Raw genomic sequence first — 57,671 nt, forward strand, 5'->3', positions numbered from 1 at the left:
GGTTAACCGCTTTTTGCAATGCAATCTCTGCACGGCGGTGATCAAAGTGGTCCTGATTGCTTTGGCTGGCAAGCCGGCGTTCTGCCCGCTCTTTGGCCGCACGCGCACGATCCACATCAATGCTTTCCGGGAATTCGGCACTCTCTGCGAGTACAACAACCTTATCTTTGCGGACTTCGATAAAGCCGCCGCCAATGGCAACCTGCTTGCTCTCTTTTCCGTTTTTGATAATGATCGGTGCAATTTTCAATGGGGTTACCATAGGAATATGCCCTGGCAAAATCCCCAGTTCCCCGTCAACCCCGGTTGCGATAATGCTATCCACCTGCTGTGAATAGACAAGACGCTCCGGCGTTACAATCTCCAACAAAAAGGTGCTCAATTCCATCCCTCCTGAAACTATCCGAAGGATAGCTCGCTTCATAAGGACAATCCTGGACTCAGATTATACCAGTGTTTTTGCTTTCTCCACTGCCTCTTCAATTGTACCCACGAAGAGGAATGCTGCTTCCGGCAGATCGTCATGCTTGCCTTCGAGAATCTCTTTAAAGCTGCGCACCGTTTCTTTAACCGGAACGTATTTACCCGGAATACCGTTAAATGCTTCAGCAACGTGGAAAGGCTGGGACAAGAAACGTTGAATTTTACGCGCACGATAAACGAGCGCTCTGTCTTCTTCGCTGAGCTCGTCCATACCCAAGATTGCGATGATATCTTGAAGCTCGTTATAACGGGCCAAGATACGTTTAACGCCTTGAGCAACGTTGTAGTGTTCCTCACCTACAACTTCAGGAGCAAGGATACGGGAGCTGGATGCGAGTGGATCTACCGCTGGGTAAATACCCATCTCGGAGATTTTACGCTCCAGGTTCGTTGTTGCATCCAAGTGAGCAAACGTTGTTGCAGGAGCCGGGTCAGTATAGTCATCCGCAGGTACGTAGATCGCCTGGATGGATGTAACCGATCCTTTTTTCGTAGATGTGATACGCTCTTGCAATTGACCCATCTCTGTAGCCAGCGTAGGCTGGTAACCTACCGCGGAAGGCATACGTCCAAGCAAGGCAGATACTTCTGAACCCGCTTGGGTGAAACGGAAGATGTTATCGATAAAGAGCAACACGTCACGGCCTTCTTCATCACGGAAATATTCCGCCATTGTCAGACCAGTGAGGGCTACACGAAGACGTGCGCCAGGTGGCTCGTTCATTTGTCCGAAGACCATTGCTGTTTTGTTGATAACGCCGGAATCACTCATCTCGTGATACAAGTCGTTACCTTCACGTGTACGCTCACCAACACCGGCAAATACGGAAATACCGCCGTGCTCTTGCGCAATGTTGTTTATCAGTTCTTGAATGGTTACCGTTTTACCTACACCGGCACCACCGAACAGACCGATTTTACCACCCTTGGCATAAGGCGCCAGCAAGTCGATAACTTTGATTCCTGTTTCAAGCATTTCTGCTTGAGTCGTCAATTCATCGAATGAAGGAGCAGAGCGGTGAATCGGGTTTTTTACTTCGGTTTTTACTTCACCATTGGTATCAATCGCTTCACCCAGTACGTTAAATACACGGCCCAGTGTAGCTTCACCTACAGGTACAGAGATCGGAGCACCTGTATCTACTGCTTCCAGACCACGTACGAGACCGTCCGTGGAAGACATCGCGATACAGCGAACACGATTGTCACCCAGATGTTTGGAAGCTTCAAGCGTAAGGTCGATTGAAACGCCGCTCTCATTCTGCGTTTTAATCGTAATGGCATTGAGGATTTCCGGCAGACCGCCGCGATCAAACTCGACGTCAACAACCGGACCCATGATGCTCACAACGCGTCCTTTGTTCATCTTAACGTTCCCCTCCTACAAGCCTGCTACTTTTTGCATGAAATGAGTTATCTCATTAAGTGCATTGCAAGCTTTCATATATAAACACGTACATTGCATAACCGTTCACAGCCAGTTTTCACCGTATAAAACATCCGTTAACCTTGCGCGTTAGCTCCCGCTACGATCTCCGTGATCTCCTGCGTGATTGCCGCTTGACGAGCCCGGTTATACGTCAATGACAGGTCATTGATGAGCTTGGACGCATTTTTGGTCGCGTTGCCCATGGCTGTCATTTTCGCACCGAGCTCACTCGCCTTGCCATCCAGAAGAGCTCCATAGATCAACGTTTCCGCATAACGAGGCAACAGTACCTCAAGCACGGCTTCAGGAGACGGCTCATATTCGTAGCTGGCAGTCAAACCTTCAGAAGCAGATACCTCTGGAGTTTCCATCGGAAGAAGACGTTCCACCGTAGGAATCTGAGTCAATGCATTCACAAATCGGTTATAGCAAATGAATACTTCATCAAACTCAGCAAGCTCATAACCGTGTACAGCTTCGTGTGCAATGGACTTGATATCTGCAAATTCAGGTGAATCGGACAGGTCCGTTGTATTAGACACCATATCCATCTCACGTCTTCTGAAGTAGTCACGACCTTTACGGCCAATGACGAACAGAGCGTAATCATTTTTGGAGTTATGCTTTTCCTTCAGTGTCTGATTCACCAAACGCAGGATGTTCGCATTGTATCCACCCGCCAGACCACGATCCGATGTAATCACAAGATAAGCTGTCTTTTTCACCGGACGACTTTCGAGCATCGGATGTTTAATGCCTTTTGTGCTTGTTGCAATGCTCGCGACAACCTCTTTCAGTTTCTCTGAATAAGGTCGTGCTGCTTCAGCCTTCTCTTGTGCTTTACGCAGTTTGGCTGCTGCAACCATTTCCATTGCTTTGGTGATCTGCTTTGTACTTTGCACACTTTTAATTTGCCGCTTGATTTCGCGCATGCCTTTTGCCATGATTTCACCACCTCAAAACTTTGGCAAAGCCAAAGTTACTTCGTAAGCATATACCAAACTTTGGCAAAACCAAAGTTCTTCGTAAGCTTCTGTAGACTTCAATTGAAATCGCACATGCAGACATGCGGAATCGTATGCCAACTCCGCAGCCGCATCTATCTATTAGTGTGAGGCAGCGAAACTTTTTCTGAACTGCTCAATCGCAGCTTTCAATGCGGTTTCGTTGTCCCCAGTCAAGTCTTTGTTATCCACGATGGATTGAAGGATTTCCGGTTTGGAACTTACCATGAACGCAAGGAATTCACGCTCAAAACGAGTTACATCACCTGTTGGAATCTCATCCAAATATCCTTTAACTGCAGTGTACAAGCTGACAACCTGTTGTTCTACAGGCAGCGGCTGGTTAACACCTTGTTTCAGGATTTCCATCATGCGGGCACCACGATTCAGGCGGGCCTGAGTGGATTTATCCAGGTCAGAACCAAATTGGGAGAACGCCTGCAACTCACGATATTGAGCGAGGTCCAGACGCAGGGAACCTGCAACCTTTTTCATCGCTTTGATCTGTGCAGAACCACCTACACGAGATACCGAGATACCTACGTTAATCGCTGGACGTTGTCCGGCATTAAAGAGATCGGACTCCAAGAAGATCTGACCGTCTGTGATGGAGATTACGTTCGTTGGAATGTAAGCAGATACGTCAGAAGCCTGTGTTTCAATGAATGGCAGAGCGGTTAAAGAACCACCACCAAGTTCATCGTTCAGCTTCGCTGCACGCTCCAGCAAACGGGAGTGCAGATAGAATACGTCACCCGGATAAGCCTCACGGCCCGGAGGACGGCGAAGCAGCAAGGACAATTCACGATATGCTGCCGCTTGTTTGGTCAAGTCATCATATACTACGAGCACGTGCTCGCCTTTGTACATGAAATACTCACCCATGGAGCAGCCAGAGTATGGTGCAATGTAAAGCAGTGGTGACGGATCGGAAGCCGATGCCGTTACGACGATCGTATATTCCATCGCACCTCTGCGACGCAGGGTTTCTACGACCTGAGCTACGGTAGATTGCTTCTGACCGATCGCTACATAGATACATTTCATACCGCTGCCCTTTTGATTCAGGATCGCATCGATTGCGATCGATGTTTTACCTGTTTGACGGTCACCGATGATCAACTCACGTTGACCACGACCGATTGGAACCATTGCATCAATCGCTTTGATCCCTGTTTGCATCGGCTCATGAACCGATTTACGATCCATAACGCCAGGTGCTTTACCTTCAACCGGACGGAATTCTGTTGTAGCGATTGGCCCTTTGCCATCCACTGGAATACCGAGCGGGTTCACAACGCGACCAATCAATGCTTCACCAACGGGTACCTGCATGATTTGACCTGTACGTTTTACTTGGTCGCCTTCACGGATATCCGAGTAAGGTCCCAGGATAACGACACCGACGTTGCTCTCTTCAACGTTCATGGCAAGACCCATTACACCGCTTGGGAACTCAACCAACTCGTTGGACATGACATTCTCGAGTCCGTATACACGGGCGATCCCGTCACCAACCTCGATAACTGTACCGACTTCGACTACATCGATATCGGTCTTGTATTGTTCGATCTGGCTCTTAATTAATGTACTGATTTCTTCTGGCTTGATACTCAAGTGTCCTCACCCCAATCTACTGTACTCGTCTGTTAAAAGACTGCTCAAGACGTTCCAGCTTGCCAGCCAAGCTGCCGTCATAGATCGTATCGCCAATGGCGACTTTCAATCCGCCCAGCAGAGCAGGATCGACAATGTTCTCGATACGAATCTTTTTATTCACACGGCTTCCGAATTCACGAGCCACCGCTTCTTTTTCTTCATCGTTCAATGCATATGTCGAGTATACGTGAGCATCGGCAATTCCAAGGGAATCCCCTTCAATCTTCACATAGTCACTCAACAACTCTTCCAGCAACTCGACACGGCCACGCTCAATGAGGAGCTGCACCGTACGCAGGACAGGCTCAGACACTTTGCCATCAAGACTTGCCTGAATCACTGATTTTTTGGCTTCATCCGAGATATTAGGAGATACGATAAATTTGATAATATCGGCATCACCGATCAATCCATGGACAACGGCATGAAGTTCCTGTTCAACTTCAAGCACTCGCTGCTGCTCAAGCGCAACCTCAAACAGTGCTTTGGCGTAACGTTTGGCAACAATCGTATCGCGGCTCATTGTCGGCCCCCTACCTCATTGAGGTATTGGTTCACAAGCTCTTCCTGTGCAGGACCGTTCTCAACTTCTTTTTTGATCAGTTTTGAAGCGATCTGTACCGAAGCAGAACCAAGCTCACTGCGAAGTGCCGCAACTGCTTTGTTTTTCTCGCTTTGAATCTCTCTAACCGCATCGTCTTTCAAGCGATTTGCTTCAGATTTTGCATCTGCCAAAATCGTTTCAGCTTGTTTGTTACCTGTTTGTTTGGACTGCTCGATGATATCGTAGGCTTCCTTGCGCGCCTGCTCAAGAGCCTGCTTCTGCTCCTCAACATACGCCATAGCTTGTTCACGAGTCTGCGCAGCCTCATTCATCTGCGTCATTACGAGTTCACGGCGTTTCTCCATGATAGAGAAAAGCGGGCCAAACGCATAACGGCTAAGCAGCCAGTATAAAATAACAAAAGCGATAATCGCCAGAACTGTATTTTCCCATACGAAATTCAATCTGTTCACTCCTTCCTGGAGATATCCTCAGGCTGCACTTCCGAAATATAACGGACGCTACCTAAAAAGAAGGCGCGGAGGGCTGTGGCCTTCCCCGCCAAACCTGCATTAATATTAAGCCGCGCCGTAGAACATGAACGCGAGTACCACACCGATGATCGGCAATACCTCGATCAAACCTACCCCGATAAACATTGTTGTTTGCAGTGTGGATTTCGCTTCTGGTTGACGAGCGATCCCTTCTACTGTTTTGCTGATTACCAAACCGTTACCGATACCTGCGCCAAGTGCGCCCAATCCTGCAACAATTGCTGCTGCCAATAATGCCATTGCTCCCATTTGTATATCCTCCTTAGAATAATCGTAAAATTTTATAGTTCAGTCCTGCAGAGCTAGTCCGTCTGGACTTGAATCTTAATGTTCTTCGTGTGACTCAACTGTTTGTGAAATGTATACCATCATCAATACGGTAAAGACAAAGGCCTGAATCGCACCGATAAAGATACTGAATCCTTGCCAAGCTGTCAGCAACGGAATCGCCGCAATGGCACCGATCCATTTGAACGCCGTCAACTTCATGATGGTAGAGATCAACACCTCACCAGCGAAGATGTTTGCAAACAAACGCATACCGTGTGTAAGCAATTTGGATGCCGTCTCGACGATATTAATCGGGAAGAACAACCAATGTGGCTGGAAGTAGTGTTTAAGATACGCTTTGGTATTCTTGAACAATCCCAGTCCGTGAGCAATCAAAAAGGCAATGATTGCGAGTCCCATTGTGACAGACAAGTCTGCCGTTGGAGATTTCCACCATGCGATTTCAATGTGAGGGTGAGCTTCCGGGTTCTTCTCATGTGCCGTGTTGTAAGCTTCAACTACACTAACAAGCGGCTGTCCCGCGATCTTGGCTTGGTCTGGTTCTGTAATACCAGTCACTACCCCGAAAGGAAGCCCCAGCATATTACCAACAAAAATGAACATAATCATCGTGGTTGCCAGAGTAAGGAAGTGCTGACCTTTCTTCATGTCCATCGTACTTGAGATCAGATTGCGTACAAATTCGATAGCCCATTCCAAAAAGTTCTGCAGCTTACCCGGGTTCTCCACGGACAAGTTTCTTGTTGCCAGCTTACAGATCACAAAGACAATTAAGCTAGTCACCACCAGCATAAGTAATACTGATAAATCCAGTCTGAATCCACCCAAATCAATTATGGGAGCTTCATGCATATTTTTCTCACCCCTTTCTCGCGCGCGATACGGTTTAAATCCTAAACTTCTGTGTTACGGGATAATATAATCCCTATAAAAAGGAGGGAAAATTGTGCAAGAAACAGGCCGCCTACAACCGCATATGTATTGAAGTACTGCGGAAATTGCATCGCCAGAAAAACACCGAGCACTGCAAGCGCTGCTCTTGTCAAAAAACCCAGATTCACCCTTTTCAAATTACCTCCGACCGCATCATCTGCCATAATTCTCACTTTACGTCCCAGATACGAGGCATTAATCCAGCTGATTACAGCGCCTAATGCAATTCCAACCCCGATGGTCTGTATAGCGGGAAACAACGCAGCAATCAGAAAACAGATCATGAGGATGGTCAAAATACACACGGTCATCCATCTGCGATATCTGGCTAGTTCACTCATCACTTTCCCCCATGAATTTTTTAGCAATAAAGTAAATGCTTACTCCACCTGCTGCGAGAAAAAAGAGAACGCTTACGGCGATCCATATTCCGCTTCCTCCAATGGTCTTGTCCAACCACGAGCCAGCATAATATCCGGCAACAGCGAGCAAAGCAATCTCGATTCCAAAAGCTGTCACGAGCCCCATTGCTTTCCATACCTTATCATCATGGTTACGGGATGAATTTGGTTTGTTCGAATCGGCCATTTTCCACGCCACCCTTGCAATCCCAGTTAATTTTACTGAATGATGAGAGCCTTTGTCAATTGATTGATTTTAGCGTTTTAAAGGGGCAAACGCCGGGTTTATGGACGTTCAAAGCCCATAAACCCGCGTAAACCGTACAGTTTAACTGTATGCTATCCCCTCTATAAATCCAACAGAAAATGTGAATTATTTTTTGAACTTTCTGTGAAATGATTCCGGACGCTCACTATTTACGCCGAAATGGTGCAAAATCGCATTGACAATTCTTTCCGATGCATGTCCATCACCGTATGGGTTGGCGGCCTGGCTCATGCTTGCATATAACGTTTCATCTGTAAGCAGAGCTTTGGTCCGTTCATATACACGCTCCTCGTCCGTCCCTACCAATTCCAGGGTGCCGGCTTCAATGCCTTCCGGGCGCTCTGTTGTATCACGCAAAACAAGAACAGGCACACCAAACGAAGGCGCTTCTTCCTGCAAACCGCCTGAATCGGTCAGTATCAAGTGCGTGTGCGGGTAAAAGTTATGCAAATCCACTACGTCTAGCGGATCGATTAACTGTATACGGGGATGATTCCCCAATATCGCGTGAGCCGGCTCCTTCACAGCAGGACTAGGATGCACCGGGTACACGATGGCAATATCCTCAAATTCGTCAGCAATACGTTTGACGGCTTGGAAAATGTTGCGGTGAGGCTCGCCCTGAGATTCACGGCGATGAGCAGTCATCAACACCAGGCGTTTGCCTTGTGCCCAATCTAGTACCGGGTGCTTGTAATCCTCCCGTACTGTATATTGAAACACATCTGTTACGGTGTTGCCTGTGACGTAGGTACTAGACTCCGGTTTATTTTCCTTGGCAAGGTTGGAGGCAGACCAATCCGTTGGTGCAAAATGCAAATCTGCCAGAACACCCGTCAATTGGCGGTTCATCTCCTCCGGATACGGCGACAGCTTGTTCCACGTCCGCAGCCCCGCTTCCACATGTCCTACCTGAATCTGTTGCAGGAACGCTGCATAGCTGGCTACAAATGTCGTAAGTGTATCGCCGTGAACGAGTACGATATCCGGCTTCGCTTCGCGCAAAACCGGCTCCAGGCCGCCAAGAACGCGAATGGTAATCTCGTTCAGGGTCTGGCGGTCCTTCATGACATCCAGATCATAATCGGGATGAATGTCGAAAACCTCAAGAACCTGATCCAGCATCTGTCGATGCTGCGCAGTTACGCAAACAATCGACTCTATCGACTCGGGATGTTTCTGCAATTCGAGAATCAGCGGAGCCATCTTGATGGCTTCCGGGCGCACCCCGAAAATGGTCATGACTTTAATTTTTTTGGACATTCAAGCAAAGCCCCTTTTCTCATCAGCATGTAATATGCTTATTTCGTTCCGTACAAACGGTCTCCTGCATCGCCCAATCCTGGCACGATATATCCATGGTCATCCAAACGGTCATCCAGTGCTGCCACATAGATATCTACATCCGGGTGAGCATCCTGTACTGCCTTGACACCTTCCGGTGCTGCTACGAGATTCATCATTTTGATCTGAGTGCAGCCGCGTTTTTTGAGCACATCAATGGCTGCGATTGCCGATCCGCCTGTAGCGAGCATCGGGTCAATCACAATCAGCTGACGCTCCGTCACGTCTGTAGGCAGCTTGGTGTAATATTCAACCGGCTGCAGTGTTTCCGGATCACGGAACAAGCCAACATGTCCAACTTTTGCCGCTGGCAGAAGCTTCACAACACCATCCAGCATACCAAGTCCTGCACGCAGAATAGGCACCAGTCCAAGCATACGGCCAGAGATGACTTTTCCTTGTGTTGCTGCTACAGGTGTCTGCACGTCAATCGTTTCCAGTTCCACATCTCTTGTAATTTCATAAGCCATCAGCGTAGCTACTTCATCAACCAGTTCACGGAAATCTTTCGTATTCGTACGCATGTCGCGTATAAACGTCAGTTTGTGTTGAATCAGGGGGTGATCACATATTACTAATTTTCCCATTCCTTTGTCCCTCCGGTAATTTCTTCATGTGTTAAGCATTTCCAAATATACCTTGCCGTCATTCACAGGCCCGATAAATCCTGTATATTATATCATCACCCACACCGAATTACACCATCAAAGGGCACTAATCATTACAGAAAAGCAAATCCTACAAAAACAGGACCGGAAAATGATCCATCCGGTCCTGTTTGCTCGTGCTGTTATGTCACTTGAATAGTAAAATGTTGAATACAATGGCACTCCGCCACCAGAATGCTCCTTCGATCGCCGTTATCCCCGAATTTTTTGAATCACCTTGGAAAGGTGAAAATTCGGGGATAAATGCGAACGCTCCGCTTCTACGGCCTCATTCTGCTCGCTTCGTTATTTTGTATTCCATTTTAACAACCTTCAAATACAAACAGCACGAGCAATGTTTTTTAGCAGTTGAAGTAACAGTACTAGTATTTAAGGTCAGTGTAGAGCGGGTATTGGTCAGTCAGGGCTGTTACTTCTGCGCGTGCCTGATCAAGTGTTGCTGTGTCTTTTGGATTTTTGAGCGTTTTAGCGATGATTTTACCGATGGACACCATTGCCTTCTCATCCATACCGCGGGATGTTGCGGCAGGTGTACCGATACGGATACCGCTGGTGATGAACGGACTTGTCGGATCAAACGGAATCGCGTTTTTGTTCACGGTAATGCCGATGGAATCGAGCACATGCTCAGCTTCCTTACCCGTGATGTTCACGCTGCGTGTATCGATCAGCATCAAGTGGTTGTCTGTACCGCCGGATACGATGTTCAATCCTTCAGCGATCAATGTTTCCGCCAAAACTTGTGCGTTTTTCACCACGTTTTGTGCATACGTTTTAAACGAAGGCTGCAACGCTTCACCAAATGCTACAGCTTTCGAAGCGATCACGTGCATCAACGGTCCACCTTGGGAACCCGGGAATACCGCTTTATCAATGGCAGCTGCCCAGGATTTGCGGCACAGGATCATACCGCCACGTGGTCCGCGCAGCGTTTTGTGTGTTGTTGTTGTTACAAAGTGTGCATGCGGAACCGGGTTAGGATGCAATCCAGCTGCAACGAGTCCTGCGATATGCGCCATATCTACCATGAACAGAGCGCCAACATCATTGGCGATGGAAGCCAGCTTTTCAAAATCAATGGTACGCGGATATGCACTTGCACCCGCTACGATCAGACGAGGGCGATGTTTGAAGGCTGCTTTGCGAACTTCATCATAATCAATGAGGAATGTATCTTCCTGTACGCCGTAAGCAACGAAGTTGTACAGCAAGCCGGAAGCGTTAACCGGACTACCATGCGTCAAGTGACCGCCATGCGCCAGGTTCATACCCAGTACCGTGTCACCAGGCTTCAATGCTGCCAGATATACTGCCATGTTCGCTTGCGCACCGGAATGCGGCTGCACGTTGGCATGCTCTGCACCGAACAGCTCTTTCGCACGGTCACGTGCGATATCTTCAACAACATCCACATGCTCACAGCCGCCATAGTAACGTTTGCCAGGATATCCTTCAGCGTATTTGTTAGTCAGAACGGAGCCCAGTGCTTCAATTACCGCTTCACTTACGATGTTCTCGGATGCAATCAGCTCGATGTTGTTCTGTTGACGCTTCAATTCAAGATTCATCGCTTCCAGTACTGCAGGGTCATTCTTGCGCAATTGTTCCATGTTTAAATTCCTCCTAAATTATAATGAAGTTATAAAGCGAGCTTTCAGGTTACACGCCTGACTTCGATTGCATCACCATCTTACGATCACTGTTATCCCCGGATTTCTTTGAACCCTTTTGAAAAAGGGGAAATCCGGTGATAAACGTGAACGCTCCACTTCTCCAGATTGGTGTTGCACTCTCCGTTTACGTGTAAACATCATTACGCTTTATACGTTAGTCACAGAAAGTAGCATCTGGTTGCTCTTCCATTCGGTATACCGCACGCTCTCCGCCAATCAGCTTCGGACGTGTAAGTGCTGTTGTAACACGCGCCTCACCGATGTATCGAAGTGTTGTACGGAAAGGAACGGCAACATGGCGAAGATGCATGCCAATCATCGTTTCCCCGATATCCAGACCCGCATGAGCCTGAATATGTTCAGCAAGACACGGTTCGGACAATGAACGGTAGGCCGCAGAAGCCATCGATCCGCCAGCCGTAGGCACAGGTACAGCCCCGACTTCCGTTAGTCCAAGCCGATTCAGCAGCGCACGTTCCATTACCAATGCACGGTTCAGGTGTTCGCAGCACTGAAATACGGTGTCGAAACCAAACTCCGTCTGCACCTCGCGAACGCCTGCAAGCAGCTGCTGCGCGACATCCACCGCACCGCTGGTGCCGATGCGTTTGCCTGCTACTTCACTTGTGCTTGTACCAATCACAACGATGTGACCTGGGCCAAGCTTCCCGGCAATTGCCAGTTCACGCAGGATCGATGCGGTTTGCTGCTGCAATCCGGGTTGTTCTGAATCCAATTCAATCGTCATCCCATCGCCTCCCGATAAAATCATGCCCGCTACCTATACAAGTTGAACTAAAGATTTTACACAGTCCACTCCAATGACAAAATAACCTTAACTTGTAAATGAAGAGTTCAGCTTATATAGTAATTGTTTGCTCTACATATACGCTGCATGGCATTTCAGGTTCTATTATAGCGAAAAATCAGATGAAAGACGAAAAAAAGAGCAGTCTGCGGGTAACGCAGAATTGCTCTTTTGCCCAGGCGACCGGCCGTTTGTTTCGGTGCTCCATTGTGGTTGTGCCCACTTCGTCGCCAGTTACACCGAATCCCTGTTTTCCCCTTCATCATAAATCAACGCCACTCTAAAATCAACGATTAATTTACATTCCATGTTCTGTTTCTCTATCGTTCCTCTGTCTGCCTGATTTATTCAAGCTTATCCAGCAGCTTGGATAACGCTGTACGAATCTCTGCCGCCGTAATATTGTAATCGTCCCGACTGCCGCCAAACGGGTCCGAGATATCAAAGCTCGGAATGCGCTGCCGAATCTCGATTGCACGCTCCCGCTCGGATGCCAGAATTTCCTGGCCCAATGCCCGCTTCATCTCCAGTGCGGCAAAGAGGCTGTCCAATTCTTCCAAGTCATGAAGCACCTGCTCGTCATTTTCAACATACTCCTTCAGCGTATAGGTCTTCTGAATGGAATCGGGAAACACCTGCATGACATGCTGCTTGTGACTCCGGGTTAAAGTCAGTACAAGATCCGCCCACTCGATCAGCTCTGCACTGAGCTGGGTAGATTGTGACGGTCCCTCTGCCTGATGGTCTTTCAATACAGCTTCAGCATGGCGGGATATCGGCATGCCTGTGGATGCCGCCACACCTGCGGAACGAACATTGACCTGAATGCCGCGTTCGGCCGCCAGTTTACGCAAAAGCCCTTCTGCCATGGGGCTGCGGCACGTGTTACCTGTACATACAAACAAAATATGTTTCATTGTGATAGCCTCCCCATATGATCCAGATGTGATATGCCTATCTTATCGTTCAACCGTTTTATTTTTAAAATATAAACAAAAGTCCAAAGGCAAGCAAGATGGCCCCGCCTACAGCCTCACCGTAATCGCCCAGATTCTGACTTACCCGGCGTCCCAGCAGCAAACCCATGATCGACATCAAGCCGCCGCAGAAGCCAAAGGCCAGAATGGTCAGGACCAGATCACTGCTGAACATGCCCAGCGAGACACCAACGGAGAAGGAATCCACGCTGACACTGAGCGAAAACAAAATAATACCCAGCATGGACCGATGATCCACCAGCTTGGTCTCCCCTTCGCGAAACGCATTCAGAATCATGTGACCGCCCAGCAGCACCAGCAGACCTCCTGCCGCATAGTTCGTAATATCACCCAGCAAGGAGCTGACATACTTGCCCATGTACATGCCCGCCAGCGGCATGATGACATGAAACAGTGCGGTAACGGTACTAATCTTCAATACATCCCGCAGCCGTATGCCTTTCATGCCAATTCCGATACCCAGCGAGAACGCATCCAGACCAAGCGCAACCGCCATAATCAGAATGGTTACCAACTGCCCCACATGGGCAGACACATCCCACATTTTCATTCCCCCAAGTCGCATAAAGGTTCTTGTACACGATATGCGGACAAGGACCTAAACATGACCTTTGCGGGGAAACGAAGACAACGGAGATCCCATACAGCCTTTTATGATGAGAAAAATTATTTGTCCCACTGTGTAGGCAGTTTTTCATTGGTCTCTTCGAAATCTTCAAAACCGTTAAAATGCTCCAAAGCAGCATGGTAACTATTTATATTTTCAAAGGTATCTTCCAGATTGTCACTCATCCAATAAAAATCGTTCAGACTTATGGCATGTGTTTTTTTTAGCAATCTCCCATGAATCATACGTGAATAACCCAAGAGATTCTAATATTTGATTCGCCCCTTGACGTCCCTTGGGAAAACACGATCACTCAGCCAAAGCCTAATATCTTCCTTATTTCGGGAGTTGTCTTTATTAATATAAAATTGGCCAGAGTTATTACGCTTGCTTATACAACCCAAATGGATATCCTGCATCTCCTAAATTTAGCAGCTTCAGCTGTCGTTGTGTATTTCTTTCCTTTCATTGAAAATCCCCCGATGACCACTGTCTTGTACTAAGAAAATAAACGTTGGACATGATTATATGTCCTGACAACAAACTGTCTAATGGGATCAGCGTGTTATGAATAATATAATAAAATATAAACACCCATGGCTAGTGCAAGTGCACCACCCTTTACTTGGAGTGCTAACGATCAGGAAAAGCCTTATTCCGGCAATTTTGGGCTTTGAAAAATGCTAACGATTCCCAGAGACGCTATTCTGCTGAAATCAGCTTGATGAGGCTCATTTTTCAAGATGTTGAATGAAATAAGCTTCCTGGAGATCGTTAGATTTCAAATATCCCCGAATCGGGACAAATAAGCTCGCTGGGGATCGTTAGCTTTCCATCTTCTAATTGAGCAGCCAGAATTGCCAGGGGTGAAGCGGCGGCTCAATCAACCTGGATGAGTTGGTTGCCCGCCGCCTTGAGCAGCCGATTCATGACGGCTGCTCCCAGCCCCTCGCGTGAGCAGGCTTCCGCCACAATATATGTGGCGCCTTGCTCATCGCAGCTGCGCAGCGCGGCGTACAGCCTGCGCGCAGCCTCCTGCAGCTCGCTGGCGCTGCCCAGCGAGAACACAGCATCGGCGCGGTACTGCTCCGCGTGCTCGGCGAATGCCAGTACCGCGGTTCGCTCTCCGCGCTGCGCCGCCTCGGCGAGGGCGGCGCGGGTCCATGCCGCCACCGCTGCGGGCGGCCCCTCCACCACGCACAGCACCCCTGCGGGTGCGTAGTGCGTGTACTTCATGCCCGGCGAGCGCGGCGCCGGGCTGGTGCTGTCGCCAGCGGCCCCTTCGGCGAGAAGCGCCGGGTCCGTGGCGACACGGGCGGCCACGGCGGACAGCTGTTCCGCCGTGATGCCGCCAGGGCGCAGGATGGTGACGGTCCCGTCGTCACCGGCCTGCACCACAGTGGACTCGACGCCCACCCCGGTGGGGCCGCCGTCCACGATGCCGCCGATGCGGCCATCCAGATCCTCCCGCACATGTGCGGCGAGGGTCGGGCTGGGCCGCCCGGAGCGGTTGGCGCTTGGCGCAGCCACAGGGCAGGCCGCCGCCGCGATGAGTGGCAGAGCCACCGGGTGGTCCGGCATGCGCACGGCCACCGTATCCAGCCCGGCGGTCACCCGCGGGGATACCGCCCCCGGCCTAACCGGCAGCACCAGCGTCAGCGGACCCGGCCAGAAGGCTGCCATCAGCGCTTCCGCTGTCTCATTCACCTCCGTGACCAGTTCATGCAGCTGGTCACGGTGTGCGATATGCACGATCAGCGGATTATCGGACGGCCGTCCTTTGGCGGCAAATACCGCCTCCACCGCTTCCGTGCTGCGCGCATCTGCGCCGAGACCGTAGACCGTCTCGGTCGGGAAGGCTACCGTCTCGCCTTGACGTAGGCAGGCCGCGGCTGCCTGCAAGTCCACGAGCGCCGCCTCACGATCGGCGCTCCCCTTTTTCACATCAGCAATCGGGGAATGCTCTTGTTCTTGTACTACGTCTTGCTCTATGTCTTGCGTTATGCCTTCCTGACCCTGCGAGCGCAACAACGCTCTGACATCCCAATAGGCTGTGCGTTGTTCACTCTCATTCGGTGCTGCCCCCATATAACTGCGTTTGTCCTCTAACGAGGTGCGTTGTAATTCATTATACTCATGCTCTCGGTTCATCTATATCATCATCCCTAAACGTCAAGTAGGTTCATTTTCAGTACATATCATTATATCATATCTCCAGCATTTCAGGTTTGGCCTGGTCATGATGCGCCTCTCCCAAACAAACATAAATCAAAAAAAGAAGCCCCCGCACAACTGCTGCAAAGCTTCTCCCTTTATTCCGCCGAACACCCTATTTCATGCCCACATAAAAGTATACTATTAACCTTGTTATGAGAACAATCCTGTTGCCCAATCCCACAATTTCACAGCCACATCCCAGAGGAAAAATCTCGCTTCAGGCGTCTCCCCCTGCACGGATGCCTTCACCTCTACCGAATCCGCTGCTGCGGCAGAGACTGTGGACGGCTTCGCCAGCGCATCTCCTGTGCTTGCATCAATGAAACACAGCGGCGGGAACAATACACACCACCAGTTCTGCCCCTTGCCTTCTCCCAGTGTAATGCGCACCGCTTCATAGTCACCCGCAGGATACACTGTACCCCCATACAGTTTCGTTGGAAAAGGAACCTTACCCAGCTCCACCTGATAATCATAGGTCAGGCCGCGTTGTTTTAATTCTTCTCCCACCCGATTCTCAATCTCGGACAGATGCTCGCGAATCACATGACGTGCCTGCTCCAGGCTTTGCGGGTCCTCCAGCTCTCCAACCCATTCTCCCATCTGCGCAACGACAGCATCCCGAATCTCACGTTTCACAAGCTGGTCTCCGGTCGCATCGGAATTCGCCAGAATCCGCAAACGGATCGACTGCTCCGGAATCGCTGCAGCGGCTACAGCCGCATCTGTTTTCTGACCTTCCCACATCATAATGACCATCATAAGACATACAATAATAAGTCCGATTTGCTTCACAATTGGTCTGCTCATCCCGTTCTCCCCCTCGGCTCGGTATCCTATCACGGTGCCAACTCTCTCATGTCTATCAGTATGCCCGGTAGAGAAGGAAGTAAACCTGATATACGCACAAATCTATTAAAATTTCATAGTATGTGTCACACCTCAACAACTCGTTTAACGAATATCCAAAGAGGCTGTTACACGTTCGCTTCCGAACCTGCCAGCCTCCTTGCTATCCTATCTCAGCTGCGTGTGTGTCATAAAAACCGAAATACTCCAGAATACGTCTATGATTCGTCTAAGATACATCATGACTTTTTCCTTTGCCCTGTGTTACAAGACTCCGGATTCGCTGCATCAGCGTGGGACCCTGCTGCTCCGGCAGCAGTTCATCCTCGTCCTCATCCCCATATAGCTTAATGCTCATGACTAATCCGATACAGGCCATATTAATCAGCAAAGACGTACCCCCGTAACTGATAAAGGGCAAGGTAATGCCAGTTAGCGGCATCAAACCAAGGAACGCACCTACATTTTCAAACACCTGATAGAGCAGCATGCCAATAATGCCCACAATGATTATAGGCCCTGCACGATCCTTGCAACCTAGCGCGATTAGCACCATCCGATGAATGAGGATAAAGTACAGCAGGATCAGCAGCGAAGCGCCTACAAAACCGAATTCTTCCGCAATCACCACAAAGATCGAATCTGAGTAGGTATACGGCACACGTCCGCTTTGAACAGAGGTTCCTTCCAGAAAACCTTTGCCCGTGATCCCGCCTGATCCGATCGCAAGCCCTGCGTTTTTCGTATGCCACATCGCTTTGGCTGTCGCCTTTTCGGGAACAAGCCACGGATCAATGCGCTCGGCCCAGTGTTCTCTTTTTATTTTTTCCAAAAAGGTAAATACCTCATCATGGTAGAACGTATAGGATTTGATAAAACCGATTAAAATCGCACCTATTATCGTCACCCCGATGATCGCATGTTTTAGCTTGATGTTCCCGATCCACAGGACAGCCACCAGGATAACCACATACCCCAGTGCATTCCCCAGGTCATTCTGTGCCATGACGAGCGCAAACGGAACAAACGTCCAGCATCCGATCGGCACCACATCCCGCCAAAAACCCAACTCCCCCCGCTTTCGCTTCACGATGAGGTGGGCGAGAAACAGAATTAGAATCATTTTGAACAGCTCGGCCGGTTGAAAAGAAATGCTCTCGCTGATCTTCAGCCAGCCATTTGCGTTATTCACCTTACTTCCCAGCACATTCGCAAGGATGAGGAAAAGGATGCCTATCCCATACAGAAGCAAGGCATATTTCACGTATAACTTGTAATTGATTAATCCAATGCCGATGACAGCGATAAATCCAGCGATATAGAAATATATCGTTTTCACATGATGGCTATCCAGCTTGGGATCAAAACGTGTTCCGCTGTATACCGCTAACACACTCGTAACCATCAGCAACAACAGTACAAACAGAATGACACCATCCAGCTTTTTTACCGTTTTCCACATGATGCTTGAATATCCCCCTAATCCCGCTTTTCATTTTCCAATAAAGATCAATATTACCATTGTATCTAATTGAAAGCATGAATGGAAATCCGGGTGACGATCGGGAAACATGGATTATACACAAAAATAAAAAACCTTGGAAACTCTCTCCATCAAAAGCTGGAAGGAGTGGTTCCAAGGTTACTATGGATTATTTAACGAACTATTTTCGAGCGTGGACTTGCAGACAAGCCTCACTGTGAATTCAAACGCCGAATGCTGGCCTTCATATTCACTGTTCCGTCTGTTCTTGCTGAGCGGGCTTGCGTCTGAAGAGTTTCATTACGAGTTCCGTAATGCTCGGTTGTTCCGCCGATCCGAGAATGTCCTCGTTCTCCTCCGTATGCACCTTGATACTCATCGCAATACCCATACTGATCATGTTGATCATGATCGAGGTTCCTCCCGAGCTGATAAACGGAAGTGTAATACCTGTCAGCGGCATCAGACCGATGAATGGACCGATGTTTACGAATATCTGATACAGCAGCATCGCAATGACCCCGACAATCAGATAAGGTCCCGCGCGATCCTTACACTCCAGTGCAATCAGAACCATCCTGTGAATCAGAATGAAGTACAGCAGCAGCAGCACCGAGGCACCGATAAAACCAAACTCTTCTCCGATCTGCACAAAGATCGAGTCCGCATAAGCAAGTGGTACACGGTTGGATTGAATCGTTGTGCCTTCCATGTAGCCTTTACCTGTGATGCCACCCGAGCCAATCGCAAGCTTGGCATTATACGTCTGCCACAATACGTCTCTCGACGTCTGATCAGGCACCAGCCACGGGTCGAACCGATCCGCCCAGTGCGAACGGCCAATGTCCTTCAGAAATTTTACAATTTCATCATGATAGTGAATATAAGCCTGAATCCCGCCGACAAAAGCCACGACCGCAATAATAAAGCCGATAAAAGCGTGCATAAACTTGATATTGCCAATCCACAACAGTCCGATGAGGATAATAATATAACTCAAGGCGTTCCCCAGGTCGTTTTGCAGCAGCACAAGCAGCAGCGGCGGCAACACGCAGAGCGAGATCGGAATCACATCACGCCCGAAATACAGCGGCCGATTTTTCTTCCGCGCCAGTATAGCGGATAAAAAAACGATAAGGCACAGCTTGAATAACTCGGCAGGCTGCAAGCTTACACCCATGATGGATAGCCAGCCTTTGGCGCCATAATACTCTTTACCAAAAAACATGACAAAGACAAGCAGCAGCATGCCTACGCCGTAAATATACAAATAGTTTTTCAGAATAAACTTATAGTTGATCATGGATAGTGCAAAAAACACGATAAACCCTAAAATATAATAAAGAACCGCACTTTGTGTAAGTCCTCCCAGCTTGGGACGGCCAAACGTTGTGCTATGAATGGACAAAATACTAATGACCATCAGGATCAAAAGTATAAAAACGATGGAGTAGTCGATCTTTTTGAATTTGTGCAGCATGTAATTATGTTCCCCCAAGCATTCAGAAAATCTTCGGCATACCCCATTGTAGAGGATTTCACGGCAAAAAGAAAACTTACGCGCCTTACATTTTTGTCATCTGTTCCGAAAGTCGAACACCCAGGACATGCCGCTCAATTCCGGCAAGATCGGGAACGATAATAATCTCGGGCCAGTGCCCCGCCGATTCCAGCAGTGCCGCCACGTCCCGAGCCTGCCCCATGCCCAGCTCGAAACCGATCACCTGCGGCGGCGCGGGCAGCAGCCGCAGCTGCTCCAGCATGATGCGGTACGGGGCCAGCCCGTCCGGACCGCCATCCAGTGCGAGGCGCGGCTCATGATCGCGCACCTCCTGCTGCAGCCCGGCGATATCGCCCGCCGGGATGTAGGGCGGGTTGGACACCAGGATGTCCAACCGCTCCCCGGCGAACGGGGCCAGCAGATCGCCTTCGCGGAAGTCGATCTGTACGCCGTTCGCGGCCGCGTTGCACGCGGCCACCTGCAGGGCATCCGCCGAGAGGTCCCCGGCGGCCACCTGCCACTGCGGGCGAAGCGAAGCCATCGTTACCGCGATGGCGCCGCTGCCCGTGCCAATATCGACGGCGCGCACCGCATCGCCGCCGCCGGCAAACACGCGGTCCGCTGCGCGCAGCACAGCCTCGACCAGCAGCTCGGTCTCCGGCCGCGGAATCAGCACGGCCGGCGTGACCTCGAACGGCAGCCCGTAAAATTCCTGGCTGCCGATAATGTACTGCGCCGGCTCACCCGCAGCCTTGCGCGTGACGGCGTCTTCCCAGCGGCTGCGCAGCTCGCCGGGGAACGGCTCCGGCTGCATCATGTAGTACCGGGCGCCATAGACGCCCAGTACGTGCTCCAGCAGCAGCCGGGCATTATTGTGCGGCTCGTACACGCCGCACTTCTCCAAAAAAGAGGAAGCCTCGACAAAGGCTTCCCGGCAACTCTGCTCCGGCGTCATCACAAACTGCGCGCGCGTCACAGATTATTCTCCTCTTTCCATCATTTCTGCCTGCTGTGCAATCGTCAGTGCAGACAGAATTTCTTCAATCTCCCCGTTCATCACCTGATCCAGCTTGTGCATGGTCAGACCGATGCGGTGATCGGTAACACGGCTTTGCGGGAAGTTGTACGTACGGATCCGCTCACTGCGATCCCCTGTGCCCACTTTGCTTTTACGTTCTACCGAGATTTTCGCTTCTTCTTCCATACGTTTCATATCAAAGATACGTGTGCGCAGCACTTGCAGCGCTTTTTCCTTGTTGGAGTTCTGCGATTTCCCATCCTGACATGTCGCTACGATACCTGTTGGCACGTGAGTTACCCGTACCGCCGATTTCGTTGTATTAACCGATTGTCCGCCTGCCCCACTGGAGCAGAACGTATCTACACGAATGTCTTTATCATGAATTTCGATATCAAAATCTTCCGCTTCCGGCATGACCGCAACCGTTGAAGTCGACGTGTGAATCCGTCCGCCGGATTCCGTCGTTGGAATACGCTGCACACGGTGTGCACCGCTCTCGTATTTCATTTTACTGTACGCACCGCGTCCGTTGATCATGAACACAACCTCTTTGAACCCGCCGAGGTCGTTCGTATTCACATCCATCAGCTCGACTTTCCAGCCTTGTGCATCCGCATAACGTGTGTACATGCGGTACAAATCAGCCGCAAACAATGCCGCCTCATCACCGCCAGCCGCACCGCGAATCTCCACAATGACGTTTTTGTCGTCATTCGGGTCCTTCGGCAGCATAAGCACACGAATCAGTTCATCCAGCTCTTTCTGGCGAGCAGACAGCTCTTCGATCTCCATCTTGACCATCTCGCGCATCTCGTCATCCAGCTTCTCATTTTGCATTTCCTTTGCCGCTTCCAGATCCTCGCTCACCTGTTTGTACTCATTGTACGCATCATAGGTCGGCTGAAGATCGGATTGCTCCTTGGAATACTCACGCAGCTTTTTGTTATCGCTCGCTACATCCGGGTCACACAAAAGCTCGCTCAGCTTGTCATAACGATCGGCTAACGCCTGCAATTTATCCAACATGTATAGTCACCTCACGTTTTATTTTGTCCACGTACATGTGCATTTCCATACCGTTCCATTTGCACACCTATACTTCATTCTTTTCGCACCACATATATCTATAATTCAAAATTCCACAATACTCAGGATTCTGACCGAATCCCCTGACCGCAGCATGTCATTCCATTTCCGTGTTATATGATCGACGTATAACCTCGCTACAACGTCATCAAATCCTTTACTTGTAAAGTGATATAAATAAATCGTCTACCTCCTGAAGCTCCCCGTCCCATCTCAACGATTAGAACGAACAGTTTACCATGGGTATACGACTCTTTATTATAGCATATTCTTATGCTCCTGAACAGCAAGAGTTCACAGCTAGAGCAATTCATCCTCCAACTGTTCCAGCACAACACTCCACCATGTTTCCTCATCAAGCATACTTACAGGGTCTTTTTCAGTATAAAATAAACGGAGCTGCTTCACCGCTTCATCTTTTTTGAATTGCTCGTTTACCTGGGAACGAGGTTTAATCTCTCCACGTCGAAATGCTTCCAGCTTTGCTTGCGCTTGCTCCAGCGTCATAACACTCGGCTCATCAGGTTTGGAATGCTCCTTCACGATTGCCGTATACCTGTTCAGAAACGCCAGAAACAGGTGCAGACTGCTGTTCATTACTGCATACTCTTCCGTCTGCACATCTACTCTGTACAGTATGCCCGTTCCAGATTCCAGTCCGAGTGCAGCCGTATTCTCATCCCACTCATATCCGATGGGTAGCAGCGTTTTGGAATTATCCGATGTACGTACCAGCTCGCAATCCGACACAGGATTAAACCTAATCCCAAGTACAGGTTCACCATCCAGGGTGAACTGTGGCAAGCCGGACCCAATCAATAACTCCTGCGTTTCTTCGGGCAACCCTGCCTTCTCTACAAGCTCAGGATTATATCGAACCAATCGGGACGTAATCTCCACTCTTGCCACCTCCTCCGAAGATACTTCTTTCTTTTATTATATCCATCACGGGGAAACAATCCAGTGGAAACGCAGTCATATGAGCATAAATCTAACCCCTTGCTGCTAAATAAAATACCAAACAAAAACAGCACCGTTCTCTGTACCAGAGAGCAGTGCCGTTCTTTATTTTAATCCAAAACCGTTTCGAAAAATAATCCCGTCCGAAGTTCCATTATCCCTGTTTAGATCGTGATCTAATCTGGTAATCGGAAGCTTTCAGCTTGTAATTATGTCTCCGTTAACCCGGCGGATTGCATCTTGAAATTTAGACTATAAGTTAAACTTTAAATTACACGTTGAAACGGAAGTGCATCACGTCGCCGTCATTCACCACGTACTCTTTACCTTCGAGACGCAGTTGACCGCGTTCTTTGGCGCCGTTCATGGAACCTGCTGCAACCAGGTCTTCATAAGAAACAACCTCTGCACGAATGAAACCGCGCTCGAAGTCTGTGTGAATGACACCCGCTGCACCTGGTGCTTTTGTTCCTTTACGGATGGTCCACGCACGAACCTCTTGTACACCTGCTGTAAAGTACGTGTACAGGCCAAGCAGCTTGTAAGCCGCTTTGATCAACAGGTTCAGACCGGATTCCTGAATACCCAGCTCTTCCAGGAACATTTGTTTATCTTCGCCTTCCAGCTCGGAGATTTCTTCCTCAACCTTTGCGCTGATTGGCACCACTTCTGCATTTTCAGCAGCAGCGAACTCTCTAACTTTTTGCACATATGCATTGTTCGCTACGTCACCGATTTCGTCCTCAGCCACGTTGGCAGCATACAGAACCGGCTTCAGCGTAAGCAGGTGCAGATCACGTACGATCAGGCGCTCTTCATCCGACAACTCCATGCTGCGTGCAGGCATATCTTCATAAAGAACCGCTTTGACTTTCTCCAATACTTCAACTTCTTGAGCAGCCGTTTTGTTGCCGCCCTTCATGTTTTTCTTGGAGCGTTCGATTTTTTTCTCCACACTCTCGATATCAGCCAGAATCAGCTCCAGGTTAATCGTCTGGATGTCGCTGATCGGATCGATTTTGCCATCCACGTGTGTGATGTTTTCATCTACGAAGCAGCGTACCACGTGTACAATCGCATCCACTTCACGGATGTGGGCAAGAAACTTGTTGCCCAGACCTTCACCTTTGGAAGCTCCACGCACCAGACCTGCGATATCTACGAATTCAAATGCAGTAGGAACCGTTTTTTTCGGTTCAACCAGTTCTGTCAATTTGTCCAAACGCTCGTCCGGTACTTCGACGATCCCCACGTTCGGGTCAATCGTACAAAACGGATAGTTCGCGGACTCGGCACCTGCTTGTGTAATTGCGTTAAACAACGTAGATTTCCCGACGTTCGGAAGCCCCACTATTCCTGCTTTCAAAGCCATGTATATGACAACTCCTCATTCATTACTTGTTCGGTATGGATAATCCTAACCATTATATATGACAAACCCCAAGGCATCAAGGAACTTCGCTGATTCCTAGCCATAGCCATCACCAGCCATTCATTCTGTGAATCTTTGGTTTCTACGTCTAATTGTGCTTCTGATTCGAGTCATATGTTTAAAGTCGTTCACTCAGCCCGAGTAAAAATACGTTTGCGTTGCAGGATCAACCTTAGCCTATGTCTTTGATCTCCTTATACATCGTCAAATCCGTCACTTCATAGCCCATTTTGCGATACAGGCTGCTCGCCCGCACATTATGTCCAAACACATGCAGACCAATGCGGTCCACCCCAAGACTACATGCTGTCCGCTCAAGGGCTTCCATTGTCTCAGTGCCGTACCCTTTGCCGCGATGTACTTCTTCCACCACAATATCCAGCAAAAAGGCTTCTTTCCCGCGACGATTTTCCGTAACATTAAACCAGATGTACCCGACAATGCCGTCCACCGGATGCACCAGATTGTACACGTATGCCCCCGGCGTCTCCAAACCTTGTGGCAAATAACGCTCATAGGATTCCTCTGCCCGTTCCAGTGCCTCCTCCGGCGCCCACGTGCCTGCTTCTACCTTTTCCTCTGCAAAATCTGCAATCGAACGACTGCGAAAACTCGCAAATTGCTCTCCGTTCATTGGCAACAGTTCCATGCTGTATTCCTCCTCATCTGGGTGTGATCACTTAGGTGTAATATTTATGTATAATTGGTCAGCTAATTGATCTTGGTCTATTGTACCCTAATTGTATTGTACCCTGATGATGTAAGTTAGGCATTTCTCTTTTTTCCATATCTACTTATGTTAAAATATAAGGGCGAGCGACCGGCCAAAGTTTCTCGCCCAGAGGTCGAAGGGTTATTCCATCGGCTTTACCCTTTTAACATGATTATACCGATTAATCAGCTCGTCCAGCACCATGGACTGGTGGATGACCTTAGGGTGAAGAAGGTCGCCGTACTCCGTTTTTAATTGATGGAGTTTCTGCCTTGCTTCTTCAATTCGCAGTTTGAGTTCGTCACGATCCATAACACCCCTCCCTGCTGTACCATTTTAGAACATCCTGCTAATTAGTAAAAATTCAAATAATCCCCAACATAGGATCGCAAAAAAAACACCCTTTACCCGAAAGGCCTCTGAACAATCTGTGACGATTGTCTATTCAAAGAGCATTTCGAAAGCTGAGGATGTATCCACGCGAAACCTGCCTCTCGTCAACTGTGATAAGAGTCTGTCTTTACTTAGGTGGTGTTATTCTTAAGTTTCTTTTCGATTTTTTACGCTTTAACATTCGGACTATATAATCTCTGAATTTTCTCAATAAGCTGTTCTGCGCTTGGCTTAGCGCCCCGTCCGGTTGCATAGTGCTGCAAATCCTCAAATAACCCCAAGCAATCCAGCAGACCATCCTTATTCATATTTTCAATTGCAAATTCCATGCCTTTACGGATATACCCTACGCCTCTATCATAATCGTTATTTCTTAAATAGTACGTACCCAGTCCTGCCAGCAAAATACCATATTGATCATTGGTGTATTGCTTGCTCATTTTTCCCAAGCGGCTGCTTTGCTCCTCGTATACCAGATAGGACTGATACTCATCAAGAACAGAATCAATATTGATATTATACCGATTCGCTGCGGTCACAATCGCGCATAGTGCAGGGAATACTTCTTTTTTTCGATCAGAGATATACTTTAAATAATCTTGAATCAACTCTGTCTCACCTGACAACAATCTAAAATAGTAGTTATTTCCTTCTGACCAATCCTGAAATTGAAGAATTACGATTTTTTCTTCTTCGGTAGGATCTTTGATCCAGCTGTAGTCAGCGTATTTTGAAACATATTGAAGCGTTTCTTCATAATTTCCATGTTGATAACTGACCTCGGCAAGAGCAAGGTAAGAATACAAAGCATAAAATACAATCTTCTTCTTGGTTTTAGTCTCCACTTCTCTTAATGTTTTCTTGGCCTCATATTGAATAAAAGCTTTGATCTGTAACTGATCAGCAAACTCTTTCACTTTGTCCCAACGGCGCAAGGAAGCGTACACATTAATTAGGTCATTCAGTGCGTCGAATTGGTAAGGTTCGTCAAGCCGTTGAACAAATAGCTCGAATTGAGTAGCTAATGTCAAATTGTTGCTCTGGTCATTAGAAAGCCCAATGGAAAACAAACGGTACTGGCTTAAAGCCAGACGCTCCGAATGCTGCAACTTCTCACTCTCGGCAACACAGCGGTATAAAGGTATGCAAGCCTCCAGCTTTCCCTCGCTATATAACTGTTCAGCCAGCTCAAACAACATGGGAACATACGAGAGATGATCAACCACGTATCTGACCGCCGTCTCCATATAAGAGACATGCCCCAATTCCGCACAACGATATAAAAAGGGCCTCAGTCTTCGCCAATCCAGATTGGCATCAATTAAATATTCGTGTATGTATAGTTCATATAAGTAGCCTTCAGGTAAGCCCATTCCAGCAGTAATCCGATCCAACTGATTCAAGCCTATTGGACGAAGTCCTTTCAATGTGCCGCTTAGTGTCCCGGAATTAACACCTGAAATCTCTGAAAAACGATTAATGGTCATCCGATTATTTTGCAAATATCGTTCTAAATGTTCACAAATTGTGGCTTTTGAGTTCAAAGGGACACCGCCTTCCCATGAAAATTAAGCTCGATCAATGAAATCATACAATATTTATGTAATTATCATCAATATTTACTTGGGGATTGTTAACTATTATATACAAAACAAAAACCCGCCCCATATTAGTGAGCAGGTCTGTGCGGAAAATAACAATCAGTACCTTTTAAATTTCAATCTCTAACGATTCCTAGAGAAGCTATTTAGCACATTTGAGTCACTTTGAAATTCTAACGATCTCCAGAAACCTTATTTACTTGAAATGCCCCGATTTTCACCGAAATTTCTGCGTTTTAGCCCAAATAGCGCTTCTGTGAATCGTTAGATTTTTAAAACCCGCATCAAAGGTGAAATAAGGTTCTGTGGAATCGTTAGCTTGTGTTTAGTTGTAAAATGGACGAATGGAGTCCGGTTTGTTCTATAGTGTAGTGTGGTGCTTTTGCTTTATACCGTAATCCATTCTTTTCGTAATGATTCTTCCATAGTGAACTCTTCCATAGTGACTCTTCCGTAATACGTTCCGGTGTTAATGTGCTCCTCCATGCAGAGAGAAGCTTACTCCCGCAACCGTGAATCTATCTTATTTTTTTCATCAGATTATAGATAATCATGGCAGCCTCTTGTCTCGTCAACTGCTTTTTGGGCATAAACTTGCGATCCGGGTAGCCCTTCATCACAGATTCTTGTGTAACCAGATGAATGCTGTTTCTTGCCCAATTGGAGAACATTGCGTTGTCCTCATAAAGTATGAAGGATGACAGCACATAGCCCTGTTTCTTCATCACATTTTCAATCATGCTTGAAGCCTGCTCTCTTGTGACGTTAGCATTGGGTCTGAGCGTACCATCACTGAACCCTTTAAGGATACCATGCTGCAGCGAAGGCATGATCTCGTTGTAGTACCAGCTGTTCGTTTGAACATCAGTAAATTCGTTGATATACGGTACATTGGTGTTGTATTCAAGGGCTCTCGTTAAAAATATAGCAAACTCCGCTCTTGTCACCTTCTCATTTGCACCAAACGTTCCGTCCGAATAACCCTTTACTATCCCCTTCTGTGCCAGTTCAAGGATTGCATCCTTGGCATAACTTGTGGCGATATCTGCAAAACCAACATCAGGTCCCTGATTTCCCTTATTAGAAGGCAAAATCTGAGTATCAATGGTCACACTTTCGCTCTTTCCAGAAGTTGTACTCGAATTTGAATAAGGAACCTGGTACGGATAAGGGTATGCATATGGATTATAGTAAGGATTGTAGTAAGGCGGCACATCGTAATTATTTCCGTATACGGTTGCTCCCCTTCCATCCGGGGGTGTTGTCACAGCAACGGTCTGTTTTCCGATAACCTCTTCCGATCCGTCAGGCTTGACACGAACAGCAATGATGTTATATTCATAATATTTGTTCGGCTCGACGCCTGTTTCACTGAATTGCAATCGGCCATTAACCGCAGTAACCATACCCTCATCCCGTGTTTCTCCAGTAGCGGTGTTCAGATAGGTTTTGCGATAAACTCCATTTCCTAAAGGAACATACTTGGTCTGTGGGTTCCGCTCCACATAATGAATGGCTCCTTCAATCGGCTGATAATCAAACGCAATCGTTGCATTTGGTGCATTCACTGGAGAGACATTCATCGGTACAGGTACTCCTGCCGTCTGCACCTCAAGAATGCCGGATTCAATCTTCCCATATTTATTGCTGGCTACAATGTGATACGTATATGTTCTCCCTGGCTGAAGAGTATAGGCAATCATTGTATTCGAATGGCCAGACCACACTTTGTTCACCCGATCCTGGTAAACCTCATACTGCGTTGCGCCTTCAACCATGTTCCACTGCAAATCTATTTTGTCATCGTATATGCGATTTACTCTTAGTTTAATCTGACCTTTGGGAGCAACGTCCTCGGTCACCTTGGGCATTTTTACCTTTTGGACAGCGGGAGGGCTCTCATTATTTCCATTTTTAGCTATTACTTTGTAGGTATACGTGCTATCTGGTGTTAAGTTCACATCCTCATACGTCGTTGATTTGATCACCGCCAAAGGCAGATCATTACGTGTAATGACATACTCTTCTGCCTGGTCTACTGCACGCCATGAAAGTCTGACTTTGGTTGAATCGAGAGCCTCGACTTGAAAGTCGGCTGGATAGGAGAGGTGTATAGTATTAGCAACCTTATGCTCCTTTTCTTCACCATATACATCACCCTTACGAGCAACGATCGTATATTTATGCCCCGAATTTATATTTACACCGACATCTAAAAACTCCAAAAGCGGGCCTTCATAGATAATTTCCGCATCACGTTTCAGTACATATTCTTCAGCACCTTCTACAGACTTCCATGCTAAATACAAGTCATTACCTACCACTTTCGCTTCAAAATACCCAGGTTTCTCTAATACAACTTTCGGGGGCACCGGTTCCCCATTTGCCAAAGTAGGAATAACGTAAGGATCTTCATCCGTACCTTGACCTTTATACTCACCGTTATACTTTAATATAGCTTTATATTTAAAATTTTGTAACGTTCCTGCCGCGACATTGCTCATATGACCGCCTGGAAATGTAAGCGGGTCGGAAGCCGTCTCTGAAAAAGCAACTCCCTGATTGCCCGATTTTCCAAATGCACTCTCATATGTACTTGGATCAGCCAAAGCCAAACTGGAAACCATTCGATTCGCATCCTTAGGATCACTTAGCACGATACCCGTATATTTCTCCATATCGTCCTTGGTAACTATGCCCATAGGGGAAGAGAAACTGTAGTTGTACTCGCCATTGTCATACGCGTTAGCTGTCCATGACAATAGGTGAAAAGGAGTTAGTTTATCTGCCCTCATTTTAACCATCTCATAACCGAGACTATCCGGGTTTATATTGGAGTAACTTTCCACTCTCCATACTGCCGTTTCACCCTGAATATCAATATATTTTGAAACGGTATTCTGGGAGATCAGTGTTTGATTATCAACAAGATACCATTTGCCGAACTGTTTCAGATCCACCACAGAGCCAAAAGCTGCTTTCGAATCCCCTAACGTATAAGCGTCTACAGCAGGCGGTGTAACAATAAACTCCAGAGAATCTGTTTGAGTCGGATTTGCATGACTTGCCCATGCGAGTCGAATGATATTTTTCTCACCTGGCTTCAGACCGCTGATCCGCGCACTTGAACTTGTATTGTTTTTTAATTCCGTGCTTTTAACATCGTTGACGTAAACCTCGGCCTGCTCAATACCATTGAATTTGTAAAATAAACTCATACTACTGGCGTTGACAAGCCCCCAGTTTACGAATGTAAACCCCTCTTGAATAACCTGGTCTAATTGCCCTGAAAGTTTGCCCGTAAAGTCGATTCTCCCTGCATCGTCATATACCGGTTCTGGTTCCTTTAACCTGACAAAAAGCAGTTCTTGTTCACCATAATTCGTACCGTCATAGCCAAAAACTGAAATCCTGTATGTATAGCCAGGTGTAGCTCTAGTAATTGTATAAGATCGTTCCGGGATGAAACCTCTGCTATCCCTATTAATTAAAAGTCCATAATTTACGGCTCCAGGAACCTCATCCCATGTTATCGTAATGGAGTTATCCGTTGAGGTTACTGTTACTTTAGGCTTTGGTAAAACAGTTCGAGTCTCGGTTTCATTTATTGTTTCTGGTGGTGAAGACTGCACAGATGCAGTGCGCTGGAACGATTCGTTCTTTTCGTTGGAACGGGAGGACTCGGCAGTAAAATGAGTAGAGCCTGTATTCCCTCCCGTAACCAAACTTGCATTTGCTGTCCCTTCTCCCCAAATCAGTGCATTTCCTAGCAAAAATTGAGCAGCTAACATCGCACTTAACCATCTCTTCAATTTCATATTATGTATCCCCTCTTAGCATTAAACTATTGTTTCTCACTACATAAAAGTCACTGGATTACTATGGGTATTACTTTCTTCTTAATATGAGTTACATTGTTTTCTCAGAAAACTCTCTCCTGAAAATCCACTTCGTCCATCCTCTCCCTCGCAAATAGATGAATACTAAATACACCCTGATTAAATAAGTCTATTTTCCTAATAACACAATCTAAATAATTACTTTAGACTCATTAATCATAAGCTGTAACGGATTAACAAACAATAAAAAATTATACTTTACACTAAAAGTCAATTCTAAAAAATGTACTCTCCCTCTCTCTTAAATTGTTAGAAGGATCAGCAACTTATCCCTCCAATAAGTAAAAAAAACTCAAGCCCTGGTTAGGGGCTTGAGTTGATCGTTCATTATGCTAAGGCTGCTAGTTCATATTGTTTATCAAGTCAAACTTCATTAACAAACGTTCATCCAGGGGCGATGCTTCGGCTTGAGTTACTTTTCAATTTGGTGGCGAGCTAGCCTCCATTTCTCCATGCACGAGCCCGAGCTTGGGATGAAAGGCGAAAGGCCGTCCTTCGCTCATGCTGCCCCTTGATTTCCATCTCGAATTCTAACGATTCCTAGAGACGCTATTTAGCCCATTTGAGTCACTTTGAAATTCTAACGATCTCCAGAAGCCTTATTTACTCCAAACACCGGGATTTTCACCAAAATTTCTGCGTTTTTGCTCAAATAGCGCTTCTGTGAATCGTTAGATTTTTAAAACCCGCTTCAAGAGTGAAATAAGGTTATCTGGAATCGTTAGCGCCTTTGACTGCATGACCCACCCTTTGTTTCTCCACTCCGACTACTCAACGTCCACAAAATCCCGCTTCTATTATGCTTCGGCAGGCCCGCTGCGCCACGCCTTGCCCCCGTCATCTTCATGCCCAATCAGCGCACCACCATTACCTAATCTAACTAAACCAATCCTACCTCCGCGCCACCAGACGTTCTGTCCGTTTCACATCTGCAATGCTGCCTGCACCGATGCCAAACATAACGGTGAGCAGCTCGAATTCGACCTGCTCCAGCCGCTCGGATAAAGCTTCGTCGGAGGTGACGGCGGATTCGAGCAGCGAGCGGCCGAAGCCTGCGAGGTCGGCACCCAGAGCGAGCGCTTTGGCGGCGTCCACGCCCGTGTACAGTCCACCACTGCCAATCAGCGCCCCCTCTGGATTAAGCGCGCGCACGTCCTGAATGCACTCGGCTGTGGGAATGCCCCAATCAGCAAAAGCTTCCGCAGCTGCCCGGCGTACCGGGTTATTGTTGCGATACTTCTCCACCTGCACCCAGCTTGTCCCGCCCGCACCGGCTACATCGATGAATGCCACGCCCGCTTCGTACAGGCGCTGTGCCGTCACACCATCGATGCCAAAGCCAACCTCCTTGACGCCGACGGGCACTTCCAGTTCACGGCACAGGCTCTCGATCCGCTGGTACAGACCGCTGAAGTTGGTATTGCCTTCCGGCTGGAACACCTCCTGCAGCGTGTTCAGATGCAGCACGAGCAGATCCGCGCCAGCGATCTCCACGGCACGCTGGAAATCAGCTGTGCTGAAGCCATAGTTCAGCTGAACCGCGCCCAGATTCGCGATGACCGGGATATCCGGTGCCCAGCGCCGGACATCGAATGTGCTCGCGAGCTCCGGCTGTTCCACGGCAGCCCGGATCGAGCCTACCCCGAGCGCCCAGCCTCTGGCGTTCGCTACCCGTGCCAGGCGCTCATTGATAGCGCCTGTAGTTTGGCTCCCACCCGTCATCGAGCTGATGAGCAGGGGTGTGCGCATTTTTTTGCCAAGGAACGAAGTGTCCAGATGCACCTCTTCAAAATCCAGCTCTGGCAGCGGGTGATGCCGAAATGCAAACTTCTCCAGCCCGCTCGTTATGCCTTCTCCTGCCACATTCTGCTCCAGACAGAGGCGCACGTGCTCCAGCTTCCGTTCTCCCGTTGCCACTTCGGGCAGCAGCCGTTTGCCGGCTCGTTCTTGTTCATTCATGATGTAACCTCCTATGTGAGAATGATGTGTATCGGCAGGAATGACAGCAATTTTGTTTTCATATTTCAAGTTTCGTGCTTTACGTTTCATGTTGTTTCCTGCTTCATCGTTTCCTGCTACCTGCCTTATCGTTACCTGCTCCGTATCTCTTGTTTCTATGTAAACAACTCTATCCAGTATACCGTTCCTGTTCACCTATTGAAAGGATGCTCCAAGGTCCATGTTTCATCAATGACCCTGTTGGAATCCTGGAGCATCATCTGCAGCTGTGGGGTGTCTTGATCTGCCATATTGGCAACTTGGGGCATCTTTTTACGGTTACACTTCAAGATCAAAAGCAGCAGCTTACTTCACTTATTGGAATCTCGAAGCACACTGCTCTACCTTACTGGACTCCTAGGCACTCTGCTTAACCAGAATGGACCCCTGAGGTGCCCCGCAATGCCATATAGCAATTTCACAGCATCCTGATAATCTACCTCATTGAGTCCTGGAGCAGCTATTTCTTCCCGCATCTTCTCCACCTGTAACTTTGCATGCGCATGCACCTTCCCGTCTGCTCTTACCTGCCCATCTCCGCTACAAGCTGCTCACCTACAAGCTGACCGGATAGCGTAACAATCGGGGTTCCGCCGCCAGGGTGGGTTGTGCCGCCAACGTACCAGAGTCCCTGAACATCGCTGCTCTGATTGCCTGGACGCATGAAAGTTTGCTTCATTGAATTGGATGAAATCCCGTAGATGGAGCCTTGATGAGCTAACGTATCGTGTGCGATCTGCTGCGGTGTATATCGGATTAACACATCTGACTGTTTCAGTCCAACAATGCCGCGTGCCTCCAGTTGCTCCAGCACAAACTCGCCGTAACAGTCCTGCTGCTGCTCCCAGTTCCAGGCGTTCGAGAGATATGGCGCATTCACCAATATGAACAGATTGCTCGCTCCCGCAGGAGCCATGCCTGATTCAGAATATCCAGAGTAACAGATATATATCGTTGGATCGGCTGGCATCATGCGGTCACGAAAAATATGCTCGAACTCCGGCTCGTACCGCTCCGGGAAAAAGACGGTATGATGCAGCAGCTGGCCGTATTGTCTGCGCACTCCGGCCAGGGTAACAAAACCGGAGATAGACGGCTCATACTTTGCAATGCGGGCATCATTCATACGTTTCCGATGCTCGGGTGCGAGCAGCAGCCGATTCACACTAAGCACATCACCGTTAGCCACAATTCGGTCAGCCTCCATCCATCCCCGATCCGTATCCACGCCAACGGCCTTTCCGTTCCGAACGACAATCTGGTGCACCTCTATACCTGTGATGATCTGTACACCTTTCTCCCGCGCAAGCCGGGCCATGCCCTCAATAAGCTGATACGTTCCGCCTTTTACCCCGTAGATACCAACTTCTGCTTCAACATGTCCCATCATGGCAAAAATGGAGGGGGACAGATACGGCGATGATCCCACATACGTAGCGTACCGCCCGAACATCGCAAGGGTATGCGGATGGCTGAAATACCTGCGCAGCAGTGTATCCAGCTTGACTGCAGGACGCACCCGGAGCAGACTGCGCAGCATTTGCAGATTGTATTTATCGGATGGTTTCAACAGCAGCTTGCCAAGAAAATGACGATTCGCCTCCGCATACAGTGACGCAGATTCATCCATAAACGCATCATAACGCATGGCATCCTGCGGACTGTATGCAGCAATCTGCTCCTTCATCCAGCCACGATCTCTCGACAGATCAACGACCGTGCCGTCTGCAAACACATTCCGTGTCCGAGGCTCCAGCTCATACAGCTGCACGTAATCCTCCATCTGCACGCCAGCCTGATCAAACACCGAGCGAAATGCATCCGGCATCGTAATCGTGCTTGGGCCCCGGTCAAAGTGAAACCCGTCCTGCTCGATTTGCTGCAGCTTGCCGCCCACATGCTCCTGCCGCTCCAGTATCGTTACACGCAAACCAGCCGAAGCAAGACGAATCGCACAGGACAGGCCTCCGAAGCCTGCGCCGATAATAATGACCTCCTGTTTTGAGTTCCCAACTGATGCCGCCTCTCGGTGCCCGTTATGCATTTCTACTCCTGATCCTTCATCTCTTGCATTTGCATTTCGATTTCCGTTCCCGTTTCCGTTCCCCTGTGCATTGTGCATCAGCTATACCGCCTGCCTTTCCATACGTACCCTTTACCGGATCGCCCCGCCTGCCGTGAGGCCAGACCGATGGCAATGACACAAGCCATGCTGATCGGTTGAAAAAGTGCGAGCCACCACGGCTGACCTCCGATATGATCGGATACTCGTTTTACAGCCATGCCAAGCAACGTGCCTATAAATCCATACAGAATGGACGTCTCGTTCCCCGTAAGCAGCCCTGTAACCAGCCCCAGCGGCGGTACAATGTACATGATAAAATACATAAACATCGTGCCAATGAGCAGTGCATCTCTCCGGCCCATGCCTTCGTACATGTTTTTTTTATACCCGTTCCATACCTCTTCACCGTTCTGATACATACGTGTACTCGTTACATCATGCACATCCGCGAGCATTACGGGATGCCCGGCACGTTTGACTGCTTTGGCAAGACTCATGTCGTCCACCAGATGTGCCTGAATGGCAGCATGACCGCCGGATGCTTCATAACTTGTGCGATGAATAAGCAAAAAAGCCCCCGTAGCGGCAACAAACATCGGACTGGCTGACCTGCGTATCATGAAAATAGGCAAATGACTGATGATCGTAAACATCATCATTGGCACGACCAGCTTTTCCATCCAGGTTCTTGCCACCTGATAGGGGAATCCCGTAACCAGACCGCCGCCCTGGGCACACCCGGCCGCCACCATCTGCCTGATTGCATCCGGCTTCACACGAACATCGGCATCGACAAACATAAACCATTCCCCCTGCGCCTCCTGAACCAGACGATGACAGGCATGGGATTTGCCCATCCACCCTGCAGGAAGATCGGTCCCGTGCAGCAATCGCACACGCGAATCCCGATCAGCAATCGCCTGAACGAGTGAAGCAGTCTCATCTTCAGAGCGGTCGTCGAGCACCAATACTTCCATGCGAAATCCCTTGGTATGACTGGCAAGCACACTTTCTAGACATTCTTCAATATGTAAGCGTTCATTCCTTGCAGGAATCAGAACGGAGACCAATAGATCGGGCGGCTGTATGTTGCCTCTTTGGAAAGAACGTATTTTGGGCAAACAGGCGGCATTCCATATCGCAAACAACAATTGCACGAGCAGCCATCCCATGAGACATATCCATAGAATCTCAGCTGTACCCACACCTTCATTCATACTATCGGTTCACCCGCCTTCGTGCCTCATCGTATTTTTCACTGGTGGAGCGCATGCCGCGAATCAAGGGATATGCGCCCGGCAGACTTCCTTGCCCAAGTCGGATCAAAGCAGCCCTGTGATCATCCAGCTGTTGTTCCAATACTCGCCCCAGCCGCTCTGCAATCTCTTCACTCTTCCACGCTTTCCAATCTCCCACGATAGGCGAGCCCGTCTGCATGGAGATTTCCGGCAAATCATGCTGAACCATGCCATGACATAATGTAACCGGCACGGCAATAGCCTGCGGGAAACGGCGCAGCACAAGTCCAATACCCGGGCGAAACTGAATCGGCCGAGCCTCCTGATGCAGAATTTCACCCTGCGGGAAGATCCAGACCCTTTTGCCAGCAGCCAGCAGCTCATTCGTATATTGCAGCGATGTCCGAACCCCAGATGAACTGTCCTTGTTGATGGAATACGCCCCGAGCTTGCGAAAAAAAGCATATTGCCGAAGCTGCTGCTCCTCCATCATCACATAATGATCACCACGCGAGGTTTGCTTCGCCGCATGATACAGTAGCAATCCGTCCCACCATGAGCTGTGGTTCATGAAATAAACTACTGGCTGATCCGGTGCCATAGGCTGCAGCCTGCCGTTTCCATCAAGCACCTGTGGATCAAGCGAGCCCGAAAGCGTAAACGAACGAAAACGTCTGCGCAGCAGATAATAATGATTGTACAGGGTGAATATCCGCTCAAACGCTTTGGATTTTACGGCGCGGATCATACAACCAGCTCCCCTCGGCAAGCAGCACACCTGCAATCGCGATGATGAAGCTGCCTGTGATGCCTTCCTTCAGCGCCAGCACACCGAACAAAAGGATGAACAGCTGATACAGCCATTTCGCTCGCAGGAGCGAGCGGCGATCGTTAGGCACAGCTGGCAGGAAGAGCGAAAGAAATGCACCCATAATGAACCAGCTAATGTAATTCGTCCATGGTACTCCATAGAATCCGCCTGGGGACTGCCATTCCCAGAACCCTCTCGCATGAGCAACCGGGTCAAGCACCAGATCCAGCACAATCGCCCAAAAGCCTGTCTTGAGTGCACGTACCAGCTTGCCACCCCAGGTCGATCCGCCACCGCTGATCAGCGCTGAATTGCCAACAACGGCGATCCATGCGAACCCAAGCGTCACCGGAACACTGAACAGATGCACGCCAAAAAAGTCGGAGTACGCGTATTCGCCAAAAGGCCAGTGGGTATGTACACCGATCCACTCTACGCCCATGCCCCCAAGCCAGATGATCAATGAAGCAATCCAGAGGTCTGGACGCAGCCACTTGACTGACTGGTCGGACAGAGCAGATCGGTTGGATGGCTGATATATAAGGTCAAGCACGTAAAGTGCATAAAATACAAGGAATAGTCCGTTAGAGAAGGATAACACCTCGGGAACACCAATCGTAAGCATCAGGATGGCTCCAATGGTATACCACACCCAGTACACCCACTGGATCATCAGGATACCGCCATTCGGGAAGCTTGATAAGCCAGCATCGGGTAACGTTTCACAATCGCACCGAGCATCTCCAGTTTCAATTCGTCGCTGACATACGCCCGTTTCGTGTACACATCATAGTCGTTACGCTCTACGGCGTGCAGAATCGTGGAATAGAATGCTGCCGCAAGCTCGATTGAAAATGCACTCTCCACCGGATAGGTATCCAGACGATCCATACCGATGCGGAACCAGTTCAGCGCCGCCGACTTCATATCATGGATAATCGCAACAAACCGCTCATCCACCACGCCGTTCTCCCAATCCTGCTCGGAGTACCCGTGCTTCTCCATAATCTCCAGCGGCACGTAGCGGCGCAATCTTGCCCGGTCCTCGCCCACATCACGAATAATGTTGACGATCTGCATGCCTTTACCGAGTGCTATCCCGTTCATCGCCACTTCTGCCCCGTTATCATTACGCAGCACAGGCAGCAGCATCTCGCCGACTGTTCCAGCTACCAGATAACAGTAGTGCTCCAGCTCCTCCATCGTGTCGTAATGGGTCTTCTTCAGGTCACTTAACTGGCCTTCCATCTGACGGAAAAAAGGGCCTTTGTCCAGATGCGGGAAGCTGCTGAACAGCCATCTCAGTGCAGGCCAGATGAAATGTCCCTCTGCCTCCTCCAGACGCTCAAACAAATCATGAATTTCATGTATCGTATATGTCGATTGCTCGGGTTCATCCACACTGTCGTCAATCATGCGGCAAAAGGCATAGATCACATATACCGCCTCGCGGCGCGGACTTGGCAGCCCTTTGAAGGCCTGATAAAAAGACGAGGAGCCCTTCTGCATCAACTCTTCACATCTGCTCAATATTGCTTCATTCATTTTCCCATCTCCTTCATGAGTTGATTGACAGCCATTCGTGCGCCTTGCATAACGATGGGCACGCCGCCACCTGGATGCACCGATGCACCGGCAGCGTATAAGCCTCTGATCTGCGGAAACGGCTTGGGCTGCGGACGGTATACACCCGACTGAAACAGCACAGGTGCAATGCCAAAGCTTCCACCGCCATACAAACCGTCACGCGCTGCGTCAGCAGGGGTCCGTACCTTTTTCCACTGTAACGCTGCACGAAGTCCCGGGAATCCCCGCTGCTCCGCCTCCTCCAGCACACGATCTGCCAGCGCCTCGCTCTGCTCTTCCCAGTTCACACCTTCAGCGTCCGGCACAGGAATGAGGAAATACAGCACACTCTGCCCTGAAGGAGCAGCCGAATCATCCACCGCAACCGGGTTGAACACATAGAACGAAGGTTGTGTCGGAATACGCCGCTGCTTGAATACTTCCTTGAGACTTCCATCCAGACTTGGAGGCAGGAAAAACTGGTGTGTAACCGCATCATCCCAGCGTTGATCTACCCCTGCGTAGACGAGGACACAACCGGAAGAAGGACGATAGGCCTTTCGTCTGCCAGCTGCTTGAGGTGTCTGCTTCAATAGATCGTTCACATGGGGGAAATCCCCATTATAGATCACAGCATCCACATTTTCTGCGCCATCTGCCGTTTCTATACCTGTACACACGCCACCTTCGATCATCAGGCCGGTAACTTCCGTCTGCAGCTTGATTCTGCCGCCGCGCGAGAGCAGCTCTTGTTCCAGAATAGCGGGCAAAGCGGCATAACCGCCCTTCACCATCCAGATGCCATACTCATGCTCCGCATAGGGAAGCAAGGAATAGATACCGGGAGTACCGAAGGGTGATCCGCCGATATACAGGCTTTGCAGCGAATACGCATCGAGCAGTTCTTCATGTTCAAAATAATCCCCTACCGCCTTGCGCACACTTTTGTGTGCCCGCAGTCGGCCCATGAGGGACATGAGCGAAGGGGTGAAGAAATCCCTTTTGCGTGGAAACATCTGTTCCAGAAACGCCGCGCGACCTGCAGGAAACAGGGTGTCCATATCCTTCATAAACCGGTTGAATCCATGGCCCTCGCCGGGGAACAGCCGTTCAATCTCTGCCGTTTGCTGATCACGGTCCGTCATCTTGGTCATGACACGTCCGCTGTGATAGTGCACCCGGTATAAGGGGTCACAGCGCAGAAGCTCAATCTTGGAGCGGTCCACACCCGCCTCTTCGAGAATGCCTAACAGCATCTCCGGCAGCAGTACAATCGTCGGGCCCTGATCAATGCGGTAATCGCCTTCCTGTTCAAAAGCAATTCGTCCGCCCACACGGGAACCCCGTTCGTATACCGTAACATCCCATCCCTGACGGTTAAGCAGCAGCGCGGAGGTCAGCCCGCCAATCCCTGCCCCCACAATTGCCGCCCGCTTCATGAGTGCCCTCTGACTTCCGCCGTCTGCACATAGGATGAAGGCTTGGTATGTCTGCGTGCATCCTCTTCCTGAATGAGTCTGACACTGATGCGGGCCGATTCAAAAATCGTCGGTAAACCGCTGCCCGGATGTGTACCTCCACCCACCAGCCATACACGTTCCAATTCCTCGAACTGGTTATGCGGCCTCAGGTACATCATCTGACCCAGATTATGAGCCATGTTGAAGGTTGCACCGCGGTATACATCCAGCTCATTCTGCCAATCCAGCGGCGTAAACAGCTTGCATTCTTCAATGCGGCCACGGATATCAGCCAGCTCTGGAATCGCTTCGAGCCGCTTCAGCATCGCTTCCTGCACTTTCGATCGTTCGGCCTCCCAGTCAATGTCTCCCGTGAGGTTCGGGGTTGGCATCAGCACATAAAGTGCAGATTTTCCTGACGGTGCGAGTGTCGGATCAAGTCTGGATGGGTTATGAACATATAGAGACGGGTCTGCAGACAGTATTTTGTGCTTTGTAATCTCGTCTACATTAACCCGGTAATCCTCTGGAAAATAAATCGAGTGATGCGGCAGGTCAATCTCGCCATCTACACCCAGATAGAGCATGGCTGTGGAGCAGGAATATTTTTTCCGTTTCATTTTCTCAGGGGTGTACTTCTTCAGTACGCCAGGTTCAAACAAATGGTTCACTGCATGGGCAAAATCGGCGTTAACAACAACATGATCGGCTTCAATCCGTTCGCCGTTCTCCAGCAGCACACCTTCAGCCCGGCCATTGCGAACGATAACCTGCTTCACAGGTGTAGCGGTGTGAATCCGTCCGCCATATTCTTCAACGACATCCGCCATGGCCTGGAATACACGATTCACGCCGCCGATCGGATGAAACAATCCGTATTGGTGCTCGATAAACGACAGAATCGTAAACGTGCCCGGACAATCCCAAGCGGACATGCCCAAATATTTGGACTGGAATGTAAATGCCCAACGCAGGCGTTCATCGGTAAAGTAGCGGGAAAGAATACCGTAAACCGTATTATTTATATCAAGCTTGGGTAGTGCGGTGATCGCATCTTTGCGCAAATAATCGGTCAGCTTGCCAAACGGACGGCGGAGCAGCGGCATCACTTTGCCAAATTTCACTTCCTCGTCTCGCATGTACCGTAGATAATTCTCTTCATTACCAGGAAAAAGCTCCTTGATCTGTGCTGCTGTCTCTTCGCGATTCCGTGAAGGCTTGAATACCTTGTCTCCAAAGTTCAAAGCGTACAGCGGGGTCAGTTCCTTCATATCCACATAATCCGACAGCTTGCGTCCGACCACATCGAACATTTCTTCAATTAACTGAGGCATCATCAGAAACGTAGCCCCGCGGTCAAACTTGTATTCACCCAGCTCCAGACGGGAAGAACGTCCCCCAATGGCTGGCTGCTTCTCGTAAACATCGACCTCATATCCCTGACCAGACAATAACATGGCTGCGGCAAGCCCGCCTGGACCTGCGCCAATGACAGCTGCACGCTTGCGTTGTTGATTCGGTATCATGCCACTCACCTTTCTATATAGGGGAACCTCTAGTTCTCAAGCCCCTAACCTAATATTAAACTGTGAAGAAACACTTCAATCGGATAAACCGAAAAACATTATACAAATGTAGTACAAATATTATACGACAAGTAAAACATAAAATGACCGATGGGTCAAATTAATGTTCTTTTTCAATGATTACACAGCAAAAAACATCCCTTGATCATTAGATCAAAGGATGTCCGCTATACATGAATCTATTCTTTTCATTTTCGTTTTATGTTGAATGAGTATTGAATGTTGATGTCTGTTTGATGGCTGTTCGCTGGCTGTCAGCTCGCCGCTGTTCTGCAAGCTATTGTGTAAAATACTCGCGTTCAATCCACGATTGCCAGTCTCCTGAATCTTCGGGCATAATCCACTCCGGGTATCGTGCATGCTCCGCACGTTCGAACCCTTTGCCACCCAGGACAAAGCGTACATGAGGAAACTCCTCCCGAATTCGGTCGATCAGCTGATCGCAGGTATCCACCAGTCCAGAGTCGGTAATGGACAGACAAACCAGCTTGATCTTCTGCTCGCGAATAATCGGGAACACACCTTCTTCCGGTGTATTGGCGCCAAGATACAGCACTTCGGCTCCATTTTTGCGCATAAATAACGAAAAGAGCAGTAAACCGACCTGATGATGTTCCCCTTCCGGGCACATGGCCAGAACTTTGGGCAGATGCGGATAGATCGGGAACAGATGGAAAAACTGATAAAAACGCTGGGAGATCAGCTGCGTCATAAAATGCTCCTGTGCTACCGTTGCACGCCCTTCCTCCCATGCGTCTCCGACCCGGACCAGGATGGGTACGAGCACATGATAGAACATGCTGTCGTATCCGTACATCGTGAATCCAAAATCAATCAAACCGTTGGCACGCTCGCCCTGAAAATGATAAAGAGAATCATAAATCTGATCGGTCATATGTTCATATGCCTCTTCGGCGTTAGGTACTGGAGGCGCTGTAGGCATAGGGATATCAGCTTTAGACCTGGTTTCCTTCTTTTCCTTCAACATGCGCACTGCTTCGGAGATGCTGGTCTGATGCTGATCAATCTGCTGCTTCAGCCAGCGCAGGTCGGCAACATGCTCTTCCGTGTACATGCGGTAACCTGACTCTGTCCGCTCAGGGGTGACTGCATTATATCGATTTTCCCAAGCCCGGAGCGTGACCGCCTGAATGCCAAGCATAGCAGCGACTTGTTTGATGGAATACACGTGATTACCTACTTTCTCTCCTTAAACGTTCTACAAAAATAATACACCCATTATACACAACGGCTCTGCACCTGTCGATTAACAGGCTCCGATTCATCCTGCTGTACCTCTGATGAGCATTCGCAAACTTCTCCTGCGTCAACATCGTCATACCTGTGGTAATATACGTCATTCAGCAAGCAAAGAAGGGAGGCATACACCATTGGTTTCATTGCGCCGCCGCATCTCGGATCAACATTCCTCACAACGCAAATTTCCTTACATACGAACAGCTATTGCGCTGCTCATTCTATGGCTCATTGCCGTGATGATCTATCAGACCTACAAACCGCTGCCGCCAGGTATTTCATACGAAGGTCAGGAGTATCGGGTACAGAACGTGCAGTTTCTGAACGATCTGACCTATCCTTCCCCCGATGGGCAGATGCAGCATGAACAGCAGATTTTCCAGCGTATGCTTCAGGTCGTGAAGGATGCGGAGCAGTTTGTGGTCGTAGATATGTTTTTGTTCAACAACTATCAGCATAAGGGGCAGCATTTTCCACCAGTCAGCCAGCAGTTCACCGATACCCTCATTGCCAAAAAAACGAACAATCCGGATATGAGTATCTGGTTCATTACCGATGAAGTGAATACCAACTATAACGCTGCGCCTAATCCACTGCTGGAGCAGATGAAACAGGCGGGTATCCACGTCGTCATCACGAACCTTGATCCGCTGCGCGATTCTACACCGGTGTATTCTGCGGTCTGGCGTACGTTCTTCCAGTGGTTCGGACAATCCGGGAAAGGCTGGATTCCCAATCTAATGGCAACCGATGGCCCGGATGTTACGCTGCGCTCCTATCTCAAACTGCTGAATGTGAAGGCCAACCATCGCAAAGTAGTTGCCAGCGAGAAAACCGCCATCGTCTCCTCAGGCAACATTCACGATGCCAGCGCTTATCATTCCAACATCGGTTTCGAGGTAACCGGCCCGGTCATCGGGGATATTATTCAAGCGGAGCAAGCCGTTGTAGATATGTCTGGTGGGGGGCAGCTGCCTGTATATGACGCTTCAACGCAGACCTCCTCTTCCTCTTCAGATTCCTCTCCCTCCTCCGAGGCAGCAAAGGAAAGTGAAAGTGAAGGGCCGATTCGTCTGCGATATTTGACCGAGGGTAAAGTCAATGATGCGCTGCTCTATGAGATCAATCAGACTGGCAAAGGCGATACGTTATGGATGGGCATGTTCTACATTGCTTCACCCAAAGTGCTGGAGGCATTGCTGGATGCATCGAAGCGAGGCACAGACATTCGGCTCGTGCTTGATCCAAACGAAAATGCGTTTGGTCAAGAGAAGATTGGCATTCCCAATCGCCCTGTAGCTGCGGAGCTGCATGACAAATCCAGTGGCAGCATCCAGATTCGCTGGTATAACACCACCAAGGAGCAGTACCATACCAAGATGATCTACATTGCCAAAGCGGCTGGGGATCATATCGTCATGGGCGGTTCAACCAACTTCACTCCCCGGAATCTGAATGACTATAATCTGGAGAATGATATGTGGATTGCCGCACCGGCAGACGCTGCCTTCACGATTGACGTTGCTGATTATTTCAAGCGGATATGGGTGAACGAAGATGCGCCATTTACGTTAGATCTGGAGGAGTTTCAGGAGAAAACTACTTTTCTGAAGGGCATCCTGTACAAACTTCAGCTTATTCTAGGTTTTACTACATTTTGAGCTGTGTATGTATACTCGTTTTGAGCTTTGCATTTATACGTCGTTGAACGAAAGGTTATTTACACAAACACCCTGATGACAGAGCAACCTGTAATAATTATTTCTGCCCTATATAGCGAGTTCGGTTCACAATATAGTGGCGGCTTCAGATCACAACAATAACAACTGCTTCAAGTCCAAACAATAACAACGACCTCAGGTCAAAACAATAACAACGACCTCAGGTCAAAACAATAACAACGACCTCAGGTCAAAACAATAACAGCGACTTCGAATATCAACAAACAAAACACTATATAGAGACTTTAGATCACACCATTTCAAACACTTTAATACATCTGTCTCCATATACATCCGTCTGCATTCTTCATTTGCTGCGGGTGTATTTTTTATCTTGACAGAGGATGACATGTGTGAAAAGATGTTACCTAACGACCGTTAGGAAGGTGAAGACAATGACTGCTCATTCCATTCGGGATGCAGCCCTTTTTCATTTTGCCAGAGACGGCTATGAAGGGGCTTCATTAAGAGCGATAGCTGATGAGGTTGGAATCAAGAAACCGTCGATATATGCGCATTTCAGCGGGAAAGAGGACTTGTTCATGCGCACGCTTGAGTATGCATTTGATGAGGTACGGCGGCATACGTTGGAGTATTTCCGCGATCAAAACCATCTGCCGCTGGAAGAGCGTCTACGGGGATTGCTGACGTGGTTTGAGCAGGAGTATCAGGATCATGCTTCTGCCAGATTGATGCTGCGTAACTGTTATTATCCGCCGCCTGATCTGTACAGCCAGGTCATGGATCTGGTTTATCCTTTTCTGGATGGCATGGAGCGTGCATTGTCCCGGCTGTTGCAGCGAGCGATCCGCGAAGGAGATGTTCCGCCGCTTCCTGCCGAGCAGGCAGCGATTGCTTTTATGACCTTTCTCGATGGCATTACGGTCGAGATCATATACGGAAGCTCTCGCCGTTACAAGCGAAGACTGAATGCTGCATGGCCTGTCTTTTGGTATGGCGTAAGAAGCTTGAATGAAGGGGCACGTTCTGCTGTGCCAGAAGGAGATTGAACATCATGAATCGCAACTGGTTATACGTTTTTATTGGAGGAATCATTGAGATTGTCTGGGTCAGCGGACTCAAGCATGCCTCAAATACATGGGAATGGGCTTTGACCGCAGCAGCCATTGTTATCAGCTTTGCGTTAATCATCGCCGCTTCCAAAAGGCTGCCCGTTGGTACGGTCTATGCTGTATTTACAGGGATTGGGACCGCCGGAACGGTATTGACCGAGATGCTGCTGTTTGGCGAGCCGTTTCGTCTGGCTAAAATACTGCTGATTGGACTGCTGCTCTGCGGTGTCGTCGGATTAAAGCTCGTGACAGATCAACAGGAAAGCCAGGAACCCCAAGTTAAAGGAGGTGCCCTCTGATGGCTTGGATTGCTATTGTAGGTGCAGGAATTTGTGAAATTTTCGGAGTCATTGGCATTAACGGGGCTTCTACGCGTAAGGGTTGGCCTTACATTGTTCTGATGCTCGTATCCTTTGTATTCAGCTTCTCGCTGTTATCCTACGCTATGACTGCCATTCCTATGGGCACAGCCTATGCCGTGTGGACGGGAATTGGTACGGTGGGAAGCACGGTGACAGGCATGCTGTTGTTCGGTGAACGGAAGGAAGCAAAGCGACTGTTGTTTATCGCCATGATTTTGGTGGCAGCTGTCGGATTGAAAATCATTACGTAACAGAAAAGCATGAAACCAAAAGATGGAAATCTGAACCACTCTCGGCGGTTTTGGTGGTTTTTGTATCCTAACGATTCCAGGAAACGCTATTTGGGTGATATGACACGTTTTTAATTTCTAACGATTCCAGGAGACCTTATTTGAGAGATCCGTCAATAAAATCGGTCCTTTTTCTTGTTTTATAGCGAAATAAGGTTTCTGGGAATCGTTACATTTTCAGATGGCTCTAAATCATCAATATAAGCTCATCTGAATTCGTTAGAATATCTGGGTGTGTGAGAAATAATCTTAAATACTCAAGCACAACCACTCTGAATTTTCGGCCGGAACATATCTTCTATGGTATAAGTACATCATTTTATGCCTTCAAAAAACACAATCTCTTCGCATTCAAACACAAAACTTTATGCATCCATGCAACACAAACGGTATACATTCAAGCAAAACTTCAAGCCCAGCGCTATACAATCGAGCAAATCAATCTAAATTTTCAATTACAACCTCTATAAATCCTCAACGTATACCGACGCCCTCCTCATAGATTAAGCCGCAGTTTGCGCACTGCGTGCAGCTCCCAGCACGCTGTTGTGGCTGACCACCCTCGTCATGAAGCAGGAGTTACAGCGGGAAGGAATGTTACAGTGTTAAGCCGAGTTACAGTGTTAGGCTAAGTCACAACATAAGGATGAAGGAACAATGGGAGCATGTGTGACGTGTGAGAAAGAACATGAGTAGATGTTCACATGAGATTATGACAATGAGAGAGTTATACAGTCGGTCAAACAGTGAGTTATATAGTAAGTTACACTCTAAGTTGTAAAGCAAGTTATACATAAAAGTGAGTAAATAAAGCACATGATAAAATAAACTCGCCTGATAGGCTGTGCCAGAGTGGCAGTTCCTCCGATCCAATATCAAAGGGCCTATACAGTCCAGCCTTGCCCCTGATCTATTCCCCTAGTCCTTCAATAAACAACCCAAGTACAAGAAACAGCTTATTCACAGCCTGTAGACTGTACTTTTTTTGGCATTTTCATGTTAGGCTCACGAACGAGAAAGCATGGATATTTATTTTCTTCATCCGCATCTTCCCCCACATCTACACCCTCAAAACATAGAGAATTTGTAATCTGTTATTCACATCGTTTATACTAGTTTTGACCACGAAGTCAATTCAAGAACTCAAGAGTTCCCAATGAGGTGAATGTACCCTTAATGAACCCAATTCATGAGATGAACGAAAAGAGAAAGCTGATCATCACCACAGCGCTCAAGCTGTTTTCTGCCAAGGGCAGTGCCGCTACCTCCATGCAGGAAATTGCCGAGTTATGCGGGATGTCCAAAGGCAGCTTGTATCTGATGTTCAAATCCAAGGAGGAGCTGGAGGCCAGTACGCTGGAGTATTGTGTGTACGTACTGATGGACGAGATGTCCCAGATCGAGCACGAGACCAGTCTGACCTCTCGAGAGCGGCTGCACAAGCAGATTGAAGCGTTGCTGACACATGTCGCCGAATTAAAGGAATTTTTGCGTGTGCAGATGCGGAGCATGATGATGGATGATGAGCAGCAGCGCAAGGAAAAATGCACTCCTCAGCAAAGAGATATCGAGATTCGCACACTGCATTGGTTCAAAAGCAAGCTGGAGGACTTTTACGGCCCCGAGATTGAGCCTTATACCATTGATCTCATTATGCTGACGCATGGGCTTTTCCTGTCTTATGTGAAAATCTGGTTTACCGAGATGCCTTCACTGACGGTGAACAAGATGGCAACCAACCTCCTGCAGATGATCGATTATGCAGCAGCAGGTTATCTCCAGCAGCGTCCAGCACCGTTATTTCCGCTTGAGCAGTGGCCAGCCTGGGTTGCGGAAGCTCAGCCGGACTCAGCGATACTGCGCCATCCCGTCCATATTTTGAAACAGATGCAGGACATCGCATCCCGGGAGCTTCCCGCGGGACAATCAAGGAATGATGTCCTTGAGACCATTGCCATACTAAGACAAGAGATTATGGAGTTCTCCCCAAGACGAGCCATCATTCTGGGTATGATGCGCAATCTGGAAGGGATCGCACTGCTTGAACCTATGCACTCCGAGCTTCAGCACATTATGGATACCATGTATAACCGGTTTATCCAGGCTGACTCGTCAAACACATAAACAGGAGACACAGAGAGGAGAAGAAACCAACGTATGAAAGGCATTATTAACTTTTCACTGAACAACAAGTTTGCGATCTGGATTCTCACTATCATCATCTCATTTGCTGGTCTGTACAGCGGAGTTACGATGAAGCAGGAGACGATACCCAACATCAATGTACCGTTTCTGAATGTCACGGCGATTGATCCGGGTGCAGCTCCTGAGGGTATTGTGGAAGATGTCACGAAGCCGCTCGAACAGAAGCTGCGCAATGTCGAAGGTGTCAAAACGATTACCTCTACCTCGATGGAAAATGCAGCATCCATCACACTTGAATTCGATTATGGAACGGATCTGACAAACGCAACAGCAACCGTTCGAGAAGCACTGAACGAGGTACAATTACCGGACAGTGTGCAGAAACCAACCATCTCCAAATTCAGCATTAACTCGTTCCCCGTTGTTTCCCTGAGCTTGTCCGACAAGGACGGCGGTGATCTGGAGGAACTGACACGTCTTGTGGACACGGATATCAAACCCGCACTCGAAGATATTGACGGTGTGGCTCAAGTCCAGGTGTCCGGTCAATATGTCAAAGAAGTACAATTGAAGTTCGATCAAGCCAAGATGGCTGAACTGGGCCTCAGCGAAGATACGGTAGACGGTATTGTTAAAGGCTCGTCTGTTCGTGTGCCTCTCGGCCTCTTCGAACTGGATAAATCCCAGAAAGCGGTCGTGGTGGATGGCAACATCATCGGGCTGGATGATCTGAAAAATCTGGAAATTCCTGTTGTGCCAAGCGGGGCTGGTGCTTCTGCCGGCCAAGGTGCAGGGCAGGGCGCTGCCGCTCCGCAAGGTTCTACAGGCAGCGGAGCCCAGGCAGGTCAAGCTGCTGATCCAACAGCTCAAGCCGGGCAGGGTGCTGCTGGCGCTGCACAAGGCTCCAGCCCGTCAACCGGGCAAACCGGCAGCGGAAACGCTGCTGCTGCGAATCCTTCCGGTACCGCAGGAGCTGCCAGCGCAGCTGGAATTCCAACGATCAAGCTGAGCGATATCGCCAAAATTGAGGTAATCGGTCAAGCCGAGTCCATCTCACGCACCAACGGCAAGGAATCCATCGGGATTTCGGTGGTCAAATCCAATGATGCCAATACCGTTGATGTCGTTAAAGCAGTGAAGAGCAAAGCTGAAGAACTGCAAAAGCAGTTTAAAAACGCCGAGCTGACCATCCTGCTTGACCAAGGTAAACCGATTCAGGATTCCGTGAATACGATGCTGGGTAAAGCGGCCTTCGGCGCTTTGTTCGCAGTCCTCATTATTTTGCTTTTCCTGCGCAACATTCGTTCAACGATTATCTCCATTATCTCGATTCCGCTTTCCTTGCTGATGGCATTGACAGCACTCAACCTGATGGACATTACATTGAACATGATGACGCTGGGAGCGATGACCGTTGCGATTGGTCGGGTTGTCGACGACTCCATCGTTGTTATCGAGAACATCTATCGCAGGATGACTCTCAAAAACGAGAAGCTTAAAGGCCGTGAACTGGTACGTGAAGCCACTCGTGAAATGTTTATCCCGATTCTCTCCTCGACTATTGTTACGATTGCGGTATTCTTGCCGCTGGCACTCGTTAGCGGTATGGTCGGAGAGTTGTTCACACCGTTTGCCTTGACCATGGTATTCGCCCTGCTCGCCTCACTGCTGGTTGCGATCACCATCGTTCCGATGCTGGCACACAGCCTGTTCCGCAAAGGCATCAAGGGTAAACAGAATCATGAGGAGAAACCGGGCAAGCTGGCTGGCGGTTACAAACGCCTGCTCAACTGGACACTCAATCATAAAATCATTACGGTCAGCATTGCGATTCTGCTGCTGGTCGGCAGCTTGTTCCTGTATCCATTCATCGGTGCAAGCTTCCTGCCAGAGCAGAAGGATAAATATGTAACGATTACGTACAGCCCGGAAACAGGCTCACTCCGTGAAGATGTAGAGAAAGAAGCACTGGTGGCCGAAAAATGGCTGCTGAAACAGCCAGGTCTGGAGAAAATGCAATACTCCATCGGCGGCAACAGCCCGCTCGCCAGCATGGGTGGAGGCGGCGGAAACTCCGCACTCTTCTATATCCAGTACAACCAGGATACCAAGGACTTCACCGAGGTGAAGAAACAGCTGGTTGAAGGTCTGCAAAAAGAAGTAACCAAAGGCACGTGGAATGAACTCGATATGTCCGGCGGATTCGGCGGCAGCAACCTGAGTCTGTCCATCTACGGCGACAATGTAGAACAGTTGAAACCGGTAGCCGAAGAAGTTCTGAAGCTGGTTCAGGCAGATAAGGACTCTTTTGAAAAAGCGGATACCACGATCTCCGACACGTACGGTCAATACACGCTGGTTGCCGATCAGGAGAAGCTGAGCAAACTCGGTCTTACAGCAGGTCAACTGGCCATGACACTCAGTCCGGTACGTGAACGTCCAGTGCTCACCGAAGTAGACATTGATAACAAAACGTATAAGGTCTACGTTGAAACTGACAACAAAACATTCAGCAGCATTAAGGATATTGAAAACGAAACCGTGACATCACCGCTGGGCATTCAGGTGCCAATCAAGGATGTGGCCAAAGTGGAGGAAGGCACTTCACCGAACTCCATCATGCGTATTGATGGCAAAGTGGTTGTGCAGGTCACAGCCAACATTCTGGCTTCCGATGTTGCCAAAGCTTCACAGAACCTGCAAGCAAGCATCGACAAGCTGGACCTGCCAGATGGCGTTGAGGTGAAGTTTGGCGGTACAACCGAACAAATCAATGATACATTTACACAGCTGGGGCTGGCGATGCTGGCAGCCATTGCGATTGTATACTTCGTGCTTGTTGTAACATTTGGCGGTGGACTTGCTCCATTCGCAATTCTGTTCTCACTTCCGTTCACCGTGATCGGAATCATGGTTGGTCTATTCATCGCAGGAGGCACGCTCGACGTATCTGCTATGATGGGTGCACTGATGCTGATCGGTATCGTGGTTACGAATGCCATCGTGTTGATCGACCGCGTGATTCACAAAGAAAACGAGGGAATCTCTACGCGTGAGGCACTGCTCGAAGCAGGAGCTACGCGTCTGCGTCCGATCCTGATGACGGCACTGGCTACTATTGGAGCCTTGCTGCCACTCGTCACAGGTCTCGAAGAGAGCGCGGGGATTATCTCCAAAGGGCTCGGCATCACGGTTATAGGTGGTCTGATCAGTTCTACACTGCTTACCCTTGTCATTGTGCCGATTGTGTATGAGTTCCTGATGAAATTCAAAAAGAAAAAAATCGCAGATTAATGTAATTGTCTAATCACAGCACAGCAAAGCTTCAAATGTGCTCGAAAAACAGGCCCTGACGGGCAATGGAATGATGTCTGATTCCGTTGCCTGATCAAGGGCCTTTTTTAACATCTATGTAAGAAAAACTTTCATAATTCACTTGAATTTAAGAAGCATCACAAAAATATCGAGGTTTTTTGTCATTCAAACTAAAGAATGTAAGGTGTAAGCTCATCAACTGCAAAAGCACGTATACTTATTCTTACAACAGCCTGAATAAAGCATACGATTGCATGATTGATTGCTAGCATCAAACAGTTGATCATTGGCGAAGGGCGGTGACCAGGTGGAAGAACCTACGCTTCATATCCAAATCAGAGACATGCTGAAACGTCCCGTGTTTCGCAAGGCGGAATATGTGGCCAGTGATCGTGCGCTGGAGCGTTATGTACGCTGGGTACATATTCTGGAGGTGCCAGAGATCGGGGATTTGCTCAGTGGAGGAGAATTGATCCTTACTACAGGCATTGGCTGGTCTGAAGGCAATCAGCGAGGCTTGTCCTTTCTGCATCAATTGATTACCTGCGGCGCCGCAGGATTATGTATTGAACTGGGGGAGCATACCCGCCCTCAGCTGGAAGGGCTGAAGCAGATTGCTGCTGAAGCTGATTTTCCGTTGATCTGGTTTCAGGATCAGGTTCGGTATATTGATATTACTCAAGATCTTCATTTTGCTCTGATCCGCAGTCATCAGCGTATGGTTGCCGAGCTGGACCAGCTCACCACCTCTTTTCATCAGCTGCTGCTGAATGGAGACGGTGTACTGCCGTTACTACGGCTCCTGTCACGGAATACAGGATATGCTGTCGCATTGTATCCACTGGAGGGGGAGGCTGCCGCAGTACCCTATGTTCCCACGGAGCAGCTGGAGATGCGAAGACAGCAGTGGTTTGCCGAGGCCGGAGAAACCCTGCAGCCGCAAAATAGAATGAACGGCATCAGCATGCCTGTTCAGGCGTTAGAGTATACCTTCGCTGATCTTGTCCTTTTTCCACATCAACCTGAAGACATCGATCTCAACCAACCTCCAGAGACCCGTCCATCTGAAAGTTATGTTATTCAAGCACTGGAGCGCTGTGCTGCTGCCATAGCCCAGGACTGGATGCGCACAAAATATATGGAGGAAAAACGACGTTACAAGGAGGATATGTGGGTCATCGACTGGTTAAACGGAAGCCATACCACCAAGGAGATTCAGGAGTATCTTTCGGCCGCCGATCCCCGGCTCTGCAAAGCCCAGGCTGCCGTTATTTTATTTGAAAGCCATCCAGTCCACAACGACAGTCTCCGACTCCAGAAGCTTTTGATTCAGCGTAATATTGTGGCCCGCTCCATATTCGCCCGAGAGGGCTTCACGCTCTACAGCACCGTACTTAACCTTCAAATTATTGTTATCGTAATTGATCCTCAATCAGAAACGCTGCGTAAAAATAAGGTTTGGCACTGCGTACAGCAATTAAAACAGCACGAGCAGGAGCAGACCCATCAACTCTTCTCTGGTCTCTTGGGCATTGGTCAGAGCTACTCCGACTTATCCCGTCTGCGGGAGAGTCTGGAATCAGCCAGGGAAACGCTGCGCATTCAGAAGGACATTGGCGTGATGCAACAGCCTTTCTATAGCAATCTTCACTGTTATCGAATTATCGCGAGTATGAAGCAGAGCGGCAATTTGAATGATTTTATTACCGAATATTTAGGCCCCCTTATCAGATATGACTCAGAGAAAGGCGGCCAGCTGCTTCTTACGCTGAAACAGTACCTGACTCTCTGCTGCTCCAAACAAGAGACAGCCAGTGCGCTGTTTATTGTCAGACAGACGCTCTATCACCGTTTGGACAAAATTGAATCACTTCTGGGAAAAGATTATCTCCTGCCGGAGAAGCGAGTGGCTATGGAGCTTGCGCTGTACGCTTACGAGTATATAAACGGACCACTTTTGTAAGAAATCCTAACTTGTTGTAAGAGGAGATCGTGTGATAAATCGTGCTGTGTGCTGTAAACGTCATTGAAGCAGTCCATGTATTGGAATGGATTACGCTCCTCGTCGGGTCTGCAGCTGACGAATCAATATATGACTGAACCACTTGCGACCTGCGGCTGTACCCACATGCTGCTCCACATTCTCCCCCGGGAGATCAGGGTGCTCCCATGTAACATGAGCACCCTCCAGATGTTCCCAAACCGAGCAGATTCGATACCCCTGAGCCACCAATCGCTCAATCGTGTGCTTCTCTTCCTCAAACGTTTCGCGCTCCGACATCAGCTTCGCCCCCCATTCAATGCAGCCATTGCAGAGAGCTGCTTTCTTGACGGGAGTGGTTCCTGCGCATTGTATTTGCTGCGCTTCACGTATTCTCCTGCCCCGGATACCCCGACAAACTGCCGATTCCGTATCACATATTCTCCCCGACACAGCACGGTTACCGGGCAGCCCTGTACCTGCATGCCTTCGAACGCGCTGTAATCCACGTTCATGTGATGGGTTTCTGCCGAAATGACTCTCGTTATGGATGGGTCAAAAATGACGATATCCGCATCCGTACCGACAGCCAGTGTTCCCTTTTGCGGAAATAATCCGAACAATTTGCTCGCCCTGGTCGAGCACAGATCAACCCACTGATTCAGTGAAATTCGGCCTTTAGCCACTCCCTCCGAATAGAGAATGCTGAGCCGATCCTCAATGACTGGCCCGCCATTCGGAATTTTGCTGAAATCCTGCCTGCCGAGGTCCTTCTGCCCTGTAAAATTAAACGAGCAGTGGTCCGAGCCGATTGTTTGCAGCTGTCCACTTTTCAGCGCATTCCACAGTGCCTCCTGATGCCCCTTCTCCCTTAACGGTGGAGACCAGACATACTTCGCCCCCTCGAAATCGGGTTGATCCATGATGGACTGCTCCAGCGTCAGATACTGTGGACACGTCTCTCCCCAGATTCGATAACCCAGCTCACGCATTCGTGCGATCTGCTCAACCGCTTCCGCACAGGTGACGTGCACCACGTACAGCTGCGAATCCGCCAGTGCAGCCAGACGGGCGGCACGTCCGGTCGCTTCTCCCTCCAGCATGGATGGACGAGTCAGCGCATGGTAGATCGGCGCAGTTCGCCCTTCGGCCAGTGCCTGCTTCACAAGCAGGTCAATGACATCTCCATTCTCGGCGTGCACCATGACCAGTGCTCCGTATTCTTTCGCCTTTTGCAGTGTCTGAAAGAGGATTCCGTCATCCGCCTGGAACTGGTTTTTGTACGCCATAAATACCTTGAAGGACGATACGCCCTCCTCTTCTATGATCTGCGGGAGCTCCTCCAGCACCTGATCATTCATCTCACCGATCATCAGGTGGAATCCGTAGTCAATGACCGCTTTGCCTCTGGCCTTGTTATGCCATTCCTGCAGCGATTCGGATAAGGGACGGCCCTTCTGGGTCAGACAAAAATCAATGATTGTTGTTGTTCCCCCAAATGCAGCCGCTTGCGTTCCTGTAGCAAAATCATCCGCGGTGACCGTGCCGCCAAACGGCATGTCAAGATGAGTGTGCGGATCAATACCACCTGGTATGACATAACAGCCCGATGCATCAATAACCTCTGTCTGGTCATCCGGCGTTAAGCCTATGCCGATCTGTTCAATTTTTCCCGCTGTAATCAAAAGGTCTGCTTCAAACGTATCCGATGCCGTCACTAATATCCCATTACGAATCAAAGTACGCGTGCTCATGAAATCGCCTCCTTGGTTGATTGATTACGGACGGACTGCAGCACAGCAATCGCCGATTGACGTTCATTCCATGTAACGGGTGCCTGATCCGATGCCAGTTCTACCATCTCGATTGCCCCTTCCACAGGACAGACAATGGAGCACAGATTACAGCCAACGCAGTCCTCCTCCACCACCTCCAGATAAGCGCCTGACGGGTCGATTAACATGTCAATGCATTGATGGGACGTATCTTCACAAGCAATATGGCATTTGTTGCAGTTGATACAAACATCACGATTGATGCGGGCCACGACCTTGTAATTCAGATCGAGATTGCCCCAATCCGAATATTTGGGTACGGTCCGACCCACCAGCTCCGATACACTGCTAAGTCCCTTTTCATCCAGATAATCGTTCAGGCCGTCGATCATATCCTTCACAATACGGAAGCCATGATGCATGGCCGCCGTACAGACCTGTACCCCCGTTGCACCCATTAGCAAAAATTCCGCGGTATCCCGCCAGTCGGATATGCCGCCAATGCCGGATATCGGTACTCCAACCTCGGGGTGGCGAGCACACTCCGCTACCATGTTCAGTGCAATAGGTTTCACTGCGGGACCGCAGTAACCGCCATGCGCTCCCTTGCCGCCTACATGCGGCACCGTATTCCACGAATCCAGATCAACACCAGCGAGAGAATTGATCGTGTTGATCAGCGAGATTGAATCAGCACCACCGCGCACAGCCGCCCGGGCAGTTGCTGTAATATCCGTGATATTCGGCGTTAACTTCACGATGACCGGTGTAGTGGCTACTTCTTTGACCCACATCGTTTGCAGCTCGACAAGATCAGGCTGTTGGCCTGAAGCAGCACCCATGCCACGTTCAGCCATACCATGTGGGCAGCCAAAGTTCAGCTCCAGACCATCGACCCCGACGGCCTCCACTTTTTTAACAATCTCATGCCACTTCTCCCTCCGCGGCTCAACCATCAGAGAGGCGACGACCGCGCGGTCCGGGAAACGCTTCTTCGTCTCGGCAATTTCGCGCAAGTTCACTTCCAGCGGACGGTCAGAGATCAACTCGATGTTATTAAAGCCCGCCACACGCTGCCCGCCAAAGTGAACTGCCGCAAAACGGGAGGAGGTGTTGATAATCGGTTCGCCGAGTGTTTTCCATACCGCACCACCCCAGCCCGCCTCAAACGCACGCTGGACCTGGTATCCCGTATTGGTCGGTGGTGCCGAGGCAAGCCAGAATGGATTAGGCGACTGAATGCCCGCCAGATTAATCGATAAGTCCGCCATATCAATCCCTCCTTGGATAAGAGCCTTATGAGTTCAATGAATTTGTGAGTCCCATTCTAACGATTCCCACAGCGCTTATTCAGCTGAAATACAGCCTTTGGAAATCCTAACGAATCGCAGGAACGCTATTTAGCTGTTTTTGCACGTTTCCAGCCGCATTTCGGCGTTTCGGAATGAAATAAGGATCGTGAGAATCGTTAGATTTCCCCCTGCCCCGTTTTCGCCGTAATAAGCTTTCTGGGGATCGTTAGCCGATCTGGAGCCAATATGAGGTCCCATAGAGATAAGTTTTTGCGAACGTCTTGAGTGTTTACGAAGACCGCCGACATCCGACGTTATTTCAACACACCTGTGTTGTGCACTTGGACCTTTCCTATGCACTTTCCTCATGACTTCCCTCATGCACTATCCTCATACACTTTGCTCATGACTTTCCTTGTGCACCTTCCTTATGCAATCTCCTTATGACTATCCTCATACACTTTCCTTACGCACTCTCCACAGTACGACCCGGAAGTGCCTTCATAATCGCAGCAGCAGCCAGTTTGCCCTGTAGTGCAGCCGAAACCACCATCGCCTCTCCTTGACCCTGACCAAAAACAACATCGCCAGCCGCATACACTTGAGGATGCGAAGTACGGTACGTATGCGTCTCAACTTCCACAACGCCTCCGTTATGACGCAGTTCAAATGCTTCAATGATTGGCAGCAGCCGATTCTGTCCAATGGCCCGAATGACGGTGTCACATTCAACGGTGAAGGTCGAGCCCTCCACAGCTACAGGCAGCGCCCGGCCGCCGCCAGGCGGTGTGACAAGCTCCATTTTCACACATTCTACAGCACGAACCCGGCCATTCTCATCACCGAGAATACGCTGCGGCATCGTAAACCAACGAAACTCTACACCCTCCTGCTTGGCAAAAGTGTACTCAAACGCAT

General features: G+C 49.0%; 49 protein-coding genes and 1 riboswitch (2 of these 50 running past the window's edge). Of the genes, 7 read left to right on the plus strand and 42 right to left on the minus strand.

Features of this window, described 5'->3' with window-relative positions; all coding sequences use genetic code 11:
* The 38 genes from ACQSGY_RS12280 to ACQSGY_RS12465 form a co-directional block, all read right to left on the minus strand.
* On the minus strand, positions 1–382 hold the 5' portion of the coding sequence (locus tag ACQSGY_RS12280) for a F0F1 ATP synthase subunit epsilon (RefSeq protein ID WP_111269075.1). The gene continues 23 nt to the left of window position 1, outside the view; the window shows 382 of its 405 coding nt (coding positions 1–382); the start codon lies at positions 380–382; its stop codon lies beyond the left edge, outside the window.
* Between the two features lie 63 nt (positions 383–445).
* Positions 446–1,849 carry a F0F1 ATP synthase subunit beta gene (atpD, locus tag ACQSGY_RS12285; protein WP_110895619.1) on the minus strand — a complete coding sequence of 468 codons (1,404 nt, stop codon included), beginning with the start codon at positions 1,847–1,849 and terminating at the stop codon, positions 446–448.
* Between the two features lie 137 nt (positions 1,850–1,986).
* Positions 1,987–2,856 carry an ATP synthase F1 subunit gamma gene (atpG, locus tag ACQSGY_RS12290; protein ID WP_216518930.1) on the minus strand — a complete coding sequence of 290 codons (870 nt, stop codon included), beginning with the start codon at positions 2,854–2,856 and terminating at the stop codon, positions 1,987–1,989.
* A 162-nt stretch (positions 2,857–3,018) separates the two neighbouring features.
* Positions 3,019–4,533 (minus strand): F0F1 ATP synthase subunit alpha, encoded by a 1,515-nt coding sequence (gene atpA / locus ACQSGY_RS12295; RefSeq protein ID WP_111269073.1) that lies wholly within the window; start codon positions 4,531–4,533, stop codon positions 3,019–3,021.
* Between the two features lie 16 nt (positions 4,534–4,549).
* Positions 4,550–5,098 (minus strand): F0F1 ATP synthase subunit delta, encoded by a 549-nt coding sequence (locus tag ACQSGY_RS12300; RefSeq protein WP_427052087.1) that lies wholly within the window; start codon positions 5,096–5,098, stop codon positions 4,550–4,552.
* Positions 5,095–5,583, minus strand: coding sequence for a F0F1 ATP synthase subunit B (gene atpF, locus ACQSGY_RS12305; RefSeq protein WP_111269071.1), 489 nt, complete (start codon positions 5,581–5,583; stop codon positions 5,095–5,097). Before atpF ends, ACQSGY_RS12300 begins: the two co-directional genes overlap by 4 nt.
* Positions 5,584–5,697: 114 nt before the next feature.
* On the minus strand, positions 5,698–5,922 hold the full coding sequence (gene atpE / locus ACQSGY_RS12310) for a F0F1 ATP synthase subunit C (protein ID WP_110895629.1): 225 nt from the start codon (positions 5,920–5,922) through the stop codon (positions 5,698–5,700).
* Between the two features lie 75 nt (positions 5,923–5,997).
* Positions 5,998–6,816, minus strand: coding sequence for a F0F1 ATP synthase subunit A (gene atpB / locus ACQSGY_RS12315; RefSeq protein WP_111269070.1), 819 nt, complete (start codon positions 6,814–6,816; stop codon positions 5,998–6,000).
* Positions 6,817–6,857: 41 nt separating this feature from the next.
* Entirely contained in the window at positions 6,858–7,238 is a 381-nt protein-coding gene (locus tag ACQSGY_RS12320) for an ATP synthase subunit I (protein ID WP_145404430.1), read from the minus strand.
* Positions 7,231–7,485 (minus strand): AtpZ/AtpI family protein, encoded by a 255-nt coding sequence (locus tag ACQSGY_RS12325; RefSeq protein ID WP_110895634.1) that lies wholly within the window; start codon positions 7,483–7,485, stop codon positions 7,231–7,233. Before ACQSGY_RS12325 ends, ACQSGY_RS12320 begins: the two co-directional genes overlap by 8 nt.
* Positions 7,486–7,671: 186 nt before the next feature.
* Entirely contained in the window at positions 7,672–8,829 is a 1,158-nt protein-coding gene (wecB, locus tag ACQSGY_RS12330) for a non-hydrolyzing UDP-N-acetylglucosamine 2-epimerase (RefSeq protein ID WP_111269068.1), read from the minus strand.
* Between the two features lie 38 nt (positions 8,830–8,867).
* Positions 8,868–9,497, minus strand: a complete 630-nt coding sequence (gene upp, locus ACQSGY_RS12335; protein WP_017691929.1) for a uracil phosphoribosyltransferase — start codon at positions 9,495–9,497, stop codon at positions 8,868–8,870.
* Between the two features lie 443 nt (positions 9,498–9,940).
* Positions 9,941–11,188 (minus strand): serine hydroxymethyltransferase, encoded by a 1,248-nt coding sequence (gene glyA, locus ACQSGY_RS12340; protein WP_111269067.1) that lies wholly within the window; start codon positions 11,186–11,188, stop codon positions 9,941–9,943.
* Positions 11,189–11,405: 217 nt separating this feature from the next.
* On the minus strand, positions 11,406–11,999 hold the full coding sequence (locus ACQSGY_RS12345; protein ID WP_188593823.1) for a TIGR01440 family protein: 594 nt from the start codon (positions 11,997–11,999) through the stop codon (positions 11,406–11,408).
* A 226-nt stretch (positions 12,000–12,225) separates the two neighbouring features.
* Positions 12,226–12,307, minus strand: a riboswitch (ZMP/ZTP riboswitch).
* 96 nt (positions 12,308–12,403) lie between these two features.
* Positions 12,404–12,976, minus strand: coding sequence for a low molecular weight protein arginine phosphatase (locus ACQSGY_RS12350; protein ID WP_427052088.1), 573 nt, complete (start codon positions 12,974–12,976; stop codon positions 12,404–12,406).
* A gap of 64 nt (positions 12,977–13,040) precedes the next feature.
* Positions 13,041–13,601, minus strand: coding sequence for a manganese efflux pump MntP family protein (locus ACQSGY_RS12355; protein WP_110895643.1), 561 nt, complete (start codon positions 13,599–13,601; stop codon positions 13,041–13,043).
* Positions 13,602–13,723: 122 nt separating this feature from the next.
* Positions 13,724–13,849, minus strand: coding sequence for a hypothetical protein (locus ACQSGY_RS12360; RefSeq protein ID WP_260866423.1), 126 nt, complete (start codon positions 13,847–13,849; stop codon positions 13,724–13,726).
* A gap of 694 nt (positions 13,850–14,543) precedes the next feature.
* Positions 14,544–15,752, minus strand: a complete 1,209-nt coding sequence (locus ACQSGY_RS12365; protein ID WP_427052217.1) for an L-threonylcarbamoyladenylate synthase — start codon at positions 15,750–15,752, stop codon at positions 14,544–14,546.
* Between the two features lie 279 nt (positions 15,753–16,031).
* On the minus strand, positions 16,032–16,691 hold the full coding sequence (gene spoIIR, locus ACQSGY_RS12370; protein ID WP_427052089.1) for a stage II sporulation protein R: 660 nt from the start codon (positions 16,689–16,691) through the stop codon (positions 16,032–16,034).
* A 268-nt stretch (positions 16,692–16,959) separates the two neighbouring features.
* The gene (locus ACQSGY_RS12375) at positions 16,960–18,192 is read right to left on the minus strand and encodes an FtsW/RodA/SpoVE family cell cycle protein (protein WP_427052090.1); all 1,233 of its coding nucleotides are present in this window, start codon (positions 18,190–18,192) and stop codon (positions 16,960–16,962) included.
* A 271-nt stretch (positions 18,193–18,463) separates the two neighbouring features.
* Positions 18,464–19,693, minus strand: a complete 1,230-nt coding sequence (locus ACQSGY_RS12380; protein ID WP_216518910.1) for an FtsW/RodA/SpoVE family cell cycle protein — start codon at positions 19,691–19,693, stop codon at positions 18,464–18,466.
* A gap of 85 nt (positions 19,694–19,778) precedes the next feature.
* The gene (prmC, locus tag ACQSGY_RS12385; RefSeq protein WP_427052218.1) at positions 19,779–20,669 is read right to left on the minus strand and encodes a peptide chain release factor N(5)-glutamine methyltransferase; all 891 of its coding nucleotides are present in this window, start codon (positions 20,667–20,669) and stop codon (positions 19,779–19,781) included.
* A gap of 24 nt (positions 20,670–20,693) precedes the next feature.
* Entirely contained in the window at positions 20,694–21,761 is a 1,068-nt protein-coding gene (prfA, locus tag ACQSGY_RS12390; protein WP_111269058.1) for a peptide chain release factor 1, read from the minus strand.
* A gap of 360 nt (positions 21,762–22,121) precedes the next feature.
* Positions 22,122–22,721, minus strand: coding sequence for an SUKH-4 family immunity protein (locus ACQSGY_RS12395; RefSeq protein WP_427052091.1), 600 nt, complete (start codon positions 22,719–22,721; stop codon positions 22,122–22,124).
* A 331-nt stretch (positions 22,722–23,052) separates the two neighbouring features.
* Entirely contained in the window at positions 23,053–24,153 is a 1,101-nt protein-coding gene (gene ychF / locus ACQSGY_RS12400; protein WP_216518906.1) for a redox-regulated ATPase YchF, read from the minus strand.
* 232 nt (positions 24,154–24,385) lie between these two features.
* A complete protein-coding gene (locus ACQSGY_RS12405; protein WP_427052092.1) occupies positions 24,386–24,862 on the minus strand; it encodes a GNAT family N-acetyltransferase in 477 nt (158 codons plus the stop codon).
* A gap of 204 nt (positions 24,863–25,066) precedes the next feature.
* Entirely contained in the window at positions 25,067–25,237 is a 171-nt protein-coding gene (locus ACQSGY_RS12410; protein ID WP_216518902.1) for an aspartyl-phosphate phosphatase Spo0E family protein, read from the minus strand.
* A 248-nt stretch (positions 25,238–25,485) separates the two neighbouring features.
* On the minus strand, positions 25,486–26,862 hold the full coding sequence (locus ACQSGY_RS12415; protein WP_427052093.1) for a transcriptional regulator: 1,377 nt from the start codon (positions 26,860–26,862) through the stop codon (positions 25,486–25,488).
* A 575-nt stretch (positions 26,863–27,437) separates the two neighbouring features.
* Positions 27,438–30,737, minus strand: a complete 3,300-nt coding sequence (locus ACQSGY_RS12420; RefSeq protein WP_427052094.1) for an S-layer homology domain-containing protein — start codon at positions 30,735–30,737, stop codon at positions 27,438–27,440.
* Between the two features lie 972 nt (positions 30,738–31,709).
* On the minus strand, positions 31,710–32,777 hold the full coding sequence (gene fni / locus ACQSGY_RS12425; RefSeq protein ID WP_427052219.1) for a type 2 isopentenyl-diphosphate Delta-isomerase: 1,068 nt from the start codon (positions 32,775–32,777) through the stop codon (positions 31,710–31,712).
* Between the two features lie 562 nt (positions 32,778–33,339).
* Positions 33,340–34,860, minus strand: coding sequence for a phytoene desaturase family protein (locus tag ACQSGY_RS12430; protein WP_427052220.1), 1,521 nt, complete (start codon positions 34,858–34,860; stop codon positions 33,340–33,342).
* Positions 34,861–34,937: 77 nt separating this feature from the next.
* Positions 34,938–36,098, minus strand: coding sequence for a glycosyltransferase (locus ACQSGY_RS12435; protein ID WP_427052095.1), 1,161 nt, complete (start codon positions 36,096–36,098; stop codon positions 34,938–34,940).
* 1 nt (position 36,099) lies between these two features.
* Positions 36,100–36,867: a lysophospholipid acyltransferase family protein gene (locus ACQSGY_RS12440; protein WP_427052096.1), complete on the minus strand. Its 768-nt coding sequence runs from the start codon at positions 36,865–36,867 to the stop codon at positions 36,100–36,102.
* Positions 36,836–37,603, minus strand: a complete 768-nt coding sequence (locus ACQSGY_RS12445) for a carotenoid biosynthesis protein (protein ID WP_188593836.1) — start codon at positions 37,601–37,603, stop codon at positions 36,836–36,838. Before ACQSGY_RS12445 ends, ACQSGY_RS12440 begins: the two co-directional genes overlap by 32 nt.
* Positions 37,603–38,475 (minus strand): phytoene/squalene synthase family protein, encoded by an 873-nt coding sequence (locus ACQSGY_RS12450; protein ID WP_111269045.1) that lies wholly within the window; start codon positions 38,473–38,475, stop codon positions 37,603–37,605. The genes ACQSGY_RS12445 and ACQSGY_RS12450 overlap by 1 nt, the downstream gene beginning before the upstream one ends.
* Positions 38,472–39,935, minus strand: a complete 1,464-nt coding sequence (locus tag ACQSGY_RS12455) for a phytoene desaturase family protein (protein WP_427052097.1) — start codon at positions 39,933–39,935, stop codon at positions 38,472–38,474. Before ACQSGY_RS12455 ends, ACQSGY_RS12450 begins: the two co-directional genes overlap by 4 nt.
* Entirely contained in the window at positions 39,932–41,482 is a 1,551-nt protein-coding gene (locus ACQSGY_RS12460; RefSeq protein WP_427052098.1) for a phytoene desaturase family protein, read from the minus strand. The genes ACQSGY_RS12455 and ACQSGY_RS12460 overlap by 4 nt, the downstream gene beginning before the upstream one ends.
* 337 nt (positions 41,483–41,819) lie before the next feature.
* The gene (locus ACQSGY_RS12465) at positions 41,820–42,731 is read right to left on the minus strand and encodes a MerR family transcriptional regulator (RefSeq protein ID WP_427052099.1); all 912 of its coding nucleotides are present in this window, start codon (positions 42,729–42,731) and stop codon (positions 41,820–41,822) included.
* Between the two features lie 202 nt (positions 42,732–42,933).
* On the opposite strand from ACQSGY_RS12465, the gene ACQSGY_RS12470 reads away from it, so the two are divergent.
* The 7 genes from ACQSGY_RS12470 (at position 42,934) to ACQSGY_RS12500 (ending at position 53,668) form a co-directional block, all read left to right on the plus strand.
* Positions 42,934–44,460, plus strand: coding sequence for a phospholipase D family protein (locus tag ACQSGY_RS12470; RefSeq protein ID WP_427052100.1), 1,527 nt, complete (start codon positions 42,934–42,936; stop codon positions 44,458–44,460).
* 455 nt (positions 44,461–44,915) lie between these two features.
* Positions 44,916–45,530, plus strand: coding sequence for a TetR/AcrR family transcriptional regulator (locus ACQSGY_RS12475; protein WP_427052101.1), 615 nt, complete (start codon positions 44,916–44,918; stop codon positions 45,528–45,530).
* A gap of 5 nt (positions 45,531–45,535) precedes the next feature.
* Positions 45,536–45,892, plus strand: a complete 357-nt coding sequence (locus ACQSGY_RS12480) for a DMT family transporter (protein ID WP_427052102.1) — start codon at positions 45,536–45,538, stop codon at positions 45,890–45,892.
* Positions 45,892–46,206, plus strand: a complete 315-nt coding sequence (locus ACQSGY_RS12485) for a DMT family transporter (RefSeq protein WP_427052103.1) — start codon at positions 45,892–45,894, stop codon at positions 46,204–46,206. The genes ACQSGY_RS12480 and ACQSGY_RS12485 overlap by 1 nt, the downstream gene beginning before the upstream one ends.
* A gap of 1,215 nt (positions 46,207–47,421) precedes the next feature.
* Positions 47,422–48,369, plus strand: a complete 948-nt coding sequence (locus ACQSGY_RS12490; protein WP_427052104.1) for a TetR/AcrR family transcriptional regulator — start codon at positions 47,422–47,424, stop codon at positions 48,367–48,369.
* 33 nt (positions 48,370–48,402) lie between these two features.
* On the plus strand, positions 48,403–51,684 hold the full coding sequence (locus tag ACQSGY_RS12495) for an efflux RND transporter permease subunit (protein ID WP_427052105.1): 3,282 nt from the start codon (positions 48,403–48,405) through the stop codon (positions 51,682–51,684).
* A gap of 307 nt (positions 51,685–51,991) precedes the next feature.
* A complete protein-coding gene (locus tag ACQSGY_RS12500) occupies positions 51,992–53,668 on the plus strand; it encodes a PucR family transcriptional regulator (RefSeq protein WP_427052106.1) in 1,677 nt (558 codons plus the stop codon).
* Positions 53,669–53,758: 90 nt separating this feature from the next.
* Here ACQSGY_RS12500 and ACQSGY_RS12505 read toward each other — a convergent pair whose 3' ends face one another.
* The 4 genes from ACQSGY_RS12505 to ACQSGY_RS12520 all read right to left on the minus strand — a co-directional run.
* The gene (locus tag ACQSGY_RS12505; RefSeq protein WP_427052107.1) at positions 53,759–53,986 is read right to left on the minus strand and encodes a hypothetical protein; all 228 of its coding nucleotides are present in this window, start codon (positions 53,984–53,986) and stop codon (positions 53,759–53,761) included.
* Positions 53,986–55,440, minus strand: coding sequence for a dihydropyrimidinase (gene hydA, locus ACQSGY_RS12510; protein ID WP_427052108.1), 1,455 nt, complete (start codon positions 55,438–55,440; stop codon positions 53,986–53,988). The genes ACQSGY_RS12505 and hydA overlap by 1 nt, the downstream gene beginning before the upstream one ends.
* Positions 55,437–56,732 (minus strand): NAD-dependent dihydropyrimidine dehydrogenase subunit PreA, encoded by a 1,296-nt coding sequence (preA, locus tag ACQSGY_RS12515; RefSeq protein ID WP_427052109.1) that lies wholly within the window; start codon positions 56,730–56,732, stop codon positions 55,437–55,439. Before preA ends, hydA begins: the two co-directional genes overlap by 4 nt.
* Positions 56,733–57,219: 487 nt before the next feature.
* On the minus strand, positions 57,220–57,671 hold the 3' end of the coding sequence (locus ACQSGY_RS12520) for an NAD(P)-dependent oxidoreductase (RefSeq protein WP_427052221.1). Its footprint extends 916 nt past the window's final position; only the last 452 of its 1,368 coding nucleotides appear in the window; its start codon lies beyond the right edge, outside the window — the gene reads right to left on this strand; its stop codon occupies positions 57,220–57,222.

Origin of the sequence: Paenibacillus sp. TC-CSREp1 (genome assembly GCF_050171015.1) — a bacterium.
GTDB classification, from domain to species: Bacteria; Bacillota; Bacilli; order Paenibacillales; family Paenibacillaceae; genus Paenibacillus; species Paenibacillus silvae.

Coding starts and splice junctions, on each gene's coding strand:
- atpD (WP_110895619.1), bottom strand. CDS start 1,849: ATGAACAAAGGACGCGTTGTGAGCATCATGGGTCCGGTTGTTGACGTC.
- atpG (WP_216518930.1), bottom strand. CDS start 2,856: ATGGCAAAAGGCATGCGCGAAATCAAGCGGCAAATTAAAAGTGTGCAA.
- ACQSGY_RS12300 (WP_427052087.1), bottom strand. CDS start 5,098: ATGAGCCGCGATACGATTGTTGCCAAACGTTACGCCAAAGCACTGTTT.
- atpE (WP_110895629.1), bottom strand. CDS start 5,922: ATGGGAGCAATGGCATTATTGGCAGCAGCAATTGTTGCAGGATTGGGC.
- atpB (WP_111269070.1), bottom strand. CDS start 6,816: ATGCATGAAGCTCCCATAATTGATTTGGGTGGATTCAGACTGGATTTA.
- ACQSGY_RS12320 (WP_145404430.1), bottom strand. CDS start 7,238: ATGAGTGAACTAGCCAGATATCGCAGATGGATGACCGTGTGTATTTTG.
- ACQSGY_RS12325 (WP_110895634.1), bottom strand. CDS start 7,485: ATGGCCGATTCGAACAAACCAAATTCATCCCGTAACCATGATGATAAG.
- wecB (WP_111269068.1), bottom strand. CDS start 8,829: ATGTCCAAAAAAATTAAAGTCATGACCATTTTCGGGGTGCGCCCGGAA.
- upp (WP_017691929.1), bottom strand. CDS start 9,497: ATGGGAAAATTAGTAATATGTGATCACCCCCTGATTCAACACAAACTG.
- glyA (WP_111269067.1), bottom strand. CDS start 11,188: ATGGAACAATTGCGCAAGAATGACCCTGCAGTACTGGAAGCGATGAAT.
- ACQSGY_RS12345 (WP_188593823.1), bottom strand. CDS start 11,999: ATGACGATTGAATTGGATTCAGAACAACCCGGATTGCAGCAGCAAACC.
- ACQSGY_RS12350 (WP_427052088.1), bottom strand. CDS start 12,976: ATGAAACATATTTTGTTTGTATGTACAGGTAACACGTGCCGCAGCCCC.
- ACQSGY_RS12355 (WP_110895643.1), bottom strand. CDS start 13,601: ATGTGGGATGTGTCTGCCCATGTGGGGCAGTTGGTAACCATTCTGATT.
- ACQSGY_RS12360 (WP_260866423.1), bottom strand. CDS start 13,849: ATGAGTGACAATCTGGAAGATACCTTTGAAAATATAAATAGTTACCAT.
- ACQSGY_RS12365 (WP_427052217.1), bottom strand. CDS start 15,752: ATGGGGGCAGCACCGAATGAGAGTGAACAACGCACAGCCTATTGGGAT.
- spoIIR (WP_427052089.1), bottom strand. CDS start 16,691: ATGAGCAGACCAATTGTGAAGCAAATCGGACTTATTATTGTATGTCTT.
- ACQSGY_RS12375 (WP_427052090.1), bottom strand. CDS start 18,192: ATGTGGAAAACGGTAAAAAAGCTGGATGGTGTCATTCTGTTTGTACTG.
- ACQSGY_RS12380 (WP_216518910.1), bottom strand. CDS start 19,693: ATGCTGCACAAATTCAAAAAGATCGACTACTCCATCGTTTTTATACTT.
- prmC (WP_427052218.1), bottom strand. CDS start 20,669: ATGACGCCGGAGCAGAGTTGCCGGGAAGCCTTTGTCGAGGCTTCCTCT.
- prfA (WP_111269058.1), bottom strand. CDS start 21,761: ATGTTGGATAAATTGCAGGCGTTAGCCGATCGTTATGACAAGCTGAGC.
- ychF (WP_216518906.1), bottom strand. CDS start 24,153: ATGGCTTTGAAAGCAGGAATAGTGGGGCTTCCGAACGTCGGGAAATCT.
- ACQSGY_RS12405 (WP_427052092.1), bottom strand. CDS start 24,862: ATGGAACTGTTGCCAATGAACGGAGAGCAATTTGCGAGTTTTCGCAGT.
- ACQSGY_RS12410 (WP_216518902.1), bottom strand. CDS start 25,237: ATGGATCGTGACGAACTCAAACTGCGAATTGAAGAAGCAAGGCAGAAA.
- ACQSGY_RS12420 (WP_427052094.1), bottom strand. CDS start 30,737: ATGAAATTGAAGAGATGGTTAAGTGCGATGTTAGCTGCTCAATTTTTG.
- fni (WP_427052219.1), bottom strand. CDS start 32,777: ATGAATGAACAAGAACGAGCCGGCAAACGGCTGCTGCCCGAAGTGGCA.
- ACQSGY_RS12430 (WP_427052220.1), bottom strand. CDS start 34,860: ATGCATAACGGGCACCGAGAGGCGGCATCAGTTGGGAACTCAAAACAG.
- ACQSGY_RS12435 (WP_427052095.1), bottom strand. CDS start 36,098: ATGAATGAAGGTGTGGGTACAGCTGAGATTCTATGGATATGTCTCATG.
- ACQSGY_RS12440 (WP_427052096.1), bottom strand. CDS start 36,867: ATGATCCGCGCCGTAAAATCCAAAGCGTTTGAGCGGATATTCACCCTG.
- ACQSGY_RS12445 (WP_188593836.1), bottom strand. CDS start 37,603: ATGATCCAGTGGGTGTACTGGGTGTGGTATACCATTGGAGCCATCCTG.
- ACQSGY_RS12450 (WP_111269045.1), bottom strand. CDS start 38,475: ATGAATGAAGCAATATTGAGCAGATGTGAAGAGTTGATGCAGAAGGGC.
- ACQSGY_RS12455 (WP_427052097.1), bottom strand. CDS start 39,935: ATGAAGCGGGCGGCAATTGTGGGGGCAGGGATTGGCGGGCTGACCTCC.
- ACQSGY_RS12460 (WP_427052098.1), bottom strand. CDS start 41,482: ATGATACCGAATCAACAACGCAAGCGTGCAGCTGTCATTGGCGCAGGT.
- ACQSGY_RS12475 (WP_427052101.1), top strand. CDS start 44,916: ATGACTGCTCATTCCATTCGGGATGCAGCCCTTTTTCATTTTGCCAGA.
- ACQSGY_RS12480 (WP_427052102.1), top strand. CDS start 45,536: ATGAATCGCAACTGGTTATACGTTTTTATTGGAGGAATCATTGAGATT.
- ACQSGY_RS12485 (WP_427052103.1), top strand. CDS start 45,892: ATGGCTTGGATTGCTATTGTAGGTGCAGGAATTTGTGAAATTTTCGGA.
- ACQSGY_RS12490 (WP_427052104.1), top strand. CDS start 47,422: ATGAACCCAATTCATGAGATGAACGAAAAGAGAAAGCTGATCATCACC.
- ACQSGY_RS12495 (WP_427052105.1), top strand. CDS start 48,403: ATGAAAGGCATTATTAACTTTTCACTGAACAACAAGTTTGCGATCTGG.
- ACQSGY_RS12505 (WP_427052107.1), bottom strand. CDS start 53,986: ATGTCGGAGCGCGAAACGTTTGAGGAAGAGAAGCACACGATTGAGCGA.
- hydA (WP_427052108.1), bottom strand. CDS start 55,440: ATGAGCACGCGTACTTTGATTCGTAATGGGATATTAGTGACGGCATCG.
- preA (WP_427052109.1), bottom strand. CDS start 56,732: ATGGCGGACTTATCGATTAATCTGGCGGGCATTCAGTCGCCTAATCCA.